Consider the following 44,826-nt stretch of genomic DNA (forward strand, 5'->3'; position numbering starts at 1 on the left):
AGAATCCTTGCCGGAGGTTCCGGAGTTTCTCTCGGGACGGCTCTACCTGGCCGGGCTCTACCAAAAGAGAGGACGCAAGGAGAAGGCTTTGCAGCTTTACCAGCAGATCCTGCAAGCCGATCCGGCCGAGCCGGTGGCCCGCGAGCAGAGCGCCTGGCTGCGCATGGAAGCGGGCGCTTCCCAGGAAGCACTCGACCTGCTGGAGATGGGCGGTCACAGTCCCAACAGCGACTTCTTTAAAGGCTACCGTCTGCTTCAGCAACAGGATTGGGACGGAGCCCTGGCCGTCTTCAGCCAACTGCGCCAGCGCTATCCGCTCAACAGCGACTTGCCCCAGTTGATTTCCTACGCCCTGGAAGCCAAGGGGCGGCGGGGTCAGGCCGACGATTATCTGAAGCAGGCTCAGGATCTGGCTCCCGAGTCGCAGGAAATCGAGGAGCGCCGGCGCGAAATGCGCTTCCGGGCAGCCGACGAGGCCATGCGCCAGGGACGCATGCTGGAAGCCGCCCGCCTCTTTGAAGAATTAGCGCAATCGCCCCATCCCAGGGCCGACTATTTCTTCAATGCCGCCTGGTGCCGTCAGCAGATCGGCCACCTGGAGCCGGCCATCCTTCACTACCGCAGCGGACTGCGCATGCAGCCTGCTGCCGACTGGGCGCGCACCAACCTGGCCACCTGCCTCTATCTGCGAATGCGCTATCAGGAGTCGCTGGACGAATGGGAGCGCCTGCTGGCCAAAGACAGCCCCTCCGAGGTGCACTTTCAGATGGGAATGTGCTACAGCCATCTCAACCGCCTGGCTGAAGCCGAAAATTCCTTCTCCCGCGCCCAGAGCCTGGGCGATCACAGTCCGCCGCTGCTCTACAACCTGGGACTGACCCGCTTCCGCCTGGGACGCATGGAACAGGGAGCGGCTCTGATCCGCGCCTCGGCCCGTTCGGGCTACGGCCCCGCCCTCTCCTTCAATCGGCGCCTGGAAAACCGCCGCTGAGCCGGCTGGCGGTGAGACCGGAAGCGGACACTACTCGTAGCGCAGAGCCTCCACCGGCTGCACGCTGGCGGCCCGACGGGCCGGGATGTAGCAAGCCAGAGCGGTCACCAGCAGCAGCAAGAGCGGAACAGCCAGGAAGGTGAGGGGGTCGTAGGCGCTGACCTGATAGAGCAGGCGTGAAATGAAACTGGCGAAAACCACCGCCACGGCCACGCCCAGCACCACCGCCAGCAGAACCAGTCCCAGGCCCTCGCGCAGCACCATGGTCAGAACCTCCTGACGGCCGGCGCCCAAGGCCATGCGTACCCCGATCTCCTGAGTCCTCTGCATGACCGAGAAAGAAATCACCCCGTAAACCCCCAGGGTGGCCAAGAGAAGGGCGATAAGAGCGAAAATGGTCAACAAGGAGGAAGTAAAGCGTTCGGGTGCGATGGAACTGGAAAGGCGATCTTCCATCATTCCCACCTCGCTGATGGGCAGATTGGGGTCGACGGCCCAGATCTCCTCCCGGATCGATTCGGCCAGAGACGGCGAGGGCGCTTGGCAGCGGACCACCAAGGTCATCCATCTCTTCCAGTCGCGCAGCTTCTGGCGATAGGGAGTGTAGACGGCGGGCTCATCGGGACTGTCGAGGCCGAACTGGCGCACGTCTTCAACCACGCCCACCACCTCCAGCCAAGGCTCGTTGGGACCGTAAATCCACTGGATGCGCTCTCCCAGGGGAGCCCTGTTGTCGGGCCAGAAACGGCGGGCCAAGGCCTGGTTGATGATGGCTACGTAGGGCGCCTCCTCGCGGTCGCCGTCCTCAAAGAACCTCCCCGCCAGCAGGGGGATCTGCATCGTCTTGAAGTAACCGGGACTCACCAGCCGGGTGTAGGCTTCGGGGGCTTCGCCCGGCGCCGGTTGAGGCCTTCCCTCGATGAGAAATCCGTGAGTCAGCGCATTCTCCCCCAGCGGCAGATGGCTGACGGCGCCGCTCGACTCCACACCCGGCAGACTCTCGATGCGGTCGAAAACCTGGCTGAAGAAGGCGGTCTGGGAGGAAATCGAGTAGTAGCGGGAAGTCGGCAAGGAGAGTTGCACGCTGAGGATGTTGTCGGGAGCGAAGCCGATCTGAGACGATGACAGCTTGAAAAAGCTTTGCACCGTCAAAGTGGCCACGATGAGAAGGCTAACGGCCAAAGCCCCTTCCACAACCACCAGAAAACGGCGCACGGTTCGTCCCCGGCCCGCCAGGCTGCCGCTGCTGCGTCCCGTCAGGGCTTCGCTCATCCGGCTGCCGAAAGCTTGCAGCAGGGGAGCCTGTCCGAAAAGGAGGCCGGCGCCCAGCGAGAGCATGAGGGCGAAGAGCAGCACCCGCCAGTCGAGCTGGATGCTGATGAGGTGGGGGAACTGGAAAGGGATGGCAGCCACGATGGCGCGCAGGCTCAGCCAGGTGGCCGCCAGCCCCAACAGGCCGCCCAACATGGCGTAAAGCAGGCTTTCGGCCAGCGTCTGGGCGGCCAGATTGACCCTGCTGGCTCCCAGTACGCGCCGAATGGCGATCTCGCGGCGCCGGGCCGCCGACTGCACGAAGAGCAGGGTGGCGATGTTGGCCGCGGCGATAAGCAGTATCAGTGCGACCGCCGAGAAAACCGTCAGCAGACGCGGACCGGTTTCGCCCAGCAAAGCCGTCTGCAGCTCGCGCACGCTGACGTCGACTTGCTTGTTGGTGGCAGGATGCTCCTGCTCCAGCCTGGCGGCAATCTGTTCCAAGTCGGCTTGGGCGCGCCTCAAAGGTATTCCCGGGCCCAGCCGGGCGATGGCCTCCATGGCCCGGGCGCCACGGTCCGTGATGGCCCAGGGCGCTTCCACGAAGATGGGCGTCCATAGGTCGACCGGCTGCAAAGAGGGCGCCGAGAATCCCTGTTCCAGGACCCCTATGATGGTGTACTCGTTGCCGCTCAGCCTGATCGGCTGTCCCAGCACTTCTTCCTGTCCGCCGAAATGCCTTTGCCAAAAATCGTAGCTGAGGGTGACCACCCGCTGCCCGCCTGCCTGATTGTCCCTTTGCATGACGCGCCGTCCGATGCGGCTGTCGGCCCGGAGGACTTGAAAAAGGGCCGGGGAGACGGCGGCCCCGGGCAGCCTCTGGGGCTTGCCCTCCACCAAAAGGTCGTACTCGCGCGGCTGGAAGATGCCGATCTCCTCGAAGACGCCGCTCTGCTGCTGACGCCAGTCGGCGATGTCCGGCAAGGACTGCAGGCTGCCGATCTTAACCACCGCCTCAGACTGCGGATATGGCAGCGGACGCAGAAGCACGGCGTTGACGACGCTGAATACGGCCGTATTGGCGCCGATGCTCAGCGCCAGGGTGAGAAGAATGGAAACCGAAACCAGGGGATGCCGAAGCATGGCTCGGAAGGCGTAGCGAAAGTGGCTTAGGACGCTGGATAACATCACGCCCTCCATAGTAGCAGGATTCGGCTGGCTATGCCATTGTTGGCATTTCTATTGACTTTTCGATATTTTTCAAGTAGAGTCTATGGAAATTGTCACTGCGATAGTACGGCCCTGAGCGATTGAGCATCGTCAGTCGTTGACGTAGTGAATCACCTCTCAGTGCTCTGCTTTCGCAATTTCCCACTAAACAGGAAGGTGAAACATGTGGCGACACACCACCACCCTAATCCCTCCTTGGAAAGTAGTGGCATCCTGCACTCTTGCAATCGCTATGGCAGTTGCAGCAGGCGTCCTTTTCGCGGGCGAGCCTCCCTTTCCAAATGAGCTGAAGTACCCCAACATCATCGAGCCCGTTTACACTTTTGGCAGCTACGGCAGCCAAGAGGGCGAAATGATCGATCCCCTGGGCGTCGGCTTCACGCAGGACGGCCGGATGTACGTGATCGATTCTGGAAACAACCGGGTCCAGGTCTTCGACAGCCAGGGTCAGCCTCTGGCCGCCTTCGGAGAAACCGGCACCGGAGATGCCCAGTTTACTTCGCCCGAGGACCTCTATGTCGGTCCGGACGACCTGGTCTACGTGGCGGACACCGGCAACAACCGCATCCAGGTCTTTGATCTGGACGGCAAGCTGGTGCGCCAGTGGGGCAGCATCGGCAACGACGAGGGGCAATTGCGCGGCCCCGCCGGCCTGTGGGTCGATTCCAGCCGAGTCTATGTAGCCGACACGGCCAACCACCGCATTCAAGTCTTTGACCTGCAAGGCAACCACCTGCTTGGCTTCGGAAGCTTCGGCAGCGAGTTGGGCCAGTTCAACAAGCCGGCTGCGGTGACCGCCGATGCCGACGGCAACATTTACGTCTGCGACGAACTCAACAGCCGAATGCAAAAGTTCGACCGCGACGGAAACTTCGTCGACACCTGGGGACGCTTCGGATCGCACAGCGGACTGATGGCCACCCCCACGGATGTGGCTTTCAACGACGGCAAGCTTTACCTGGCCGATCTGATCAACCACCGCATCCAGGTCTTCGATACGGCGGGCAACTTTCTCTTCCAGTGGGGCCGCCACCCGGTGGTCGCCCATGAGGGAGAGGGACGCCTCCACTATCCCAAGGCCATCAACCCCAATCCCTTCGCCAACAACGTCGTGGTCTGCGAGCCCTTCGAGAATCGCTGCCAGGTCTTCGCCGCCAAGGAAATCCGCCAGATCGCCGAGGTCAAGAACGTCGATGATTCAGCCTGGTGGGACAAGGCCACCCGCTTCCACTACGGAACGGCGGCCACCATCTCCGAGACCGCTACCGCGACCAGCACCCAGGCCTATCTGGCCGTGGGCGAGCCCGATACCCATGCGGTTCTGATCTTCGACATCAGCGAGATCGAACCCGAACTGGTACGCCGTTTCGGCGGCTATGGCGAAGTGCCCGGCAAGTTCAAGAATCCCGAAGGCGTGGCCTTCGATCTTGAGAGAAAACGGCTCTACGTCAGCGACCTGGGCAACAACCGCATCCAGGTCTTCAGCATGGAGCCCGGCAAAGAAGGCGAATTCATCACCACGCTGGGCGGACCCGGAGAAGCTGAAGGTCAATTCGACAAACCCGGCAAGCTGGAAGTCGACAGCAAGGGCAACCTCTACGCCCTGGACGTGGGCAATGCCCGCGTGCAGGTCTTCAACTCCGACATGGAGTTCGTGAGGACTTTCGGGGAATTCGGCCGCCAGGTGGGACAGTTCAACCTGGCCACCGACATCTCCCTTGACCCCAAGGAAGAGACGCTCTACGTGCTGGACGCCTACAACTACCGGGTGCAAGCCTTCACCAAGGAGGGCAAGTTCCTGAGAACCTGGGGCAAACCGGGTTCCGGAAACGACGAATTCGTCTGGCCCTACGGCATGGAAGTCGGACCCGACAACTATGTCTACGTGTCCGATTCCGGCGGCCAGAGGGTCCAGAAGTTCGACACTCAAGGAAACTTCGTGGCTTCTTTCGGCGAATTCGGTTCTGAGTTAGGACAGTTCTACAAGCCCAAGGGACTGGCCATGAGCAGCCGCAACATCCTCTACGTCATCGACTTCGGCAACCACCGGGGCCAGATGATGACTTCCGAAGGCAAATTCGTTTCGGAATGGGGAATCGGTGAGCTGCAGCAGCAGTCGCCTCGGGAAGCCGGCAAGGCTCTCCCGGTCAAGGTGGCCGGCGGCTTAGGCCTGATCCTGTTCGCCTGCGGATTGGCCACCATGGTGTGGCTGAAACGCCGCAAGACGTCCTAATGTCCAACCCGATGATAAGAAGACTTTCGAGTCTCACCTATCATTGCATCGCGATGGTCGCCGCAGCCCTGCTCCTCCAGGGTTGCGGCGACGTCGAGTCGGCTGAAGCCGATCCCCGGGAGGGACTGTACCTCAAGCAGAACAGGACCAGCAGCAACCGCAATTTCCTTGTCAGCTATCGGACGCGGCCCCACCCTTTGCCGCTCAATCAGCGCTTCGCCATGGAAATCGAGGTCGCTCCCCGGCCCGGGCGCCAACCTGGCCAGGTCCGGGCCGTCTCGGTTCACGCGCAAATGCCGGCTCACAACCACGGAATGTACGTGCGCCCCAAAGTCCTCAGCCAAAGCGACGGGCTCTACCGTGTCGAGGGAATGCTCTTTCACATGGCGGGACACTGGAAGCTGAACGTAGACATCGAGCACGGGCCTTTCGTAGAGCGAGCGGTTTTCGACGTGTTCCTGGAGTAGTTTCGCAGTGAGATTGAAGACCCTTCTTCCTCTGTCCCTGTTGGTCGTGGGCGCCTTGGTTTTCCTGGCTTGGAGAATGGCTCCGCCCTCGCCCATGGTGGATTTTACCTCCGAGGAAATCACCCGCATTCTGCAACTGTCCCCCTTGCCTCCGGTTCCAGAGGATCCCAGCAACGGCCAGGCGGACAACCCCCAAGCGGCGGATTTGGGCCGCCGTCTCTTCTTCCATAAGGGCCTTTCGCCCGGCGCCCAATTCTCCTGCGCCACCTGCCACCAGCCCGAGAAGGGATGGAGCAACGGCCAGCAATTCGGCCAGGGCGTAGGCACCACCCGCCGGCACGTTCCCACCCTTTGGAACGTGGCCTACAACCGCTGGTTCTTCTGGGACGGCCGGGCCGACACCCTGTGGGCACAAGCCCTGCGTCCCATTGAAGATCCGCTCGAGATGGGATCAGACCGGCTCTGGGTGGCTCACGCCGTGGGCGAGGACATCGACCTGCGCAAAGGCTACCAGCAGGTCTTCGGGCCCCTGCCCGATCTCTCCGACGCGAACCGCTTCCCCGCCCGTGGCCGCCCTGTCCCCGGTCAACCGTCCCACCCCTTGCAGCAAGCCTGGCAGTCGATGTCGCCCCAGGACCAGACCGCCGTCAACCAAGTCTTCGCCAACGTAGGCAAGGCCATAGCCGCCTTCGAACGGCGCATCGTGACCCGGGAGGCTCCGTTCGACGTCTTCGTGGAAGGACTACGGGAGCGTGACCAGACCAAGCTGGACGCCATTTCAGAATCGGCCCAGCGCGGGCTGAAGCTCTTCATCGGACGCGGTCAGTGCCGCTTGTGCCACAACGGGCCCAACTTCAGCGACAGCGAGTTTCACAACCTGCGCCTGCCTCAAAACCCCAGCCGCCCTCTGGACAACGGGCGCTACGGCGGCATCGAGGTCGTGCGCGACGACACCTTCAACGCGGCGGGGCCCTACAGCGACGATCCCGGCGTAGAGAAAGTCAGCTACCTGGATCAGTTCGGAGACACCTGGGGGCAATTCAAGACCCCTACATTGCGCAATGTGGCCCTGACGGCCCCTTACACCCACGAGGGCATCTTCCCCAGCCTGGAGGACGTGATCCACTTTTACTCGACGTTCGAGAATGCGGCTCCCATGGGACACCACGACGAGACTTTCCTGGTCCCGCTGCGCCTGAGCGAACAGGAAAAGCAAGATCTGATCGCTTTTCTCCAGTCGCTGACTCAGTTCCCTCCCCGCGCCGAGATTCCGGGCGGCATGCCCGCCCAGAGGCCGGCTGCTGAAATGGCCGCACGGGAATGAGTTCAGGGCTGGGCCGAGAAGAGCGCCAAGGCTTCGTCGAGCAATTGCTCGACTTCGGGGGAGGAATGAAGCACCGACTCGTAGGTTTCCAGAAAATGAGCGTTGGAGTTCAATTGGGTTTCGAACTCTTTGAGCTGCGCGGTCAAGTCTTGGGCACAGCTCTGCATCCGCCCGACCGCTTCCTCCTCCTCCTCCTCCGAAGGCCGCGCGGACGAAGCGCTGCCGGCGGCGGGCAGGGCCAGCCAATCGGTGTGGCCGATCCAGGCCAGAAAGGCCTGCTGCTTCTTGAGCACCCGCTTGGAGAGAATGAAGGGAGCGCCGGGAGCGCGTTGAGCCGGAAGGATGCCGATCTCAACCGCGTTGGCGGGAACACCGCGCACGTGGACGCGCACCTCGGCCACCTCCTCGGCACCTTCCTCAGGGAAAGGAAGCACCGTGGCCAGGACGGTGTTGGTGGAAAGGGAGGAAAGAGGCGCCGGACGTCCTCCGATGGTGACCAGGTTATGGCTTCGGTCAGCGCTGAAGTCGCTGCCGACGATGCTGATCAAGCGCCCCGCGGGCGCTTCGCTGATCTCTTCTCCGCCAGTCACCAATTCGCCGCCCGAGGGCCGTCGTCCGATGGCCGGCCCGGCGTGAATCGCCTCGATGCGCGGAGGCGTCTCGAAGGGGAACGCGCCCCCGCCCCCGTAAACGTTGGCCTGAGTGGCCAGGCAGGAGTATTGAAGGGACGAGAGGCTGGTCGCCTGATTGGGCGAAGCCTCGGTCAGCACGGCGTGACTCAAGGCCCCCGCCGCCGAGGCCAAGGCGACGGCATCTGCCAATTGCCTTCTCGGACTTGCTTGTCGATCGCAGGCTGCCTGAGTCGACAGGGCAGCGAGCATCAGGCCAACGGTCGCCAGAAAAAACGGCTTCGTGCTCATGGTTCAGATCTGGATAACGATATTCAACTGGGACCGATTATAGCCACCTGTTTCCGACCAGACAACTGGGTTTTTCCAGTATTCGAAATTAAATTGATAAAATTTGGAGATAAATGATGGTGTCTCGTACAACGGTCCTGGTCTACATTGCTCTGGTCTTGGCGCTTTTAGCGGGCGGGATTCTCTTGCTCTGGGACGGATTGAAGAGCCCGCCCTACGCCGAGGGCGAAGTTCCGCGCTTGATCGATATCATGCAAAAAATGGAAATCCACTCGGAGAAGCTCTACCACGCTGTCCGGGACGACGACTGGAAGCTGGCGGCCCGCCACCTGGAGGAATTCGAGAGCACTGCCTCGCGGGTCTTCGGGCAGGGAATCATGTATGAAAAAGTCGATGTCAGTGCCGTTATGGAAGCCTTGGTCCCGCACGAGGTCAGCAACCTGAGCCAGGCGCTGGAGCATCAGGACAAGGAAGAGTTCCTCAGGTACTACCGCTTCATGATTGAGGACTGCAATTCCTGCCACACCAGCACGCGGCAGCTCAAGGTGGTCCAGGAACCCCCCGCCGGCCGCCGCGCCTCCGGCCGCAGGCGCTAGCCCGCATGATGCAGTGCTCTTGGCTTGCCTTGAAAGGCGGGGAAGAAAGCTCTCACAAGTCTTGCAGCCGCTCCTCGCACCTCTCGCTCAACTTGCGCAGCGAGCGGCACAAGACCGTAACCGAGGGGGCGTTCAAGTCCGTAACGCTGACCACGTTGATGCCGCCACCAAAGAAGAAATCGGTAATGCGCCGCGAGAGCAGTCCCGTCAGATTTTCGGCCACCCGCAGGAATGAGGCGAAGATCACTTCGACGTCGTCCGTCTCGGCCACCCCCATGCGCACCGTCAAGCGGCTCTTGGGGCCTTCCCTGAAGCGGGTCTCGAAGAGATTCTTGAGGTCGCCCGAGAGATCCTTGACCTTGTTGAGAAAGCGGCGCATCTCGCGCGCATCCTTTCGCTTCAGGACCTCCTGGCCTTCCAGAATTTTCTCTTCCAGGCGGCGATTGAGGTCCAGCACCTCGACGCTGCGCTCCATGACCCACTTGGGCGTGGGCCGTCCCAGCAGAAAGCGGGAATCGACGTGGTTGACGAAGATGTAGCGGAAGTTGCTGACCAGATGGGCATCGAGATCCTGCTCCAACTCGGGAACCTCGACGCCACGCCGCAGCGCCTCCTGGCGGAAGACAGAAAAATCGACTCCGTGCAGCCAATGGTCCTCGGGGAAAGAAAGCCCTTCAGCGGAAGGGGGATCTTCACCAACAGCGGAGCCTGAAAGAAGCATCAAGCCGATCAGACTCAAGACTGCCCATTTCATTCGCAGCATCGCTCCTCTGGCCGAAGGCCGTAGTCGCGGCAGGGGTAATCGACTCTATGTTTGTATCGCCCACCCCGAGTCCCTGTCAACACCCGATGCCGCCCCCTAAAGGTAAAGCATCCAATAGACGAGGACGCCGGTGACCGAGACGTAGAGCCACAGGGGCAAGGTGATCCTGGCGATGCGGCGGTGCTTTTCCACCTTCATGGTCCAGCCGCGGTAGAGCGTGAGCAAGGCCAGCGGCAGGATCAAAGCGGCCAGGACGATATGGGTGAGCAGGATGAAGTAGTAGACCGCCACCCAATCGCCGGCGTAGCGGGTGGGTCCGCTCTTGAACCAGTGATAGACCACATAGGTGACCAGAAAGAGGGACGAGGTGGCGAAAGCTCCCAGCATCACCTTGCGGTGGGCCAGGATGGCGCGGCGGCGGATGAAGAGGTAGCCGATGACCAGCAGCACGGCGGTCAGGGAGTTGAGGGCGGCGTTGACGTTGGGCAGGGAGGAGACGTCCAGCGCCCCCCGCGTTCCCTCAGGACGCGGCCCAAGAATCAGAAAGGCTACGGCAGCCGCGACAACCGCCGAGACGATGTAGATGATGCGGACCCAAAAGCGCTCTTGCACGGCCTGCTGCTGCATGGCAGGCCAGTTTAGCAGCTTCCTTGCCGCCCTCGCTTCTTGCTAAGGTTAGCCCATGCCGAAACCGACTCGATGCAAGGCCTGGAAGAAGCTGAAAGAGCACCGTCAAGAGATGGCCTCGCGCCATTTGCGCCAGATGTTCGAAGACGATCCGCAGCGCTTCGAACGCTTTCATTTGCAGGCCTGCGGCCTTCTGCTCGACTACTCCAAGAACCGCATCAGCGGGCGGACGCTGAGACTGCTGCTGCGCCTGGCCCAGGAAACGCGTCTGGAGGAATGGACCCGGCGCCTGTTCGCCGGCGAAGCCATCAACTTCACTGAAGATCGCAGCGTCCTCCACGTGGCCCTGCGCAACCGCTCCTCGCGCCCCATCCTGGTCGAGGGCCAAGACGTCATGCCCCAAGTGCGGGCCGTGCTGGAACAGATGGAGGACTTCTGCCGGCGCGTCCGCGGGGGGAACTGGAAAGGGCACTCGGGGGAAAGCATCAGCGACGTCGTCAACCTGGGCATCGGCGGATCCGACCTCGGGCCCGCCATGGTCAGCGAGGCCCTCAAACCTTACGCCGACGGACCGCGGGTACACTATGTCTCCAACGTCGACGGCAGCCACCTGGCCCAGACCCTGAGCGGACTCGACCCTCAGGGCACCCTCTTCATCGTCTCCTCCAAGAGCTTCACCACTCAGGAAACCCTGGCCAATGCCCGCAGCGCCCGAGCCTGGCTGCTCGAGCACACGGGCGAGCAGCCCGGCTCGATCGCCAAGCACTTCGTGGCCGTCTCCAGCAACGAAGAGGCGGTGCGCGAGTTCGGCATCGATCCCGCCAACATGTTCGTCTTCTGGGACTGGGTAGGGGGACGCTTTTCGCTCTGGTCGGCCATCGGACTCTCCATCGCCCTCTCCCTGGGGATGGACCGCTTCAAGCAGCTTCTGCGCGGCGCTCACCGCATGGACGAGCACTTCCGCACGACCCCGCTCGACCAGAACATGCCCGTCATCCTGGCGCTGATGGGCATTTGGAACCGCAACTTCCTGGGGGCCCGCAGCTACGCCGTGGCTCCCTACGACCAATACCTGCACCGCCTGCCCGCCTACCTGCAGCAACTGGACATGGAGAGCAACGGCAAGCGCATCGACCGGCAGGGCCGGGAGGTGGGGTGGCCCACCGGCCCCATCGTGTGGGGAGAACCCGGCACCAACGGACAACACGCCTTTTTTCAGCTCATCCACCAAGGATGCGAACTGATCCCCGTCGACTTCATCTTGCCCGCCCGCAGCCACCATCCGCTGGGCCAGCACCACGCCATGCTGCTGGCCAACGGACTGGCTCAATCAGAGGCCTTGATGCGGGGCAAGACGGCTGAGGAAGTCCGCCGCGAGATGGAGGAGCAAGGCGTGGACGAGAAGCGCATCGAAAAGCTCCTGCCCCACCGCGTCTTCCCGGGCAACCGTCCCAGCAACACCCTGCTGCTCGACCGCGTCACGCCCGAGACTCTGGGTGCGCTGCTGGCCCTTTACGAGCACAAGATCTTCGTCCAGGGCGTGATCTGGGACATCAATTCCTTCGATCAGTGGGGGGTGGAACTGGGCAAGCAACTGGCCTCGGGAATCCTCGATGAATTGGACGGGAAGGAGCCGGTTGCAGCCCATGATGCCTCCACCCGAGCCCTCATCGACCGCCTCCGGGAGGCGTTTTCATCCTCTTAGAGCTATTTTTTTCCGTCTTTATCCTCCCTTCATTCCCGAGTGCTTGAATAAAGGCTCAACAACAACCCTTCCTTGCTGTTGTTGAGTTCGGACCTTGTGAGCGCCGAGAGGGCCGGAGCCTTCCCCAGGATCCGGCCCTCTCACTCAGCGGCACGCGATCATACTCTTCGGCAACGCGTTGCTCCATGCAAACCGCAAAATCGCCCCTCCACTGGCGAGTGTTGCTTACCCTCCATAGCTTCAGCGAAGGAGGGTCCCGCCTCCTTTGCATTCCTCGCAAGTCCGATATAATCGCGCTGCCTGACTAACGAGGCCGATTAAGAAGTTAAGGAGCTCAAATCTCTCATGACCATTGAATACATACACGCCCGCGAAGTCCTCGATTCACGCGGAAACCCCACGGTCGAAGTCGAAGTGGTGCTGGACGACGGCGCCCACGGTTCAGCCGTAGTTCCCTCCGGAGCCTCCACCGGCGAACACGAAGCCGTAGAACTGCGCGACGGAGACCAAGGCCGCTACCTGGGCAAAGGCGTCCAGGAGGCCGTCGAAAACGTCAACTCCATCATCGCCGAAGAGCTTTTCGACGAGGACGCCTACGACCAGGCCGGCCTGGACCAGAGGCTGATCGACCTGGACGGCACCCCCAACAAATCGAAGTTGGGAGCCAACGCCATTCTGGGCGTCTCGCTGGCAGTGGCCAAGGCCTCGGCCGCCTCCTTCGGACTGCCTCTTTACCGCTATCTGGGAGGCATCCGGGGGCGCATCCTGCCCACGCCCATGATGAACGTCCTCAACGGCGGCGCCCACGCTGATTGGAATATCGACTTTCAAGAATTCATGATCATTCCGGTGGGGGCCGACACCTTCGCCGAAGCCCTGCGCAGCGGAGTGGAGGTGTTTCACCATCTGAAAAAGGTGCTGAAGAAGGACGGGCACATCGTCTCGGTGGGAGACGAGGGCGGTTTCGCTCCTCAGGTCAAAGGCAACGAAGAGGCCCTCAAGTACGTGCTGCGGGCCATCGAGAGCGCCGGATACCTGGCCGGTGAAGACCTCCTGATCGGCCTGGACGTGGCCTCCAGCGAGTTCTTCAAAGAAGGACGCTATCACCTGCGCTCGGAGAACCGCGAGCTTTCGGCCGAAGAACTGATCGACTACTACCGCGAGTTGTGCGCCAAGTATCCCATCGCCTCCATCGAGGACGGGCTGGACGAGAACGACTGGGACGGTTGGGCTAAGCTGACCGCCCGCTTGGGTGAGCGCGTGCAACTTGTGGGCGACGACCTCTTCGTCACCAACGTGGAACGCCTGCAAGAAGGCATCGAGAAAGAGGTGGCCAACTCCATCCTCATCAAGCTCAACCAGATCGGAACCCTGACGGAAACGCTCGACACCATCGATCTGGCCAAGCGCTACGGCTACACCGCCGTCATCTCTCACCGCTCGGGAGAAACCGAAGACACCACCATCGCCGACGTGGCCGTGGCCGCCAACGCCGGCCAGATCAAGACCGGCTCAGCCTCGCGCACCGACCGCGTGGCCAAGTACAACCAACTGCTGCGCATCGAGGAGGAACTGGGCCAAGCCGCCCTCTTCCTGGGCGAGGAGGCTCTCAACTACGGCGGATGAGGGCCAGGTTCGAAATGCGATATGCGAAGTTCGAAGGATCCGGAAGACCAGAAATCCGCTAGCCCCCCTTCGCCCAAGGCTATAGTGGGCGAGAGTAGGGAATGTGTTGAAAGTCATGTCGAAGCTCGCTGAAAGCGAGCAATTCGTTAGCCCAGGGTAAAGCACGCTGCAAGCGAAGCGCCGCAGAGGGCGCAACCCTGGGTGTTCGTTCACGCCTCTGATCCACACTGAAGGTGTGGAATAAAGTTAGTTTTGAAAACATCTCCACAATGCATGAAATCGAGAGAAAATTCAGGGTCGACTCGCAGGACTGGCGGGAACACATCGAATCCTCAAGCTCTTTGCGGCAGGGCTACTTGACTCCCTCTACCGACCTCAGCGTGCGGGTGCGCATCAGGGATGAATCGGCAACCCTCAACGTCAAGGGGCCTCCCGAGGGCATCACCCGTCCCGAGTTCGAATACGAGATCCCGCTGGCGGACGCTGAAGAAATGCTCGATTTGTGCAGCGGTCTCAAAGTAGTCAAGACACGTCATGAACTGCACCACAAAGGCATGTTGTGGGAAATCGACGAGTTCCTGGAAGCCAACCAGGGCCTGGTAGTAGCCGAGATCGAGCTGCAAAACGAAGACCAGGATTTCGCCCGCCCTTCCTGGCTGGGTCGGGAAGTCACTGACGACCCCCGCTACCTCAACGTCAACCTGGCCCGCCACCCCTACCGCGAGTGGGGAGACAGCGATTGACACATACTTGAAATCGGGAGGGTTTGGCGGCATACTATGGAGTCTCATGCGAGAAGTGCTGAAAAGACAGCCCTGGATGCAGGTTCCGCGCTCTACGAGCCGGTTCGTCGTATGCTGACCCACACAATACGGGGGCGGTTAGCTCAGTTGGTTAGAGCGTCTGCTTGACGTGCAGAAGGTCAGAGGTTCGAATCCTCTACCGCCCACCATCCTCTCGACGGGGCGAAATCCTTCCCCGTTATCCTTGAACAAGAGATCCACTGGAAAGACGGCAGGCGGGCGAGGACGAATCATGGCCTTCAGCAAGTATTTCGAGCATCATAAAGTCGAATCCGAGATTTATCGGGAGTGGGAGAAGTCGGGCGCTTTTCAGCCCGGCAAGGACACCTCCGGGAGTCCCTTCACCATCTCCATGCCGCCACCCAACGCCACCGGGACGCTGCACCTGGGACACGCCATCGGGATGACGGTGGAGGACCTGATGATCCGCTGGAAGCGCATGGGGGGGAGCGCCGCCCTGTGGGTGCCGGGCACCGACCACGCCGCCATCGCCACCGAGAGCGTGGTCATCCGCCAGCTCCAGCAGGAAGGCATGCGCGACCCGCGCCACGAGCTGGGACGCGAAGAGCTGGTGGCCCGCATCGCCTCTTTCACCGAAGAATCCCGCTCCACCATCCGCTCCCAGATCCGCGCCCTGGGAGCCAGTTGCGACTGGACCCGCGAACGCTACACCATGGAGCCGGCCCTCAACCGGGTGGTCAACTCGGTCTTCGCCCGCATGTTCCGCGACGGACTCATCTACCGCGCCCCCCGTATCGTCAACTGGGACCCCCACCTGCAGACCACCGTCTCCGACGACGAGATCTACTACAGCGACCGCGAGGCCAAGTTCTACACCCTGCGCTACGGACCCTTCCTGGTGGGCACCAGCCGTCCTGAAACCAAGCTGGGCGATACCGCCATCGCCGTCAACCCTCAGGACGAGCGCTACCAAGAGCATATCGGCAAAACCTACGAGGTGCCCTGGCCCAAAGGTCCCGCCATCAGCGTCAAGGTGGTGGCCGACGAGCACGTCGATCCCGAGTTCGGGACGGGCGCGCTGGGCGTCACCCCGGCTCACTCCCACGCCGACTTCGAGATCGCCCAAAAGCACAACCTGCCGCTGATCCAGGTGATCAACGAAGACGGACGCATGAGCGAAGCCGCCGGTCCCTACGCCGGAATGGAAGTGGAAGCGGCCCGGGAGGCCTTCGTGGCCGACTTGAAGGAAGCCGGGCTGCTGGAGAAGGTCGAGTCCTACGTCCAACCCATCTCGCTCTGCTACCGCTCCAAGAAGCCCATCGAGCCTTTGCCCAAGAACCAGTGGTTCATCGACGTCAACAAGCCCGCCGTGCAATGGGAAGGGCGCAACATGACCCTCAAGCAGGTCATGTACGAGGTGGTCGACTCGGGCAAGATCAAGCTGCTTCCCGCCCATGAGGTCAAGACCTACAACCACTGGATCGAGAACCTGCGCGACTGGTGCATCTCGCGCCAGATCTGGTGGGGACACCGCGTTCCCGTCTGGTATCGCGGCAATGCCGTCAGCGAAGAGAACATCGAAGCCGCCGAAGAAATGTACGTGGGACACCGGCGCCCCGAGGGCGAGGGATGGGTGCAGGATCCTGACACGCTCGACACCTGGTTTTCCTCGGCGCTGTGGACTTTCTCCACCCTGCTGGACAGCGAGAAGGCGCTCGACGACGACCTCGACCTGGACGAGATCGTGCGCCGCAGTCCCGATTTCGCCCGCTTTCATCCCACCTCGGTGATGGAGACCGGCTACGACATCCTCTTCTTCTGGGTGGCGCGCATGATCTTGATGACCACCTACACGGTCAAGGACATCCCCTTCCACACCGTCTACCTGCACGGCCTGGTGCTGGACAAGGACGGGGAGAAGATGAGCAAGTCCAAACCGGAAACCTCCATCGATCCGCTGGAGGTCATCGAGGAGTACGGCGCCGACGCCCTGCGCCTTTCACTGGTGATGGGCAACTCGGCGGGCAGCGACCTCAAGCTGGGCGAAGAGCGCATCGTGGCCTGCAAGCGGCTGCTCAACAAGATCTGGAATGCCGCCAAGCTGGTGCAGATGTCCACCGAGGGCAAGGAGCAGGTCGAGTTGACGCCCAACAACGTGACCCATCCCCTCAACCGCTGGATGCTGACGCGGCGCAACGTCCTGCTCGAGCGCATCGACCGGCGCATGGAGGCCTTTGCCTTCGGAGACGCCGCCGAGCAGATCCGCAGCGCCTTCTGGGGCGAGTTCTGCGATTTCTACCTGGAAGCCATCAAGGTCGGGGAAGTGGCCCGATCGCCCGAGACGGCCAGCGTGCTGGCCAGCGTGCTGGACGACTTCCTCAAGCTCTTCCATCCCTTCCTGCCCTTCATCACCGAGCAGGTCTGGAGCAACCTCGACCGTCCGGGTTTGCTCATCAGCGCCGAATGGCCCCGGCTGGAGGAGAGGCTTTCCTGGAGCGAGGAGGCCGAGGGCGTGGCCGCCGTCTCACGCGCCGTGGCCGCCGTCCGCTCCATGCGCGCCGAGCAGAACATCGATCCCGGATCTTACGTCAACGTCCGCCTGCAGCCGCGCCGTCATGGCGAGATTTTTGAAAACTGCCGCCCCATCATGGAGCGCCTCATGCGCACCGAAAAACTGACCATCAGCGAGGCGGAAGAAGAGACTCAAGGCGCGATGGCCGTCGACGAAGCCTTCCGCGCCGCCCTCACTCTCAGCGCCGCCGACCTGCAAGCAGAACGCGAGCGCCTGGAAAAGCAACTGGAAGGCGCCCAAAAGCGCCTGGCCTCACTGGAAAGCCGCCTCAAAAACAAAGGCTTCCTGGACAACGCCCCCGCCCAAACCGTAGAGTCCACCCGCCAATCCGCCGAAAAAACAAAGTCCACCATCCAAGATATCAAAGACCGGCTGGAGGCACTGGATTAGGTTGACACACAAGGCACGCTGCTGGCTAACCGGACGGGTTCTAGCCAGAACTTTGCGACCCCATCGCCTCCCTCAACGTGGACATGCGGCGGTTCTTCCCGATCGGCCTAGAAGAAGAAGACTCGATATGGGTCTTCTCATCGGCATCTATTGATTATAGCCTCCCGGAAGGAAGTTGGCTTAGCCCCTCGGCTTCCGCCAGAGGCGGAAGAAACACGTTGCCGACACACTGGTGCACTCTCGTCTTCTCTTTGTGGAATCTCGTCACGGCGAGCGTCAACACAACCGCGTGGTGCCCAAGCTTCTTCGACCCTCATTCAGATACTCCCGATGCAGTTCCTCGGCGGCTTCGTGAGGAGGAGGATGGTAATCTCTAGCTCTCATGGACCTCTCCTTCGTCATTCCCGCTTATAACGAGCAGGAGCGGCTGCCTCAGACGCTGGCGGTTCTGGAATCCTATTTAACGGGACTGGAGGAGGTCGGCGAGTGGGAGATTGTCGTGGCGGATGACGGGAGTACGGACGGGACGGCGGAGAAAGCCGCGCAGTGGGCCGGGCGCGGGGTGCGGGTGGTTCGGCTGAGGCGCAATCGCGGCAAGGGGGCGGCGCTGCGTCAGGGAGTGAAGGAGACGCGGGGCCAGTTCGTGTTCTTCGTGGACGCCGATCTTCCCTACCGGCTGGACTTCATCGAGCGGGCCCTGGAGCTGCTGCGGGACGCGGCCGATGCCGTGATCGGGGCGCGCGATCTGCCCGAGTCCAGCTATGATTCATCCTTCCCCAAGATCAGGGTGTGGACGGGCAAAGCGTTCTCCTACCTGATCCGCGCACTGCTGCCCCTGGACATCTTCGACACCCAATGCGGCTTCAAGGGATTTCGCGGTGACCTGATACGGGCGGCTGCCTCCCACGCGCAAATCGATGGCTATACCATCGACATCGAGATGCTGCTCATGCTGCGGCTGTGGAAAGCCCGCATCGAGCGCCAACCCGTCCACCTGCAGCGCCACCACGGAAGCAAAGTCCGCCTGCTTCGCGACTCGGCCCGCATGCTGGCCGAAGTCCTGCGCATCCGCCGCCGTCTCTCACAGGGCCGCTATCCATCCCGGTTTTCCTAAGCATGTCACGAAGCTTGGCGCAGCCGCCAGGTGCATGAAAGTATCGTCGTGCGCTAGTTTTCAAAGTTTTTGCTTGTAATATTTCTAAATATCTGGCATCATGCAGTTTATGAGGAGGAGATTACGATGACATCTTCATTTTTGGCCCTGATTCTATTCATTGTCGCAGCCCTGGGTGGGCTCTTCCTGGCGGTTCGCCACTTCAAGGGGCAATCGCTGCCCATGCCGGTGGCTCTGCTTCACGGAGGTTTGGCGGCGGCGGGCTTGATTCTGCTGCTGGTGGCCTATTTTTCGGGAGCCCCGGGGTTGGCCACAGCCTTGTTGATTTTGGTGGTGGCCGCTCTGGGCGGCTTTTTCCTCTTTTCTTTCCATCTGCGCGGTCAGCGGGCGCCCAATGCCGCCGTGGTCATTCATGCACTGGTGGCAGCGGCGGGAGTCGTGATGCTACTGCTGGTGGCGCTGTAGGAGAAGCTCATGATTCAGGCCCGCCTTCTCGGGCATCCCCTTCATCCCATTCTGGCGGGGTTCCCGGTGGCCCTCTGGACGGTGGGTCTGGCGTGGGATCTGGCGGCTCTGCTGCTCCCCCGGCCCCTTTGGTCCGAGATGGCCTTCTGGACCCTGGCCGCCGGCCTGACAGCAGCCGTGCCGACCTTGATCACCGGCTTTTGGGAAATGGCCGCCCTGCGCCAGGGGCATCCGGCCGAGCGCACCGTCTGGTGGCACATGGGAATCATGTCGGCGGCCTTCTGCTGTATTCTGATAAGCGTTCTGCTGCGCCGGGACGCCTTGGAAAACGGGGAGCAGGCTTCTTTGGCGGCCCTGGGATTGGCTATTGCAGGAGTGGCCTTGACCATGGCCGGCGGATGGCTGGGCGGCGAGTTGGTCTTTCGTCATGGCCTCGGGGGCGAGAAGGGGAGGGAGCGAAACGGAGACGGCTGAGCCTCAAGGACGCATGAAGAACTCCCCGACACTGCAAGCCATGCCCGAATCGCGACGGGCCATACTCTCCGGCCTGAAGCGCCGGGGCTCGCAATCCATCGCCTCCTTGGCCGGCCATCTGGGCATCACCCCCGAAGGCGTGCGCCAACACCTGGGACAGCTTCAACACGAAGGTTGGGTCAAACGCGAGGTCAAGCGCGAGCCCTCCACCGCCGGACGCCCGCCCTCGGTTTACCGATTGACGCCCGCCGGCGACCATCTTTTCCCCAAGGAGTACGACGACCTGGCGGTAGCCTTGATCGATGCGGCCGCCGAAGAGCTGGGACGCGAGGCGGTGCGCCGCCTGCTGGAGAGAGTAGCCCGCGACAAGGTCGAGCAATGGGAACCTCAGTTGAGGGGACTCGGGCTGAAAGATCGCCTCAAGGCTTTGCGCGACATTTACATGGCCGACGACCCCTACTGCTATGTCGAGTCGGAGGAAAACGGTCATCCGCGCCTGGTGGAGATGAACTGCCCCTACCTGGAGGTGGCGCGCCGCCGGCCGGCCTTGTGCAGCGTCACCGTGTCGGTGCTGCGCCGCCTGCTGGGTTACCGGGTCGTGCGCACGGAGCGCTTTCAGTCCGGCCACGGACGCTGCGTCTTCCGCATCCTCAAGGACCACCCCTTGGAAAACGGCTCTTCCCTCTTCGAGTGGGAACCGGACGAACCCTAAGTCCCAGGCGCAATGAGCACGCGGCGGCCCTCTATGCGGTGGCGGTCCTGGCAGACGATTCTGAGGGCCTCGGGGTAGAGGCGGTGTTCTTGGACCAGGATGCGGGCCGAGAGGGATTCCTCGGTGTCGTCGTCTTTGACGGGGACGGCTTGCTGCAGGATGGCGGGGCCGTGGTCGAGTTTCTCGTCCACGAAGTGGACGGTGCAGCCCGACACCTTGGCGCCCCACTCCAGCGCCTGCTGCTGGGCCTTGAGTCCTGGGAAAGCGGGCAGCAGGGAAGGATGGATGTTGAGGATGCGATGGGGAAAGCGGCCGACGAAATAGGGGCTGACGATTCGCATGTAGCCGGCCAGGCAGATGATGTCGGTTTGGGCCTTTTCCAGCTCCGCCGCTACCAGGCGGTCGTAGTCCTGGCGAGACTGATCCTTTTGGGGGGAGATGGAAGAGGCGGGGTAGCCGCGGCGGCGGGCCTCGGCCAGTCCGGGGGCCTCGGGCTTGTTGGAGAAAACCAGCACGATCCGGGCCGGGATCTCGCCCGCTTCGATGGCGTCGGAGATGGCCATGAAGTTCGATCCCCGTCCGCTCAGCAGGATGGCGACGTTCTTCATCCGTAGCGGACCTTTCCCTGGCCTTCGATAACCTCGCCGATGACCAGCGGCTCGTCGCCGGCCTGGCGCAGGGCTTCCTGGAAGCGGTCGGCGGACGCGGCCTCCACGATCAACACCATGCCGACGCCCATGTTGAAGGTGCGGAACATCTCCTCCCGGTCCACCCGTCCCCGCTCTTGGATGAAGCGGAAGATGGCCGGCACCTGCCATGACTCGCGGTTGACCTGCCCATCGAGATGCGAAGGCAGAGCCCGGTCGAGGTTCTCGGTGATGCCTCCGCCGGTGATGTGGGCCAGTCCGTGCAGGTCGTCGTCCTCCAGCAGCTTGTCGAGGACGGACAGATAGCAGCGGTGAGGCTCCAGCAACTCCTCGCCCAGCGGACGCCCCAGTTCAGCCACATAGCTGTCGGGAGTCAGTTGCAGGCGCTTGAAGCAAAGGCGGCGCACCAGCGAAAAGCCGTTGGTGTGAAGTCCCGAGGAGGGCAGTCCGATAAGCAGGTCGCCTGGCTGCACGTCCTCAGGACGGAAGAGGCGCTCCTCGTCGGCCATTCCCACGATGAACCCGGCCAGGTCGTATTCGCCCTCCTGGTAGAAGTCGGGCATCTCGGCGGTCTCGCCTCCCAGCAGCACGCATCCCGCCTCGCGGCAGCCGCGGGAAAGCCCTTCTACCACTCCCACCACCACCTCGGGATCGAGATGTCCGGTGGCGATGTAGTCGAGAAAAAAGAGCGGACGCGCCCGCTGGGCCAGGATGTCGTTGGCGCAGTGGGCCACCAGGTCGACTCCCACCGTGTCGTGGACGCCGGTCATGAAGGCGATCTTCAGCTTGGTGCCCACCCCGTCGGCGCTGGACACCAGCACCGGCTTGGAATAGCGCGAGAAATCGGGGCGGAAGAGTCCGGCGAAGGAGCCGATGTCGTGAACCACCCCCTGGTTGAAGGTGGCGCGGGCCAGTTCCTTGATGCGTCCCTTGGCCTGGTTGGCGCGGTCGATGTCGACCCCGCTGGCCGCATAAGTGAGTCCGCCGCGGGCGACTTTCTGCGGTTCTTTGTTGTTCTGGCCCTTTTTCTCTTCAGGCATATTTGGTCCTTTTGAGGACGCCATTGTCCCGACGGGCCTTTGCCCTTGTCAAGGCTTAGTCGCCAGCTTCGTAGCCTCTGCAGAAGGTGGTGATGGGCTTGAGGCGGGCGCGCTTGCGGCGGCTGCGCAGGGGACGGTTGATGCCCGCCGGACCCATTCCCAGCGTCCGCCGCACGAAGGGGTCGGCCAGAAGGCGCGCGATGCGCTGCCGCAATTCGTCCTGCAGGCGAAGGCGACGCGTCTGGATATCCTCTTCGGATGCGCTCATGACCGGGGCTCCTTGGGCCATCCCCTCATGTATAATCTCCGGGTCCGACACGGCGCGTCCGGAACGCGCGGAGGGGTGGCCGAGTGGACGAAGGCGGCGGTCTTGAAAATCGCTGTGGCGGCAACGTCACCGTGGGTTCGAATCCCACCCCCTCCGCCAATTCAACCTTTCTCTTTGTTGGAAGGTGTTCGGCTACAGCCTGAAAAGGCCTGTGACGGGATTGTGCCGCTTCGGGGCCACGTCTTTCCCGAGCGCAGGAGCGTTCACAAAGGTGTCCAGGGAATCTGCTGGAAGGTTAACGTGGAAAACTACGCCCGTCAAGAGGTAGGTAGGGTCTTCGTTACCGAGCAGAGGAGCTGAGGCTGGTGGTGGCTCGACCTTTCCCGCCTGACGCCATCCCAGCGCTCGACGAGTCCTGTTGCTCCGGGTTTGGGTGGTAAGCGGCTACGCCCGACGCGGTCTGATCAACCCTTCGCTTTAGGACATTGCACAGCCAGTCGCCCCGCCAGGGCTGGAAGAAGGTAGACTCGAGTTACCTGGAGGAAAGACCATGACCAACTACTTGATGGCCTTTAGAGTCGGAGTGCGAGCAGCGCTTCGTCAACCCTTCAACACCATTACGGTGGTCGCCTTCTTGGCTCTCGGCATCAGCCTCACGACGACGGTGTTCAGCATTGTCCACGGAGTTCTATTTCGTCCGCTGCCCTATGAATCTCCAGAACGACTCGTCTGCCTGACTCCCGGCCGAGTCTCTTTCAGGGCCGCCAACTGGAACCCGGCGGTTCAGCCCGCTCTTGAGAGCGTTGCTTCTTTCGAACAAGTGGAGCCCCTGAGACCGAGCATTTTCAGCGTCTCGGGCGCGACCTCGGCTGAGACGATCCGGGGAGCCCAAGCACCTCCCGGCCTCTTTGAACTGCTCGGTGTTGGGCCCTTGTTGGGAAGCGTCTATTCGGCGCAGGATCCGCCGCAGGAAGTGGCTGTCATTGCGTATAGCTTCTGGCAGAGCCACTTCGGAGGAAGCGAGAGCGTGATCGGGCAAACGATACGTGTCGATGGCCAGCCTCGCAGCATTGTCGCAGTGATGCCTCAGAGCTTCGACTTTTATCGGCTAGTCGAATTGTGGGTTCCGTTTACGCAGTCCGACATCCAGGATGCGTCCGGGCCCGTCTCCATCTTTGCCAGACTTGCAGCGGATGCTTCCATTCAGCGTGCGCGGTCCGAAGTGCAGACCCTTGCCGCGCCGCTGCAGCGGCTGGACTTGCTGGAAGAAGGACAAGAGATCCAGGTGCGGCCTTTGGACGAAGAGAGGGGGGCCAACGGAGTCGGACCTATGGCTGTCTTCTTGCTGATCTGCTCGGTCGGAGTCTTTTTGGTGGTGTGCGCAAACCTTGTCAATCTCTATCTGGCTCGCTTGGTTCACCGACGACAGGAAATCGCCTTGCGTTTTGCGCTGGGAGGGGGCAGAGCCCGTTTCGGGCTTCAATTGATATTCGAAAACCTGCCTGTCATGCTGGTAAGCACCTTCCTTGCGGTATCGGCAACCTACTGGACAATCCATTTCGTCTCCTCACTTGCGACGCCAACGCTGCCCGCTTGGATGGAGTTCAGACTCAGTTGGCCGGTTCTGGTTTTTTCGGCGGCATTGGTCTTCTTCGTCCTACTTCTAGCCAGCATAGTGCCGGCTGCCCGGCTGTCCTCGCCCAATTTGCAGCAGGAACTCAAGGAGAGCGGCCTCCAGGTTTCGGGAGGTGTCCGGGTAAGCCGGTGGCAAGGCGCGTGCGCCGGCATCCAGATGGCCCTGGCAATGATTCTCCTTGTCGTATCCTCTTTGATTCTGCGCAGCTCAAATCGCATGCGAAACTTTGTTGCGGAATTGCCGGGAAACACTGTAATCGAAGGGCAGGCATTCTTTACCGATTCGGACCGCGACTACCGCAATGAGTACTATGAAAGCCTGCGTCAGCGTAGCGAAGCGCATCCCGCCGTAAAGAGGGTTGCCGGCGAATGGCGAATCGACCTCGAACTTTCATCGGGAGCACTCTTGGAGGCGGTTGCAGGCCGTACTATCAGGGCCGGAGCGGTGGACGTCCAAGCCGTTGACAAGGAGTTCTTCGATGCCCTAGGCATGCGGTTGGCTGAAGGGCGGGGCATCGACTCGCAGGATGCGGAAGGGACACCGCGGGTCGCAGTAGTGAACAGAAAACTCGGTGAAATGCTGTGGCCGCGGGAGCCATCAGTGCTGGGACGGCGGTTCAAACTGGGTGAAGAGGATTTCACGGTCGTGGGCGTGTTGGAGAATCAGCAGAGGCTTCGGACACGCAGGTTCTCGGTATTGACTGCCCCGCAACCCGCCCTCTATCTTTCCGGGCCGCAGGTCGGCTCTGAAGTATCGGGCATTTACGTCCAGCTCAGGTCTGAAGACGCGAAAAGGGAGGTCATCCAACACATGACTCAGTTGTCTAGGTCCATGGACGCCGACCTCCCCCTGGAGTTTTTTCCTGCTCAGGAAGGGCTCTTGGCCCAGATCTATTCCTGGCTTGGAAGGATCCTGGGCGGCCTCGGCATGGTAAGCACGCTAGTCGCACTGCTTGGCGTCTACGCGCTGATCTCATTTCAGGCCCAGCGTCGCGAGAAGGAAATCGGAATCCGCTCTGCCCTCGGCGCCAGCCGGCGGCAAATCCGGCGACTGGTGCTTCGCCACACCCTAAGGATGGTCTTGCCAGGAATCATCGCAGGAGGAGTCATCGCCGGCTTTTTCTCCACGCTGATGTCAGAAGCGCTTTTCGGTGTTTCACCTCTGGCCCTATGGCTCTACGCCGGTGTGGCAGCGTTGCTTGCAGGCCTCAGCCTAGTGGCCGCCTTATACCCGGCAGTTCGGGCTTCGCGCGTAGACCCTGCGGATTTCTTGCGAGCGGTGTGAAACCGAGAAGCGTGGCCAGCCTATCGCTGGTCTGCTCCAGAAGACCATAAGGCTGACGTGCCAATAGCGCAAAAGGCTCGCGAAGCGCTTGGGCAATAGTGTAAGCTATTCTCTCTGCGCGAAGGGAGACCCGTAGACGAGAAAGACCATGGAACCTTTGATCAAAATCCGCAACCTGGAAAAGTATTACGAAACCGGCTACGTCAAGACCTTTGTGCTGCGCCGGGTCAACGTCGACGTGATGGAAGGCGACTTCTTGACCATCATGGGCCCCTCGGGAGCCGGAAAGTCGACCCTGCTCAGCATTATCGGAATGCTGGACGGCATCTGGGAAGGCGAATACTACTTCCTGGGCCACCCCATCCACAAGATGAAAAAGCGCGAGCGCTCCGAACTGCACAAGCAGAACATCGGATTCGTATTCCAGAGCTACCACCTGATCGACGACCTGACCGTCTACGAAAACCTTGACGTCCCCCTCTCCTACAAGAACATCAAGAAGAAAGAGCGCGACAGCATGGTCTGCGACATGCTCGACCGCTTCAACATCGTGGGCAAGAAAGACCTCTTCCCCAACCAGCTTTCGGGCGGACAGCAGCAGTTGGTGGCGGTGGCCCGAGCCTTGATCACCACCCCCAAGCTGATCCTGGCCGACGAGCCCACCGGAAACCTGCACTCCTCGCAAGGCGAAGAGATCATGGACCTCTTCAAGCGCCTCAACGACGAGGGAACCACCATCATCCAGGTCACCCACTCCAAGAAGAACGCCGACTACGGCAACCGCATCATCAATCTCCTCGACGGATGGGTGGTGGACGAGGAAGAAGAAAAGAAGGAGATCGAGGCCTCGACCTCGGTCTAGCTTCCGCGACGGACGATGGCCCCGGACGGTGATAGTATTCAAGGCCTATGAGTTCGGCCCTTTCCGATGTTCGCCTGCTGAGCCGATTGGTAGGATTCGATTCCACCAGCCGCCGCTCGAACCTTCCCATCGCCGACTTCATTTGCGACTACCTTGATGAGCCTGGAATCGAGATCGTCCGCAATCCGAACGCCGACGAAGACAAGGTCAACCTGGTCATCCGCATCGGCGGCGCCAACGGAAGCGCGTCTGGGGAGAGCGGACTGATCCTCTCCGGGCACATGGACGTGGTTCCGGCTCGGGAACCGGAATGGGTCAGCGATCCCTTTCAACTCAGCGAACGCGACGGCAACCTTTACGGACGCGGTTCCGCCGACATGAAGGGTTTCCTGGCGCTGGCCATCAACCTGGCCCGCCAATGGTCGCAAGAGGACCTCGAGCACCCGCTGGTGCTGCTTCTCACCTTCGATGAAGAGCTGGGACTGCTGGGAGCCCAGCACTTCGCCCGCACCTGGGGCCACGACTTTCCCCTTCCCCGCAACGCCGTCATCGGAGAGCCCACCGAACTGCGGGTGGTGCGCATGCACAAGGGCCACCTGCAGGTGCGCATCACCGTGCGGGGCGTTTCGGCCCACAGCGCCTATCCTCACCTGGGACGCAGCGCCATCGAGCCGGCCGCCCAGGTGGTCCTGGCTCTCAAAGAACTGCGCCGGCAGTTCGAAAAGGAGCGTCACGACACCAGCGGCTACTATCCCGAGACGCCTTTCGTGGCTCTCAACGTGGGGATGATTCAGGGCGGGTCGGCGGTCAACGTCATTCCTGACCGCTGCGTCATCGACATCTCGGCGCGCAACATGCCCGGGCAGCCCCCCGACGAGGTCGTCAGCCGCGTCCGCGCCAAGGTCGAATCGCTGGGACTGCCCGACTGCCAGGTGGAATTCATCAACGAAGCCGCTTCCCTGCTCTCCCCCGCCGACAGCCGCGTCCACCGCGGGCTGTGCGGGTTGGTCGGGCAGAACGGCCAGGAGGCGGTTTCTTATGCCAGCGACGCGGGCGTTTTTCAGGGGATGGGCATCAACTGCGTGCTCTACGGTCCGGGCACCATCGAAGTGGCCCATAAGCCCAATGAGTGCGTCCCCCTCGAGCACTTGCAGCAGGCACGGACCAGGCTGCACGAGCTGATCAGGGAATTCTGCGCCTGAGCAGGCTGCGGGTCAATGCCATGAGCGATAGGCCGAACAGGGAGCAAGACGGCCGCCGGCGCCGGAATATGTCCGCCGGTTCGCAGTCGCTGCCTATCGAGCCGCTGGCCGCTCCCTGGCAGGGAGAGCCGGGGCTGGGCCGCGACCGCATTTTCCAGGCCGACTGGACCTGGAGCAACGGACGCTTTTTGCCCGACCTGCAGGTGGCGGTGGGATCGGACGGGCGCATCAGCGAAGTTGGGGCGCTGGAGCGGCGGGTGGACGTCCGCCTCAAGAACGTCGCCTTGCTGCCTGGATTCGTCAACGCCCACTCCCATGCCTTCCAGCGGGGACTGCGGGGCCGCGGCGAGACCTTCCCCGAGGACAAGGGCTCTTTTTGGACCTGGCGTGAAGAGATGTACCGCCTGGTCGAGAGCATGGACGCCTTGACGCTGCTGGACCTCTGCCGCCAGGCCTTCAGCGAGATGCTGGCGGCGGGAATCACCAGCGTGGGCGAGTTCCACTACCTGCACCACGACCAATCGGGAGAGGGCTACGGGCTGGACGAGATCGTCCTGGAAGCGGCGCGCGAAGCCGGCATCCGCATGGTGCTGCTCAACGCCTTTTACCGCTGGAGCGCTCCCGGACGTCCGCTGCAGGGGGCCCAACACCGTTTCGCCACGCCCTCGATGGAGGACTTCTGGGAGCAGATGGACCGGCTCGACCTGCAACTGGACGCCCAGCAATCCCTGGGCGTGGCGGCCCACAGCCTGCGCGCCGTGGGGCTGGAGGAGGCCGCGCTGCTGCGCCGGGAAGCCCGCAAGCGCGCCCTGCCCTTCCACATCCACGTGGAAGAGCAGCAGCGCGAAATCGAGGAGTGTCTCGACTATTACGGGGCCCGGCCGCTTTCACTCATCTGCGACCACCTGCAGCCGGACGCGGGGATGACCAGCGTCCACTGCACTCACAGCGCGGCCCAGGACATGAAGCGCTACCTGGAAGCTGGCGGCGGAGTGCTCATCTGTCCGCTGACGGAAGCCAACCTGGGCGACGGCATCGCCGATTTGCCTTCCATCCGCGCCCTGGGCGGACGCATCGCCCTGGGCAGCGACTCCAACGCCCGCATCTCCATGCTGGAAGAGGTGCGCTGGCTGGAATACGTCCAGCGCCTGCGCCGGGAGAAGCGGGGCGTGCTGTGCACCGACAAGGGCCACAACGCCGCCTACCTGCTGGAGTGCGCCACCCTGTCCGGAGCCCGTTCGCTCAACCTGGCCGCCGGAGAGATCGTGGCCGGACGCTGGGCCGACTTCTGCGCCGTCGACCTCGCCCACCCCGCCCTGCACGACGTCCAGCCCTCCAATCTGCTGGCCGCCGTCCTGCTGGGTTGCGACAACGCCTGCATCCATTCCACCTGGGTTTCCGGCCAACAACGTAGCGGCCGCCCTGACGCGGGTTAGGGACCCTCGTTCGAACTTCGCCATTCGAACCTCGAACTTGCTCGCGGAAAGTGCGCAGTGCGAAATCCGAAGTGCGAATTCATGAGTCCAAAAGCCCCAGCTTACCCTCTTCGAGCTTCTTCAGGAGCTTGGCCAAGCGGTTGGCCAAGCCATCGATTTCGTCTCGGGTGAGGCCGATTTGCAGTGTGTTTCCGTGCAGGCGGTGGCCTTTCTCAGGATCCAGGTTGGGACCGGCAGGGACGGGACGATAAATGCCGTCAGAGCCTCGTTCCCATTGCGCCAACACGGCCAGTTCCTCGAGATCCTCTCGGCTGATGGCGCGCAGCCGCTCCACCGTGGCGGCGGGCAACGCCGGCACCCGCAACCGGTTCCAGTGCCGGATGAAGAAGTTGTGAAAGCTCCAGGAAAAGGCCAGTCCGTTGTCGACCGAGAAAACGCGCTCGTCGCCGACTCTGGTTGAGACCAGGAAGTTGCTCTTGCGCCCATCCTGATGATTGATCAAGTAGGCCAGCACGTTCAGGTTGGCCACCTGGCGGGCGTATTCGGGGTGCCTTTGAAAACGTTGGCGGTCCCACAGGCGCCGGGGCGGACGCACGTCCTGCAACCAGGCCGACAGCACGCCGAAAACGCATTCCGCGCGGGGCAGGTTGGGGTCCGCGTCATCATCGAAGCGGCGGTAGGCCTCGAGGGGAATGCACATGGCGGCGGTAGGCGGCACCACGTAGTCGCCCGACTCGAGGAATAGCTGTTGGACGGCCCAGGCCCCGATTTCGCGGCGCGGGGAATTGTTCCAGCCATCGCCGCCTCGAGGAGCCCTCTTCCACTTGACGTCGATCAGGGCGCCGTCTCGATGATAGCCCAGCGTCAGCTTCTTGGCTCCCATAATGCCCCCTCCGGCTTTCTTCCAGGAGAGAATCGAGAAGGAGTCGGAGGCCAAGCGGTCCTGCAGGACATGAGGGGCCTCCGGCAAGTGGGCGGTCGAGCCCTGGTCATCGTCGCCGACGGCGGCGTTGAGGGCGGGAGCCAGCGCCACCGCAATCAACACGGCCAGCAGAATCACCAGGAGCAACCATCTGGGACTGATTTGGATCTTTTTCATGGCGATGAAATTAAGGTGCAAGAGCCGTGCCGCAACGTCGAACGACTCGAAGAGCATAAGGACGGGCGAGTCATGCTCTGCAGGTGAAGAGACGCTCTTTTGCGGCTGCACCTTCCGCCATTTTTGGCTGCAGCGAGCGCTATCCATTGTTCATGGCGAAAGCGATCCCGATAATGCTATGCTAGCGGCCACGATGATCCGCTTTACTGACCTGCCTTTCAGCTTATTCGCCGTTTTGCTGTTGCTGCTGACGGCTCTGCCCGGTCAGGCCGTGGCCCAGTCCGCGCAGCAGGAACCTCAAGAGACCACCCCACAGGCCGCCCAGCAAGAGCTGCAGCCGGCTGTCCGCGCCACCGGCACCACCGTGGTCGTCGACGCCGTGGTGGTGGACGGCGACAACCGCGTCATCAAAGACCTGACCAAGGACGACTTCGTGCTGGTGGAGGACGACGTACGTCAGCAGATCGACGCCGTCATACTGCGCAGCGGACTTCCCCCGGCCACTGACGCCGAGCGGCAGACGCGGGCTTCCTCTCCCCGGCCCCGGTCCTGGGACTCGCAGGTGCGTCCGCCCAACTTCATCGTCTTCATGCTCGACTACGCCAGCACCGAGTTCCAGAATCAGCACCTGGTTGAAAGGGCCGCCGTGCGCTATGTCGAGAACCACTTGCAGCCCGACGATTTCGCCGCCGTCTTCGCCGTCGACAGCGGATTCAGGCTGGTGCAGCCTTTCACAAACGACGTCGAGAAGTTGAAAGAGGCCTTCAAGGTTCGCAGCGCCAGCGGACAGGCCAAAAGCCGGAGCGCCCAGAACACCTTTAATGCCAGCAACGCCGACCTCTTGCGGGCCGGCAACTTCGATCCCGCCCAGTTGGAGTTGGGCATCGAAACCGGCGGCGACTTTTCCTCCTTGTCGACAGCCGCGGCCGCCGCCTTTTCGGAAGCCGGACGCCTGCTCTTGGCCCTGCGCATCGAGCAACTGCGGGTCAACATGGGAGCCTACCTCAACAAGCGCCAGGCCCTCTCCGTCCTCAGCGCCATTCAGGCCGTGGCCCAGGCTTTTCGCGAGGTGGAAGGCCGCAAGTCGTTGATCCTTTTTTCGCAGGGATTCGTGGTGGGGTCGGAGGCCGAAGCCGAGTTCCATCGGACCATCGAGATGGCGTCGCTGGCCCGCCTGGCCGTCTACGGACTCGATCCCCAGGGCTTGCTGGCCAAGCAGAACAGCGGAGACCTGCTTCCTTCCGACCAACTGTCGTCGATCAGCGCCGCCAACGGACGCAACCGCATCCTGGCCAGCGGCGGACAGTCGATCTTCGACCGGGCCCGCGAAACCGGCTCCGACACGCGCGACAGCGCCCTGCGCTACTTGGCGGGAGCCACCGGCGGATTCGCCTTGCGCAACTCCAACGACCTCTATCCGGGACTGGAACGCATCGATGAGGATCTGCGCAGCCACTTCCTCATTTTCTATCGCCCCAGCAACCAGTCGCTGGACGGGCGCTTCCGGGAGATCCGCCTCAGCATACGCGGACGCAACGATTTGGAAGTCCGCCACCGGATGGGCTACCGGGCCGTCCCCCGCGGGCTGGAAACGCTTTCCGACGAGGAAGTGGACATGATGCTGGCGGCCCAGCAGGGAACCTTGGACACCGATCTGCCCGTCTTCCTGCGCACCGATACTTTCCATCTCGATGCCGCTCCTCAAGAGGTGCTGGTCACTATTGACCTGCCCACCGAGGAAATCGAGTTTCTGACCAGCGAGGCCGATGGACGGGTGGAAGGCTCCGGCGTCGGCTATGTGGCCCGTCTCATGGTGCTGGGCCTGGTGCGCGACAAAAGCGGAGAGATCATCCGCCGCCTGGGCTTGCCCGTTTCCATCCGCGCCAGCGCTCAAGATTATGAGGAGTTGCTGCGGGGAGGCCTGAGCATAAGCCAGCGCCTCGATCTGCTTCCCGGCGACTACTCGGTGCAGGTGCTGGTCAAGGACCTCACCAACGAAAGGTTGGGACTGATGGAGCGCAGCCTGCGGGTGCCGGCGCGTCCTGAGGGGCTGGCCTTCAGCACCATCGTGCTGGGCGAGCAGGTGGAGCGGTCCAACAACCGGCCCGGCGGACTGGTGGCGGACGGCATCCGCATCCTGCCCTCGGCACGCCGACAATTCCGCAGCGGAGAGCGGCTAGTCTACTACCTCGAGGTCTACAACGCCGATCCCGCCTCGGCGCCTGAAGTCGAGATCGCCTTGCAGCGCAGCGGCAGCCCCGAGCAAATGGCCTTGCCGGCCGAAAAGCCCCAGGGGACGGCCGAAAGCGGCCACCTCACCCTGGCCCGCTACATCGAACTCGGCCAACTGGCCCCCGGCGCCTACAACCTGATCGCCCAAAGCACCGATCCCGCTACCGGCCAGACCGTCCAGTCCCGCACCATGTTCCGCATCGTGGAATAGCCCCTCCTTCGCTAAAGAGGTGTCGCAAGAGTCTTCAATATGACACTTCGAGTCCGGGCTCGCTGAAGGCGAGCGATTCGCTAGCCTGGGGTGAAGTCCGCCGCAAGCGAAGCGCGGCAAGGACGTAACCCCAGGTACCGGGATGACCCCAAAAGCACCCTGAAGGGGTGCGATAAAAACTCGGCCCGCCCACGCCTTAATAGAGGAACATCGGCTTGCCCAGGACGTTGGCGAAACGCGGACGGTAATTCTCTTCGTCGTAAAAGGCCTGGACGTCGACGCAACGCGCGCCCCGGGCGATGACTTCCAGGCTGGCGTGCGAATAGCGTCCGTCGCGCAGGATGACCAGGCGTCCGCTCTCGCCTTCCTGAAGCAAGTCGATGGCCAGAGCCGCGAAATTGGTGGCCACCATGCGGTCCAGCGAATCGGGCGCGCCCGAACGCATCAGATAGGCCAATTGCTGGTAGATGACGTTGACGCCAGTGCGCTTCTTGATCTCCTGGGCCGTGACGTATCCGATGCCGCCCAGCTTGCGATGACCGTAGGCGTCCTCGGGGCCATGCTCGAGCATGTCTCCGCCCAGCATCTGCGAGCCCTCCGAGATGGTCATGACGGCATAGTTTGACGGACTGCGCTTGCGGTCCTCCACCAGCATCCCCGAGAGCTTCTCGATGTCGAAGGGCACTTCGCTGATGATGGCCCGGTCGGCTCCCGACAGGTAGGCCGCCTTGAGCGAGGTCTCGCCCGAATAGCGTCCGAAAAGCTCCACCACCCCGATGCGCTCATGCGACCCGATGGAGGTCCGCAGTTGGGTGATGTAGTCGACGCTGCGGGTCATGGCGGTTGAGAATCCGATGCAGTAGTCGGTCCCCGAAACGTCGTTGTCCATGGTCTTGGGGATGGCCACTACCGAAACGCCCTCGCGGTGCATGCGGTGGGCGTAGCTGAGGGTGTCGTCGCCGCCAATGGGGATCAAGGTGTCGATTTTCAGATGCTGCAGCACCTCGAGGATGTGCTCGGTGGTGTCGTAGAGGCCGTCCTCGTTTTTCTCGAAGCGCCCCTGCAAGAACTCGGGCAAAGAGGCCTCTTTGACGCGGCTGGGATTGGTGCGCGAGGTATGAAGAAAGGTCCCTCCCGTACGGTCCACCGTGCGCACCACTTGCTTGGTGAGATCAAGCGTATTGCGGCTGACCGATTCGGCGTCCTCGGGATTGCAGTTTAGCAGTCCGCCCCATCCGCGGCGGATGCCGATGACTTTGAAGCCGTCGTCGACGGCCCGATAGACCAGTAGTTTGATGCAGGGGTTGAGTCCGGGAACGTCCCCCCCGCCCGTCAGTACTCCGATGACTCTGCTCATAGTCCGGCCATTGTCTACGCCGCGCGCGAAAACTTCAACAACAGCCAAAAGCCGAGTACCCAGAGAAAGGGGCCGCGGGACAGTCCCGCGGCCACTTTCTGCTTGGGGGATCGCAACCGGATCGGGTACGCCCTTAGCCGACCACGGCAGCCGTCTTATCCCACCGGTTGGCGGCAAAGGCGGCGTCGAGGGGGGTATCGGCGACGTGGTTGGTGTAGTTGGAGACGGTCTTCATGGCTACGCCCACCAGTACTTCGAGGATGTGCTTGCGCTCATAGCCGGCGTCGAGGAAGTTCTCGACGGCCAGCTCTGAAGGCCATCCCCGCTCGACCACGATTTCTTCGGTCAAGCGGCGCAGCGCTTCCAGCTTGGTGTCTTGAATGGGCTGTCCTGTGCGCAGCGCCTCGACCACGTCCTCGGGCACCTTCGTCATCTGGGCCACGGTGCTGTGGGCCGCCATGCAGTAGCCGCACTCGTTGACGTAGGAGGCCGCCAGCAGAACGGTCTGCTTCTCGGCAGCCGAGAAGGAGGTCTCGTCAAAGGCTGCGGACAGGGCGGTATAGCTCTTGGCCAACGCCGGCGACTCGGCCATTAACCCGATCAGATTGGGCAGAAACCCGTAGGCCTTTTTGACCTGCTTGAGGGTTTCGCGGGCTTCTTCGGGTGCGTTTTCTTCGTTATAGATCGTATATTCGTTCGCCATTTAGGGGTGTCCCTTCTATAGTCGGTTCAACAATTCGATCAGAGCACTCCGCCCCGACCGAGACACCCCCTGCGATGACCCGCCACGGGGTTCAGGTTTCGCGTTTGCGCAGCCATCCGGGCATCGGTCAGAAATCCGACAAACGTTAGTGGCGCCTCACTGCGCTCGAAGAGAGGAGGCCGGATCGACTTGAGCGCAGCGGCGGGCCGGAAGGATTGAGGCAACCAGGGCCACGGCGAGAAAGAGCAGGGGTACGAAGGTGAAGGTGAAGGGGTCACCGGGAGTGACCTGGTAGAGGAAGGATTCCAGCAACCGAGCGGAGGTCCAGCCGGCCAGCAGTCCCACTGCGAGGCCTGGCAGGACGGTTCGAGCGCACTGGCACCCTACCAGTTTCATCAGGTCCAGGCCTTGTGCTCCCAGGGCCCTCCGGATTCCGAATTCGTAGAGCCGCTCGGAAGCGTAGTAGGAGAGCAGCCCGAACAGCCCCACGGCGGTCAGAACGGCCGCCAGGATGGCGAAGAAGGCGACCACCTGGGAGCGGAAACGGGGCTCCGCCATCGAGTCGAGATAGACCTCTTCCAACAAGCGGACATCGATAAGCGGCATGCTGTCGTCGAGGGCGCCGATCCGCGTCCTCACGGCTTCGATCAGGGACGGCGCGTCTACCGATGTTCGTAGGCTGACGCAAGGAGAGCGCAGAAACAACTCCGTCACTTTGGTGTAGGGCAAATACATTTCAGGCTGGGGACTCTCGCTGACCTGCGAGCGCTTCACAGTACCCGCGATGCCCACGATTTGCCAGGTGCCGGGATGGCTCTCCACCACGATGCTCGTTCCCAGCGCCCGCTCGGGACTCTCCCAGTATTTCTCTGCCAGAGCCTGGTTGATAATCGCCACTTGGGGACCGTCTTTGCTGTCCGCTTCGCTGAACTCCCGGCCCGCCAGAATGGGAATGCGGAGGGTTTGGAAGAAGTCGGGTCCGGCCACATATTTGCCCGCCAGGCCCAGTTCCTGCTCTTCGGCCTTGCGGAAGCCATACTCTATCATTCCGCCGATCAGGGGCAGCCCCTCGCTGAACGACACCGTTTCAACTCCAGGCAGGGAGCGCAAATCGGCCCGGACGGACTGCATGAAAGCGAAGCGCGTTTGCGGCTCGCTGTAGCGCTCGCCGTCCAGAGAAAGGGTAAAGGTCAGCACCTGAGATGGGTTCATTCCCGGGTCGATGCCCAGCAGGGCGTCCAGAGAACGCAACAACAACCCGGCGGCGATCAGCAGCACCACGGCCAAGGCCACCTGCCCGCTGACCAGCATGGAGCGCAAACGGGCCAAGGCGGGCTCAGGCGAATGAGCCAGGTCCCGCAAGGGATTGCGCAAGCGCTTGCTGCGGACGGTGTGGATTCCCGGCAGGAGTCCGAAGACGAGTCCGCAGATGAGGCTGGCCGCCAGGGCGAATCCGACTACGCGCCAGTCGACGCTTACTTGGTCGAGGCGTGGGAAATGCGCCGGACTGAGCGCCTTGAAGAGATCGACGCTGACCAGGCACAGAGCCACACCGGCCGCTCCTCCCAGTAAGGCCAGAAGCAAGCCTTCGCCCACTTGATGGCTGATCAATCGGGGCGCGGTGGCGCCCAGAGCGCGGCGGATAGCAAATTCCGAACGGCGCCGGGTTCCCCGCAACAGCAGCAGCGAGGCGAAGTTGGCGCCGGCCACCAACAACAGACAAACCGCCGAGGCCATGAGGAGACCCAGGACGGGGCGCTGCTTGCCGAACACTCTGTCATGCAACGGAGTCAGCAAGGGGAAGTGATTAGGGGCCGTGTGGCGTACGTCTTCTTCGATGAGCCCGAAGGCCGTTCTCAGGTCGCGGCGGGCCTGATCGATGGTCTGGCCGGGCATGAGGCGGGCCACCACCTGGGTAGAATGGGCGGTCCGCCCATGTGAATACATCCGCTTGGGAAGCCACAGGTCGGCGGGCGGGGCCCAGAGGGGAAACTGGAAGTCGGCCGGCATGATTCCCACTACTTGGTGAGGACGGTCGTCCAGAACGATAGAGCGGCCTACCATGTCCTGCCTGGCACCGAAGCGGCTGCGCCACAACCTGTCGCTGATCAGTGCCACAGGCGTAGCGCCCTGGGCAGCGTCAGACTCGCGGAACCAGCGCCCCATCAGAGGGCGGACGCCCAACACCGACGCCAAGGAAGGCGTCACCGAACTGCCCCTCATAAGCTGCGGGTCTCCCGACTGGGTTAGGACTCTGCCGACGGGGTGATAGCCGGCCACCGACTGGAAAAGGCGAAGTTCTTCCACGTATTCTAGTTCCTGGTCGGAAAGCGAGGAAAGCTCCCAACCCCGGGCCGTCTGTTCGGTGATCTGCACCAGCCGGGACGGCTGATGAAAACTAAGGGGACGCAGCCAAAGGGAATCGTAGAAGCTGAACACAGCGCTGGCGCTCCAGATGCCGACGGCTAGCGTCGCGATGGCGAGAAAGGTGAAGGCCGGCCTTTTGGCCAGCCCCCTCCAGGCCCATCGCAGGTCCTGCAAGTAATGTCTCATCGAGGTCGCTCCTTGTCCTCGGCTCCATCCCGGCGATGTGGGAAACTTGAGAGGCGGCTGGCGGCCTGAGGGCCGCCGGGGCGCTTTTTCTTCCTCCAACTGGAACAGCTCTTCGAAATCGGCACCCAGTCCGCGCATGAGTTTGTAGCGGGTCCGGCGGGTGGGATAAGGGCGCTTTCCCTGGACCAGCAATGAGAGATGTCCGCGGCTGATGCCAAGAATCTGGGCCCAGCGGTTTTGGCTCACCGCCCGCTGTTCCAGCAGGATCTTCAGAACCTCGTGCTTGATCCTGACTTTCATCCTGAAAGCCACTTTATTTCACCGCGAACCGGTTTGCCAAGGGCTTGCTGAAGAAAGTGTTTTCAGGGTGTTTTCAGCGTGTCACTGGAGCTTTCGCGGCTCTGCTTCCGCCAGGACGTAGAGGATGCCGGGCAAACTCAACAGGCCCCAAAACAAATAGGCCTGCCAGTCAAAAACGCGCCCGATCACGATCAAACTAAGAACCACGCAGCCCAAGCTGAGCCACCCCCCCAGCCGCGGCCAGCGCCATCCCAGCAAATACCCCGCCGAAAACCCAAAGGGAAAGAGCGTCAGATACACCCACTCCCGCACTCCGGCGGGCCCGCTCCCCGACTCCCCCACAACCTTCATCATCAGCATCACGACCACCAGCGTGGCACTGATCCGAGCAATCCAAAGCAAACCCTTCCCCCTCCTCCCGATTAGTGGCAGGTGCCTGCCTGCACCGACATTACCGAGGCGTCCCCCCTCTGGTGGGAGGCGCATCCTTGCGGCGATCCTGGAAGTGCCTGTCGCCTCCTGGACGCCCCCAGCCACCCCCACCGCCCTCAGCGAGGCAACCTCCCTTTCCGCCCCAGCCACCACCTCATGCACCGATGGGCCAAATCCACCGGCTCACAGTACATCAGCGGGCACCCCCCTACAAGGCACTCAATCCCCCGAGCCTCACACTCCCGCACAGCCTCTTCAGACACGCTCCCCTGCCCGAACGACCGATGCAGCCAAACCCGTCCCACGCCAGCCTGAGCACACTGCCGCACCACCTCAACCGACACATCCGGATGGGTCGCCACCACCACCCCATCAACCTCCCCTGGAACCGATCCAATATCCGGATAACACCGCACGCCTTCCACCTCAGACGCCTTAGGGTTGACCGGAAACACCTCATACCCCGAATCCCGCAACTTCCGATAAACCACATTCCCCACCTGCCCCTTCTCCCGCGACACCCCGGCGACCGCGATATGCCTACCTCCAAGAAAATCGGCAACAGGCTGAGGAATCTCGACCATGACAAACTCCTTTTCCCAGTTTATCGCCGCCCTTCACTCGAGAGAAGAAGGATCACACATCTAAGAGAGAAAACTGATCTCCAGCAGCGGGTCAAAACGGTGCGCAAGCTTATGATTGGCGGCTCCGTACCGATGCCACGCGGCGTCTCAGAGCAATGCAAAGCTGGCTGATGACCCCTTGCCTGCGCTTCCTCAAGACATTGAAGATACTGCATATAGGGAATGGTGAGCCGCCAGGGACTCGAACCCCGAACCGGCTGATTAAGAGTCAGCTGCTCTGCCAGTTGAGCTAGCGGCCCACCCTGGAAAGGAGCGAGGATTTTAGCATGGTGAGGGGGTTTTGGCAAATGTGGAGTCGGGATTCGGCCAAGTGCTGAATCAGCGGAGTTGGGGCAGGTGTCGACGGGCGCAGTCCGCGATTTGGAAGGTGCGGACCAAGCGGTGGATCGGGACGCTGAGACCATCAGGCGGCGGTTCGCGAGGACGCTGGTTGTCGGAAGCTTCTGGATCCTGGAGTTCTGGGACCTGGTATTCGAAGCCGAGGAGTCAGAATCCTTCTGGACAAGCTGGGAGAGTTGTTTTTGGGCCGTTGTCAGGGGAGTAGACGCGGGGTTTGTTATCTCACGCCTTCAGCGTTCCATTCAATAACGATTTGTAACCCAGGGTTTCGCCCTTGTTTCGCTGCGCTCACAGCGGACCCCACCCTGGGCTGGCGAATCGCTCGCCTTCAGCGAGCAGGGACTATGCTGCTACGCCTCGGCCCTGATGTTGACGCAGGAGGGCCTGCCCTCTTTAGCTCAGCTAGGCTGGCAAATCTGTTGACATCCAGCTTTCGTTCCTGTATTTTCTGTTATGAGAGAAATAACTGAAATTTTGGCATCATGCGACTCCTTGGATACGAGAAGAAAGGCGGCAAGGCATGAGGGAAAAACACTTCTTTCTCAAATTGGCGGGTTCTGCTGCGTTGGCGTCATTGCCTCTCCTGGTTTTACTGCTCTGCATGACCGAACTGCTGGGGACCTATGGTTTGGTCCTGTTCGTAGGACTACCCTTCTTGCAGGGATTCCTCGCGGCCTTTCTATTGGCGCGGTTCGGTTTTCCCCGGCTTCCTGACCAAGTCGTGGCTGCCGTCTTTTCACTGCTCTTCTCCGCTTCCTGGCTGATCCTTCTGCGAGTTGGGGACCTCATTTGGGTGATCATGGCGGCTCCAATGGCCCTCATCCTCAGCCTCTTGGGAGCCGTCATCTACTACGGTGCCAGCATCGCTTCGGGCGGCAGAACAGACCACCCCATCAGGATCCTCTCTGTTCTCCTGCCGAATTGCTAAGAATAGATCGGGAAGGCGTTTCGGTTTTACCTGATTTCCGCTGTCAACAATATATTGAATCCCGCAGCATTTATTGTCTTCCAGGGCTGGACTATTTCTTTTGAATCAATATACTGTGGCGAGGACTCTCGGCTGCGTCCGCCTAAAGGTAGGCTGCGGGCGGTCGTAGAAAGTCCGAGGTCCGGCTTTGTAAGAAAGAAACGGCAATGTGCTCCGCCGGTGGTCGGCCCGTGTGCGGCTCCCTGTTCTGGGGAAATCCGCAGCGTAATCCGTCTACCCAGTAAACAAACCGCCAATGATCGTGTCTACCCATATCGGGTGGAGCCCGGGGAAGCGCAACGGGCAACGCACGAGGAGTCGATCATGAACGAGCCAAGGGCAGAGCACAACCTGCAAGTGTCTGAAAACCGCGATCTCGAAGGTGCTTCTCAGCCAGGAAGCATCGGGGTCAACGGACTGGAATGGGACTCGGGCGCGCCATGGCGTCCACCACTGTCCGTCCAACAATTCACGCAACTCATCGAACGTTTCCCAAGCACCGCCGACGCCTGCCTGAGTCTGGCCGATGACGGAGAAGACTTGGCCCAAACCGGCTGGGGAGTGGTCTATGGTCCCGAAGTCGGCGACGAGGTCCGCGAGGCCCTGCGTCCCTTGCTGCAGTTGCGCCGCAACCAGGCCGACAGCAGGCAAAGGTTGTACGCCGAGCTGCAACTGAAGGAGGACGAAGACGCCGGCGCCTTTCTCAAGCGCCTGGACTGCGACGGCCAATGGATCGATCCGCAGTTGGTGCCCGGCTACCTGCTGTTGGTGGGAGACTGCCGACAGATCCCCTTCCCGGTCCAGACCTCATTTCCGCTGGCCTACAATGTGGGGCGGCTGCCCTTGTCAAGCGCCGAGGAATACGCGGCTTACGCTCAAGCCGCCGTCGACAACGAATTGTCGCGCCAATTGCGTCCTCGGCGGGTGGCATTGGCGGGGTCGAATGGGGGAAATTCCGGACGCCTCGTGCCCCCCGTGGAAGATCTGATGGAAGCTGTCGAGCGGGCCATCATCCGGGCCCGCCCCTCCTGGGACGCCATGACGCTGACGCAGGGGCTGACCACCCAGGAGCGCCTGTCCCGTCTGCTCAGCGGAACCTCGGAAACGCCCTCCCTTCTCTTGGCTTCGGGACGCGGCGTGTGCAGCGTCTCGGAAGGGGCGTCCGACCTGCTGGGGGCGCTGGTTTGCTGTGACTACGTGGACGGCAAGCTGGGCTTGGAACACGTCTTCGACCAGGGCAAGGTGCCCGAAGAGGCGCCGCTTAACGGACTGCTGATCCTGCTTCAGGGCAGCTTCACCGCCGGACGTCCCGCCCATCCCCTGCTCGACCAGATGCTGGAGCGTCCCCCGGCCGATGCCTTGGATGCCGCCTTGCCGCGGCGCCTGCTGGGGCACCGGGCCGGTGCGGCCCTGGCCGTCGTGGGGCACTGCGAAAACAGTTGGCTGCATCTGGCGGCCCGTTCCCGGCCTGACGAGTGGGCCGAATCCATGACCGACCTGCTGCAGGCCCTGCTGGGCCGCCAACGAGTGGGGGCCGCCCTGCAACAATACCGGCGCCATTGCTGCCGCCTTGCGAAAGTGCTGGAAGAGGACTCCGGAACGGACTCGGAAGAAGGACGTCAGCGCCTGATCGAAGCCTGGGCACTGCGCCAGGAAGCCCGCAACTGGATCTTGATGGGGGACCCCGCCAGCCGTCTGCCGGTGGCCGGCTAAAGGAGACGCTATCGCAGCGCAGGGTTGGCGCGGCGGAAGCTGCGGATGAAGCTGAGAAGAGTGTTTTCAAGCAGGCGGACGGTTTCGCCCTCCATCTCCTGACGGCTCTCCGCAAAGCCCTCTTCGGAGCGGCTGTAAGTCGTGGCCCAGAACTCGTAGGCGGGATTGTCGCGGGTGCGCACCTGTTGCTGAAAGCGGACCTCGGCCCGGGCCCAGTAGAGCCCCTCCACCTGTCGCTCTTCATCCTGGACCTTAAGCAGCGCCGGACCCATGATCTGTTTCACCTCGATCTCCACCAAGAGGAAAGGATGCGAGGGGGCCCGATCCTCCACCTCGACCTGGTATTGGTCGAGTTGCCAATGCACCAGGTTGGTCAGGTACTTCTCGTCCACCCTCTCCAGTAGCCCCTCCTCGATGCGCACGCTAGTCCTGACGCCTATCGCTTCCACTCCCTTGAGGGCGGCGGCAGCCTGAGCCTGCAGAGGAATCTGCAAACCGGAAGAGCAGAGCAGCAACGCCGCCAGTGCGCTGGAAAATCTCATATCAGAAGCCTCACTTGAGGATTTGGGCCAGCTTTTGCTCGGGCGGCTGCTGCCAGTCATTGCCTTCGACCCGTCCGATCTCGCTTCCCTGGCGGGTGACGATGGCCGTGGGCACCCAGCGGAGGTTGAGTTCCTGGGCCTTGGGATGGTTGCCGAACCCCCGCGGCAGTCCATAGTAGCGGAAGGTCAAAGGCGTCTCCAGCAGTTCTTGCTGCAGGCGCAGGATGTAGGGCACCTTTTGCTGGCAGTGGCGGCACCAGGAACCGAAATAGACGGTCACGGTGGCTTCTTCTTCCACCTGGCGCAGTTGCTTCAAGGCCGCTGCATCCGGGCGGTAGGCGGCAGCCCGTCGCCCATAGAGCGGATCGTATCCGGTCAGATCTTCAGAGCTGTGCAGGTCGAGCAGCGGCTTGCGGGGCACCAGGTGCACCGAATGGCCGTCCACCTCAAAGAGGACGGAAGGCCCTTGGGTGGTAAAGCCCCCGATCTCCTGAGTATCGTATCCGCCGCGCAGGTTGAGGCTGCCGTCCGCGGCCGTCGAGACGTAGTGGTAGTCGAGCCACTCGACCTTCTGGGTCCCGGGATTGAGGGCGAAATAATTGCTGGAAATCCGGGGCACCCGCACCAGGAAAGCAGGAGGATTGGTGGACCGGTAGATGGCCGCCTGCGGATCGGAGGCGCCGTCCACCTCCACTTCGTACTGGCTGAAGATCAAGAACTGGGACTCTTGTCCCACGACAGCCGACAGCAGCCCCGCAACCGTCAGGCACAGCGAGAGGATGAAGATTGGATATCGCCTGGTTCTCAATGAAATCTCCTTTTCGTGTGGCGGCGCCGAGGCGCTGTCTGTTGCTGAGCTTCTTATTATAGTCCAGCCCCGCGCGACTGCGGCCAAGCCTGGAGAAACGATGTGCTAAGCTTCCCTGAGGAGAAAACGCCGTGAGCTTGGTTGAAGGACGCGACTACTATATCGAGAACGGCCTCTTCGTCCTAAAGGCCGAATACTTGCTGCGGCGCGGCTATTGCTGCGGAAACGGCTGTCGGCACTGCCCCTATCCCAAAGAGGACGCGCCTGCTGTCAAAGCGCCGGGAAGGGAGAGAGAGCTGTGAGGAGGCGCCTGCTGCCCATCGCCGCCGGACTGGTGCTGGCGCTGGCCTCGGTCTGGGGCTGCACCTCTGCCGCCGGACAGCCCGAGCAGGACTACCGCGAGGCTATGGAAGCGCTCTATCAGGGCGACCTGTGGAGCTTCTACCAGCGCCTGGCGCCAGCCTCCTACACCCGTGACCTCAACGCCCTGCTGGACAAGTCGAAGAAGCTTTTCAGCCGGGAGGAATACCGCCAGGCGCTCGACTTGATCCAGGCCGCCACGCAACGCGTGCAGGAGCAGTTGAATGCCGTCGCCGACCCGCCTCCCCAAGCCGGGCTGCTGGCTTCAGCGCTCGACGACGTCCCCGCCGCGCTGGGCATCGAGAGCTGGGAAAAGTTCCAACAGGCTGACGTCGAGTCCTTGATCACGAACCTGCAGCAAAGCGCCATCGGAGAACTCTTGCGCCATCCCCAGAGCCCGGTGGAATGGTCGCGCCAAACGGTAGAGCTGGCCAAGCTGGAGGGCGACCGGGCCACCCTGCGGGTGCTCCCCGCCGATGAACAGGGAGAAGTCAAGATGGCTGAACTGGTGCGGGTCGAGGACAAGTGGGTCCCGGCCGAAGTTGCCCTGACCTGGGACTCGCGCATGGAGAGCCTGAACAACCGGATGGACGCCTGGATGGAAGCCAAGGAGCAAGACCCGCAATACCTCAAGGAGCGTCTGCGGCGCCTGCAGGAACAGCTCGACCTGATCACGGCGCTCATTCCGGCGCTCCTGCAGCAGCAGATGGAGCAGATGCAACAGCCTTAGCGGGCAGGTTTTTTGAGACTTTATGAAATCAGACGGCTCTGTAAACGCATGACGAGGTGGAATGATGAGTAAAATTCGTCGCCTGACAGCGGCGCTGGCCCTGACGGGTTTGCTGGCTGCCACGCCCGCATTTCTTTCAGCCCAGGATGAGCAAGGCGCTCAGGGCCAGCAGGCCCGCAAGACCATCGACGAAGCCATCCAGGCCATGGGTGGAGAGGCTTACCTGAACATGACCACCCTCCACAACTACGGCAACTGGTTTTCCTTCAACCGCCATGGCCAACGCTCCAGACTGGTCCGCTACTGGGAGTACATCCACTACGACCCCATCAAGTACTACTTCCAACTGGGCAAAGGGGGACGGCAGAACGTCCTGGTCTACAACATGGAACTGGGCAAAGGCTGGAGCAAGCAGGGCAAAGGCCACGTCGAGGAGTTGGAAGAAGAGCGCGTGGAACGCTTCCGCAAGTCGGCCAAGCACGACTTGGACGTCCTCTTGCGGAAACGCGCCAAGGACCGCGAAAACAACAAGCTCTTCTTTTACGGACCCGACGCCATCACCGGAGGCGGAAACTTCGTAGCTGTGGAGTTTCTGGACGAGACCAACGATTCGGCGGTCATCTACTTCGACCGCGACAGCAAGCTGCCCAGCCATATCGAGTACACCGTGACCGACGAAATGGGCAATCGCCTGCGCCAACGGGAGGAATTCTACAACTGGCACGAGCACGGCGGAGTCATGATCCCGATGCGGCGCGACGTCCTCAGGGAGGACAAGCTGGTGGAGCAGCGCCACACCATCACCGTCGAGGTCAACCCTCAGATCCCCGCCTCCCAGTTCCTGGAGCCTGCCGTCAAGAAGTGAGCTGCCCAAGAAACGGAACTCTTGACCCCTTGACTGCATCCTAGGCAGTGCGTCAGAAGTTTTGAGCCACCCTGTGGCGTTATCCCACGCCTTCAGCGTTCGCACATTGGCCGTCTGAAACCCAGGGTGGCGCCGCCGTCTCGCTTGCGCTCGCCGGGGCTGACCCTGGGCTAGCGAATCGCTCGCCTTCAGCGAGCCCGGACTTGACTAACACAGTCGCTGGGGTGGCGGATCTGTCCCTTGCAGGGACAAAAAACGACCGCCTGGCTCAGAACTTATGACCGGCAGCACCAGGAAAAGGCGCCCGACTCGATAAGGGTGTCTTGTTTCCGACTCCTGGCGGGAGGAGCCTTGGGTATAATGAGCCCCGCC

Annotated in this window: 37 protein-coding genes, 3 tRNA genes and 1 pseudogene; 25 read left to right on the forward strand and 16 right to left on the reverse strand. The window is 62.0% G+C overall.

Translation table 11 applies throughout. From position 1 onward, the window contains the following. The coding region (locus VLU25_21705; protein HSR70561.1) for a tetratricopeptide repeat protein at positions 1-991 on the forward strand (991 nt) is incomplete at its 5' end. A 30-nt stretch (positions 992-1,021) separates the two neighbouring features. Here the strand turns inward: VLU25_21705 and VLU25_21710 are convergent. Further along, positions 1,022-3,430, reverse strand: coding sequence for an ABC transporter permease (locus VLU25_21710; GenBank protein HSR70562.1), 2,409 nt, complete (start codon positions 3,428-3,430; stop codon positions 1,022-1,024). A 274-nt stretch (positions 3,431-3,704) separates the two neighbouring features. Here VLU25_21710 and VLU25_21715 point away from each other — a divergent pair, with 274 nt between their 5' ends. From VLU25_21715 to VLU25_21725, 3 genes are read left to right on the forward strand one after another with little or no spacing between them, the layout of a single operon-like run. Next, positions 3,705-5,705: an NHL repeat-containing protein gene (locus VLU25_21715; protein ID HSR70563.1), complete on the forward strand. Its 2,001-nt coding sequence runs from the start codon at positions 3,705-3,707 to the stop codon at positions 5,703-5,705. A 53-nt stretch (positions 5,706-5,758) separates the two neighbouring features. Then, positions 5,759-6,172, forward strand: a complete 414-nt coding sequence (locus tag VLU25_21720) for a FixH family protein (protein ID HSR70564.1) — start codon at positions 5,759-5,761, stop codon at positions 6,170-6,172. A gap of 7 nt (positions 6,173-6,179) precedes the next feature. Then, the gene (locus tag VLU25_21725; GenBank protein HSR70565.1) at positions 6,180-7,496 is read left to right on the forward strand and encodes a cytochrome c peroxidase; all 1,317 of its coding nucleotides are present in this window, start codon (positions 6,180-6,182) and stop codon (positions 7,494-7,496) included. Between the two features lie 2 nt (positions 7,497-7,498). Here the strand turns inward: VLU25_21725 and VLU25_21730 are convergent, their stop codons facing one another. Next, positions 7,499-8,317 (reverse strand): IPT/TIG domain-containing protein, encoded by an 819-nt coding sequence (locus VLU25_21730; GenBank protein ID HSR70566.1) that lies wholly within the window; start codon positions 8,315-8,317, stop codon positions 7,499-7,501. Positions 8,318-8,529: 212 nt separating this feature from the next. Here VLU25_21730 and VLU25_21735 point away from each other — a divergent pair, with 212 nt between their 5' ends. Beyond that, positions 8,530-9,012, forward strand: a complete 483-nt coding sequence (locus tag VLU25_21735; GenBank protein HSR70567.1) for a hypothetical protein — start codon at positions 8,530-8,532, stop codon at positions 9,010-9,012. A 52-nt stretch (positions 9,013-9,064) separates the two neighbouring features. Here VLU25_21735 and VLU25_21740 read toward each other — a convergent pair whose 3' ends face one another. Further along, entirely contained in the window at positions 9,065-9,766 is a 702-nt protein-coding gene (locus VLU25_21740; protein HSR70568.1) for a hypothetical protein, read from the reverse strand. A 105-nt stretch (positions 9,767-9,871) separates the two neighbouring features. Further along, positions 9,872-10,402: a DUF420 domain-containing protein gene (locus tag VLU25_21745; protein ID HSR70569.1), complete on the reverse strand. Its 531-nt coding sequence runs from the start codon at positions 10,400-10,402 to the stop codon at positions 9,872-9,874. Between the two features lie 55 nt (positions 10,403-10,457). On the opposite strand from VLU25_21745, the gene pgi reads away from it, so the two are divergent. The 5 genes from pgi (at position 10,458) to VLU25_21770 (ending at position 17,459) form a co-directional block, all read left to right on the forward strand. Beyond that, positions 10,458-12,107, forward strand: a complete 1,650-nt coding sequence (gene pgi, locus VLU25_21750) for a glucose-6-phosphate isomerase (GenBank protein HSR70570.1) — start codon at positions 10,458-10,460, stop codon at positions 12,105-12,107. A 345-nt stretch (positions 12,108-12,452) separates the two neighbouring features. After that, the gene (gene eno / locus VLU25_21755) at positions 12,453-13,733 is read left to right on the forward strand and encodes a phosphopyruvate hydratase (protein HSR70571.1); all 1,281 of its coding nucleotides are present in this window, start codon (positions 12,453-12,455) and stop codon (positions 13,731-13,733) included. Positions 13,734-14,002: 269 nt separating this feature from the next. Next, positions 14,003-14,476 carry a CYTH domain-containing protein gene (locus VLU25_21760; GenBank protein HSR70572.1) on the forward strand — a complete coding sequence of 158 codons (474 nt, stop codon included), beginning with the start codon at positions 14,003-14,005 and terminating at the stop codon, positions 14,474-14,476. A 132-nt stretch (positions 14,477-14,608) separates the two neighbouring features. Further along, a tRNA-Val gene (locus VLU25_21765) sits at positions 14,609-14,685 on the forward strand. Between the two features lie 83 nt (positions 14,686-14,768). Beyond that, on the forward strand, positions 14,769-17,459 hold the full coding sequence (locus VLU25_21770; protein HSR70573.1) for a valine--tRNA ligase: 2,691 nt from the start codon (positions 14,769-14,771) through the stop codon (positions 17,457-17,459). On the opposite strand, the pseudogene VLU25_21775 reads toward VLU25_21770, so the two are convergent. After that, positions 17,456-17,548: pseudogene (locus tag VLU25_21775) on the reverse strand (DUF4160 domain-containing protein). The gene VLU25_21770 and the pseudogene VLU25_21775 overlap by 4 nt on opposite strands. A gap of 293 nt (positions 17,549-17,841) precedes the next feature. On the opposite strand from VLU25_21775, the gene VLU25_21780 reads away from it, so the two are divergent. The 4 genes from VLU25_21780 (at position 17,842) to VLU25_21795 (ending at position 20,224) form a co-directional block, all read left to right on the forward strand. Further along, positions 17,842-18,573: a glycosyltransferase gene (locus VLU25_21780; protein HSR70574.1), complete on the forward strand. Its 732-nt coding sequence runs from the start codon at positions 17,842-17,844 to the stop codon at positions 18,571-18,573. 126 nt (positions 18,574-18,699) lie between these two features. Then, positions 18,700-19,038 (forward strand): hypothetical protein, encoded by a 339-nt coding sequence (locus VLU25_21785; GenBank protein HSR70575.1) that lies wholly within the window; start codon positions 18,700-18,702, stop codon positions 19,036-19,038. A gap of 9 nt (positions 19,039-19,047) precedes the next feature. After that, positions 19,048-19,512, forward strand: a complete 465-nt coding sequence (locus VLU25_21790) for a DUF2231 domain-containing protein (GenBank protein ID HSR70576.1) — start codon at positions 19,048-19,050, stop codon at positions 19,510-19,512. A gap of 13 nt (positions 19,513-19,525) precedes the next feature. Beyond that, on the forward strand, positions 19,526-20,224 hold the full coding sequence (locus tag VLU25_21795) for a winged helix-turn-helix transcriptional regulator (protein HSR70577.1): 699 nt from the start codon (positions 19,526-19,528) through the stop codon (positions 20,222-20,224). Here VLU25_21795 and purN read toward each other — a convergent pair. The 3 genes from purN to VLU25_21810 are packed head-to-tail and all read right to left on the reverse strand — an operon-like array spanning position 20,221 to position 22,179. After that, a complete protein-coding gene (gene purN / locus VLU25_21800; GenBank protein ID HSR70578.1) occupies positions 20,221-20,832 on the reverse strand; it encodes a phosphoribosylglycinamide formyltransferase in 612 nt (203 codons plus the stop codon). The genes VLU25_21795 and purN overlap by 4 nt on opposite strands. Further along, entirely contained in the window at positions 20,829-21,911 is a 1,083-nt protein-coding gene (gene purM / locus VLU25_21805; protein HSR70579.1) for a phosphoribosylformylglycinamidine cyclo-ligase, read from the reverse strand. The genes purN and purM overlap by 4 nt, the downstream gene beginning before the upstream one ends. A gap of 55 nt (positions 21,912-21,966) precedes the next feature. Then, positions 21,967-22,179 (reverse strand): hypothetical protein, encoded by a 213-nt coding sequence (locus VLU25_21810; GenBank protein HSR70580.1) that lies wholly within the window; start codon positions 22,177-22,179, stop codon positions 21,967-21,969. A 69-nt stretch (positions 22,180-22,248) separates the two neighbouring features. On the opposite strand from VLU25_21810, the gene VLU25_21815 reads away from it, so the two are divergent. The 5 genes from VLU25_21815 to VLU25_21835 all read left to right on the forward strand — a co-directional run bounded on the left by VLU25_21815 (position 22,249) and on the right by VLU25_21835 (position 28,599). Beyond that, positions 22,249-22,338: transfer RNA gene (locus VLU25_21815), tRNA-Ser, on the forward strand. A 391-nt stretch (positions 22,339-22,729) separates the two neighbouring features. Continuing rightward, complete coding sequence (locus VLU25_21820; protein ID HSR70581.1) at positions 22,730-25,099, forward strand: ABC transporter permease; 2,370 nt, start codon at positions 22,730-22,732, stop codon at positions 25,097-25,099. A 157-nt stretch (positions 25,100-25,256) separates the two neighbouring features. Next, positions 25,257-25,961, forward strand: coding sequence for an ABC transporter ATP-binding protein (locus VLU25_21825; protein HSR70582.1), 705 nt, complete (start codon positions 25,257-25,259; stop codon positions 25,959-25,961). A 47-nt stretch (positions 25,962-26,008) separates the two neighbouring features. Further along, positions 26,009-27,163, forward strand: coding sequence for an acetylornithine deacetylase (gene argE / locus VLU25_21830; protein HSR70583.1), 1,155 nt, complete (start codon positions 26,009-26,011; stop codon positions 27,161-27,163). A 20-nt stretch (positions 27,164-27,183) separates the two neighbouring features. Then, positions 27,184-28,599, forward strand: coding sequence for a formimidoylglutamate deiminase (locus VLU25_21835; protein ID HSR70584.1), 1,416 nt, complete (start codon positions 27,184-27,186; stop codon positions 28,597-28,599). A 79-nt stretch (positions 28,600-28,678) separates the two neighbouring features. Here the strand turns inward: VLU25_21835 and VLU25_21840 are convergent, their stop codons facing one another. Then, the gene (locus VLU25_21840) at positions 28,679-29,809 is read right to left on the reverse strand and encodes a hypothetical protein (GenBank protein HSR70585.1); all 1,131 of its coding nucleotides are present in this window, start codon (positions 29,807-29,809) and stop codon (positions 28,679-28,681) included. Between the two features lie 82 nt (positions 29,810-29,891). On the opposite strand from VLU25_21840, the gene VLU25_21845 reads away from it, so the two are divergent. After that, positions 29,892-32,141 carry a VWA domain-containing protein gene (locus tag VLU25_21845; protein ID HSR70586.1) on the forward strand — a complete coding sequence of 750 codons (2,250 nt, stop codon included), beginning with the start codon at positions 29,892-29,894 and terminating at the stop codon, positions 32,139-32,141. Positions 32,142-32,337: 196 nt separating this feature from the next. On the opposite strand, the gene VLU25_21850 is transcribed toward VLU25_21845, so the two are convergent. From VLU25_21850 to VLU25_21870, 5 genes are all read right to left on the reverse strand, one after another. Beyond that, a complete protein-coding gene (locus VLU25_21850) occupies positions 32,338-33,498 on the reverse strand; it encodes an ATP-dependent 6-phosphofructokinase (protein HSR70587.1) in 1,161 nt (386 codons plus the stop codon). Positions 33,499-33,631: 133 nt separating this feature from the next. Beyond that, positions 33,632-34,201, reverse strand: a complete 570-nt coding sequence (locus VLU25_21855; GenBank protein HSR70588.1) for a carboxymuconolactone decarboxylase family protein — start codon at positions 34,199-34,201, stop codon at positions 33,632-33,634. 156 nt (positions 34,202-34,357) lie between these two features. Then, entirely contained in the window at positions 34,358-37,054 is a 2,697-nt protein-coding gene (locus VLU25_21860; GenBank protein HSR70589.1) for an ADOP family duplicated permease, read from the reverse strand. Between the two features lie 81 nt (positions 37,055-37,135). Then, on the reverse strand, positions 37,136-37,456 hold the full coding sequence (locus VLU25_21865) for a hypothetical protein (GenBank protein HSR70590.1): 321 nt from the start codon (positions 37,454-37,456) through the stop codon (positions 37,136-37,138). 837 nt (positions 37,457-38,293) lie between these two features. After that, positions 38,294-38,369 (reverse strand) — tRNA-Lys (locus tag VLU25_21870). A gap of 620 nt (positions 38,370-38,989) precedes the next feature. Between VLU25_21870 and VLU25_21875 the strand changes: the two genes are divergently transcribed. Together VLU25_21875 and VLU25_21880 are read left to right on the forward strand one after the other, a co-directional pair. Beyond that, positions 38,990-39,397, forward strand: a complete 408-nt coding sequence (locus VLU25_21875; protein HSR70591.1) for a hypothetical protein — start codon at positions 38,990-38,992, stop codon at positions 39,395-39,397. 363 nt (positions 39,398-39,760) lie between these two features. Next, positions 39,761-41,149 (forward strand): hypothetical protein, encoded by a 1,389-nt coding sequence (locus VLU25_21880; GenBank protein ID HSR70592.1) that lies wholly within the window; start codon positions 39,761-39,763, stop codon positions 41,147-41,149. A gap of 8 nt (positions 41,150-41,157) precedes the next feature. Here VLU25_21880 and VLU25_21885 read toward each other — a convergent pair whose 3' ends face one another. Both VLU25_21885 and VLU25_21890 read right to left on the reverse strand, forming a co-directional pair. Then, positions 41,158-41,691, reverse strand: coding sequence for a hypothetical protein (locus VLU25_21885; GenBank protein HSR70593.1), 534 nt, complete (start codon positions 41,689-41,691; stop codon positions 41,158-41,160). Between the two features lie 10 nt (positions 41,692-41,701). Further along, a complete protein-coding gene (locus VLU25_21890; protein ID HSR70594.1) occupies positions 41,702-42,499 on the reverse strand; it encodes a thioredoxin family protein in 798 nt (265 codons plus the stop codon). 131 nt (positions 42,500-42,630) lie between these two features. Here VLU25_21890 and VLU25_21895 point away from each other — a divergent pair, with 131 nt between their 5' ends. The 3 genes from VLU25_21895 to VLU25_21905 all read left to right on the forward strand — a co-directional run bounded on the left by VLU25_21895 (position 42,631) and on the right by VLU25_21905 (position 44,454). Continuing rightward, positions 42,631-42,801, forward strand: a complete 171-nt coding sequence (locus VLU25_21895) for a DUF5522 domain-containing protein (GenBank protein ID HSR70595.1) — start codon at positions 42,631-42,633, stop codon at positions 42,799-42,801. Continuing rightward, positions 42,798-43,589 (forward strand): hypothetical protein, encoded by a 792-nt coding sequence (locus tag VLU25_21900; protein ID HSR70596.1) that lies wholly within the window; start codon positions 42,798-42,800, stop codon positions 43,587-43,589. Before VLU25_21895 ends, VLU25_21900 begins: the two co-directional genes overlap by 4 nt. Before the next feature lie 61 nt (positions 43,590-43,650). Further along, complete coding sequence (locus VLU25_21905; GenBank protein HSR70597.1) at positions 43,651-44,454, forward strand: hypothetical protein; 804 nt, start codon at positions 43,651-43,653, stop codon at positions 44,452-44,454. Positions 44,455-44,826: the final 372 nt, after the last annotated feature.

The organism is Acidobacteriota bacterium (assembly GCA_035471785.1).
Classification (GTDB): domain Bacteria; phylum Acidobacteriota; class UBA6911; order RPQK01; family DATIPO01; genus JANQFM01.

Coding starts and splice junctions, on each gene's coding strand:
- VLU25_21735 (HSR70567.1), top strand. CDS start 8,530: ATGATGGTGTCTCGTACAACGGTCCTGGTCTACATTGCTCTGGTCTTG.
- VLU25_21880 (HSR70592.1), top strand. CDS start 39,761: ATGAACGAGCCAAGGGCAGAGCACAACCTGCAAGTGTCTGAAAACCGC.
- purN (HSR70578.1), bottom strand. CDS start 20,832: ATGAAGAACGTCGCCATCCTGCTGAGCGGACGGGGATCGAACTTCATG.
- VLU25_21740 (HSR70568.1), bottom strand. CDS start 9,766: ATGAAATGGGCAGTCTTGAGTCTGATCGGCTTGATGCTTCTTTCAGGC.
- VLU25_21845 (HSR70586.1), top strand. CDS start 29,892: ATGATCCGCTTTACTGACCTGCCTTTCAGCTTATTCGCCGTTTTGCTG.
- VLU25_21745 (HSR70569.1), bottom strand. CDS start 10,402: ATGCAGCAGCAGGCCGTGCAAGAGCGCTTTTGGGTCCGCATCATCTAC.
- VLU25_21820 (HSR70581.1), top strand. CDS start 22,730: ATGACCAACTACTTGATGGCCTTTAGAGTCGGAGTGCGAGCAGCGCTT.
- VLU25_21875 (HSR70591.1), top strand. CDS start 38,990: ATGAGGGAAAAACACTTCTTTCTCAAATTGGCGGGTTCTGCTGCGTTG.
- VLU25_21720 (HSR70564.1), top strand. CDS start 5,759: ATGGTCGCCGCAGCCCTGCTCCTCCAGGGTTGCGGCGACGTCGAGTCG.
- VLU25_21710 (HSR70562.1), bottom strand. CDS start 3,430: ATGTTATCCAGCGTCCTAAGCCACTTTCGCTACGCCTTCCGAGCCATG.
- purM (HSR70579.1), bottom strand. CDS start 21,911: ATGCCTGAAGAGAAAAAGGGCCAGAACAACAAAGAACCGCAGAAAGTC.
- pgi (HSR70570.1), top strand. CDS start 10,458: ATGCCGAAACCGACTCGATGCAAGGCCTGGAAGAAGCTGAAAGAGCAC.
- VLU25_21850 (HSR70587.1), bottom strand. CDS start 33,498: ATGAGCAGAGTCATCGGAGTACTGACGGGCGGGGGGGACGTTCCCGGA.
- VLU25_21885 (HSR70593.1), bottom strand. CDS start 41,691: ATGAGATTTTCCAGCGCACTGGCGGCGTTGCTGCTCTGCTCTTCCGGT.
- VLU25_21855 (HSR70588.1), bottom strand. CDS start 34,201: ATGGCGAACGAATATACGATCTATAACGAAGAAAACGCACCCGAAGAA.
- eno (HSR70571.1), top strand. CDS start 12,453: ATGACCATTGAATACATACACGCCCGCGAAGTCCTCGATTCACGCGGA.
- VLU25_21795 (HSR70577.1), top strand. CDS start 19,526: ATGAAGAACTCCCCGACACTGCAAGCCATGCCCGAATCGCGACGGGCC.
- argE (HSR70583.1), top strand. CDS start 26,009: ATGAGTTCGGCCCTTTCCGATGTTCGCCTGCTGAGCCGATTGGTAGGA.
- VLU25_21780 (HSR70574.1), top strand. CDS start 17,842: ATGGACCTCTCCTTCGTCATTCCCGCTTATAACGAGCAGGAGCGGCTG.
- VLU25_21785 (HSR70575.1), top strand. CDS start 18,700: ATGACATCTTCATTTTTGGCCCTGATTCTATTCATTGTCGCAGCCCTG.
- VLU25_21810 (HSR70580.1), bottom strand. CDS start 22,179: ATGAGCGCATCCGAAGAGGATATCCAGACGCGTCGCCTTCGCCTGCAG.
- VLU25_21790 (HSR70576.1), top strand. CDS start 19,048: ATGATTCAGGCCCGCCTTCTCGGGCATCCCCTTCATCCCATTCTGGCG.
- VLU25_21905 (HSR70597.1), top strand. CDS start 43,651: ATGATGAGTAAAATTCGTCGCCTGACAGCGGCGCTGGCCCTGACGGGT.
- VLU25_21835 (HSR70584.1), top strand. CDS start 27,184: ATGAGCGATAGGCCGAACAGGGAGCAAGACGGCCGCCGGCGCCGGAAT.
- VLU25_21770 (HSR70573.1), top strand. CDS start 14,769: ATGGCCTTCAGCAAGTATTTCGAGCATCATAAAGTCGAATCCGAGATT.
- VLU25_21860 (HSR70589.1), bottom strand. CDS start 37,054: ATGAAAGTCAGGATCAAGCACGAGGTTCTGAAGATCCTGCTGGAACAG.
- VLU25_21760 (HSR70572.1), top strand. CDS start 14,003: ATGCATGAAATCGAGAGAAAATTCAGGGTCGACTCGCAGGACTGGCGG.
- VLU25_21715 (HSR70563.1), top strand. CDS start 3,705: ATGGCAGTTGCAGCAGGCGTCCTTTTCGCGGGCGAGCCTCCCTTTCCA.